The sequence below is a fragment of the Runella sp. CRIBMP genome (genome assembly GCF_009905605.1).
GTDB lineage: Bacteria > Bacteroidota > Bacteroidia > Cytophagales > Spirosomataceae > Runella.
On record NZ_JAAAKZ010000007.1, the window covers coordinates 57,672 to 115,342 of the forward strand.

A 57,671-nucleotide genomic window follows, 5' to 3' on the forward strand; every position below is an offset into this window, starting at 1 on the left:
TGAATCCATTTTTAAATAATTTCCTTTGATAGCCAATTAATAATCCCGTATTTATAAACATTGGAGTAAAGTCGAAATTGTGTTTATATCGGTCGTTTTTTGTAAACCCGTATGACCCCAAAAAAACATTGTTCAAACCCGCATAAACACCTGATAAATTATTGCCTGACTTACCCAAACGAACCAGACGATTCATCAAAAAATACCAGCGTGGCTGAATGTATAACTGTGCCCCAAGGCTTAGGCTTTGGCTGTTACTGGGGAAATAAGTTTCTGTAACTGGGTCATATTGCTGCGTGTTTTTTTGAAGATTGTTCAAGGCGTATAAATTCATATAAGTATTGATTGAAAATGCAGATTTGGCAATTTTTTGTTCGTAACCAATACTGCCATTAAGTGCCTGCATAGAGGTGCTGAGGCTAATCCGAGGCCAACTGATTTTCCATAGGTTGTTCTCGTTTTCAAAGCATTGAAATACATCACAAGCAGGGATTTTAGCCGTTTTTTTGAAGTCGGCCAAAGCTACACCTACTTTGAAATTGGTCGTGATGAGCCAATTGTGTTGAGGAGTTGAAGTAATACTTTCTTGAATATTACTCCAGTCTACTGGTTGCTTGATTGAATTGTCGCCGTCTAAGAAAGTAAGTTTCCGGTGGATTTGCTGATTCGTATTGCGGTTTAATGCGATTGAAAAATCAATGAGACCGTATCTGAAAAAGCGTCGCTGGATTCCATAATTCAAGCTGAGTTGAGAATGGTAATAACTGCCGAAATAGTCGGTATTCCATTTGCCATTTGTACCAGAAAGCCCTGTAGCCACTGAATTTTCATTTTGCCATAATCTTTCATATCTGAGCGATAGATAATTTCCCGAAAAATTGTTACTGCTTTTTCCTTTTCGAATACGCCTTGCCATGTCATAGTACCACCTCAGTTCGGCGGATGTAGCCCAACATCTATTACCACTTGATGTATAGTAATACGAATAATCAATAAGGCCAGCTTCTGTAAGAGGGACCTTAGAAACACGCGCTACGTCTATTTCTATTGAAAATGAAGGGCTTAACTTTCGCTCTACGCCCAATCTAAAATCAACAGTTCTTTTTATATACCCTCTTTGGAAAATATTAGAACCGAGTAAATTATTTATATTCCCATACCCCTTCAGCATCCACTTCGTAGGCTCTTTGGTCATAAAGACATAATCATATTGGTCAATAAAACGCTGTTTTTCAAGCGTTCCCGTTTCCTGCGTATGGGTGATACGGACGGAGTCGGTTTGGGCGAGTGCGGTAGAGATTCCTCCTATTGTCGGAATGATAAAAAATAGAAAAGAATTAACTTTTTCATGGTTGTTAGCTGATAGTGTGTTATTGCTTGGCGGCGGTGGTGCCGTTGCGGAGTTCTGTACTTTTGGTTTCTACATCCAGTTTTACCTGCGATTTATCGGTCTGAATATCAAGACTTCCGTACTGTGCCCGTACGCGGCATTCGCCTTTGATTTGTTGCAGCACCAAATCAGTCCGCTCGGAGAAGATGCTCAATAGGCCGTTAAAATTTTCCGTTCGCAAAGCACCGAACTGTGTTCTGGCCGTTAAGATGCCGCGCAAATCGGTGAGCTCGATGGTGCAAAATTCCGTTTGCAACTGCATGGTTTGGGTTTGCAGTCCTTTGAGGGTTATTTTTCCAAAACTGTTTTGAATTTCTACGGCACAATTTGTCGGGACGAACAGCGTAAAACGGGCTTTGAGGTTGGATTGCGGTTTGGTTCCGTTTTTGGCCAATACCACAAAATTGTGCAGACTTACTGTCTTGCCTTTCCTGTCGGCCGTATAGTGCAGGGCTTCCAAATCCTTTTCGGCTACGCTACGGTCGGGGTGTTTGGCGGTGAGTTCGATGGTTGCTTTTATTTCATTTTTACCCCAAGTCATTATTTCGATGTCGCTGCGCTCTCCCCACACCATAACTTTGGGGTATCGGTCGGCCACAAATGTTTTCTCGACCGTTTTGGTCACTACCTGCAGGGTTTGCGCAGAAGCATCTAAACCGCAAATTGTAAAATGCAAAATGAGTAATGTAAAAATGAACAGTAGCCTTCGGGTGCAATGATAATGGCCCGATGGCTTCCATTCATTTTGAAAGGGTGGGGGGAATCTCCACAGATTGAAAATGATTCGTTTTTTCATGGTTGCTTTTGTTGTGGCTGGCTGTAGTGGTTATATTCTTTCATTAAGTTTTCTAAGAATATTGGCGCGTTCTTGCTCTATTTCAGAGAGTTGTGCCGACAATGCGGCGTCGGTATTGTATGAGCCGAGGGCGTCTTTGAGTTGGTTGCTTGCCGCTGTGAGATTGTCAAGTTCTTGTTTGAGATGTTTAAATTCGGGTTTTTCACAAACCGTTACCCTGTCTTCGCAAAGTGCCTGTAATTGAGCGTATTGTTGGTCAATGGTTTCGTCTGGTGCAACCATTGTTTTGGGATTTATTTTTTCCTGTGAATACGAAATAGCTGCCTTTTCGGCGTTTGGTTGCATGGCCACATACCCACCAATTCCTACCGCCAACACCACGGCGGCGGCGGCCGCATATCGCCACCACGTTCTTGGTGAGTTTGGCAGTTGTGCGGCAATCTCCACCCAAGCCTGAACGGGCGGCTCGTAGGTTGGTAGCTTGCTCAGGGCTTCCTGCAAAGGCGCTTCATTGAGAGCCTGCTCAATATTTTCCCAGACCGATTCAGGCGGGGAATACTGCGGAAGTGTATCTTTCAATGAATTTTCCATCCTGTGTTTTGTCTGTTTATTGGTTCGGATTTGAGAATCCGAAAGCACTCTTCGGGCAGAGACAAGCCCTGCCCCTACGGTGTACTCTTCAACATTTCTTTAAGTCGTTTTTTTGCGTAAAACAATTGTGACTTTGAGGTGCCTTCCGACACGCCCAGCATTTCGGCTACTTCGCGGTGCGTATAGCCTTCGATTTCGGTCAATACAAATACGGTTCGTGTGCCTTCGGGCAGGTTCAAAATGGCTTTTTCCAAATGCGCAGCCTCAATAGAATCGTTTCCCCAGTCGACGGTTGTGGTGTCGGTCGGGATGGCATCCATCAAAATATATTGTCGTTTTATTTGGGCATTGTGATACGCCTTTCGAACCAAAATCGACTTAATCCAAGCGCCTAGCGTAGCCTCGCCGCGATATTGGGCCAAGTTGCGAAACACCGACAAAAACGTATCCTGCAAGGCACTGTTGGCTTCGTCAAAATCGCCCGTGATACGGTAGGCCAACGTGTACATGGCCGATTTATAACGGTCGTACAAAAGACGTTGGGCGGCCCGGTCGTTGGAAAGACAGCGTTGAATCAGTTCTTTTTCGGTCATGAATTTGGCTTTCAATCTCAAAGAGCAGCCAACGGAAGGAAAAGGTTGGAAAGGAGAAATAGAAAATTTGCAATAGGAGGTAAGAGGTAGGAAGTATGAAGCGGGAGGAAAGAAGTCTAAGGGTCTTATTTCTTACCTCTTACTTCTTATTTCTTACCTCGCGCAGCCTATTTAACAAAACCTGCCGTTCCCATCCAATGCAGACAACGGCCAAACCACTCGTCAAAAGCAGGTACTTTCAAATAGCCATGTTCCCCTTTTGAATAAATGTGCAGCTCGCTCGAAACAGCGTTTCGTTGTAGGGCTTCGTAAAATAGCAGACTATTGGAAACGGGCACCACGGTGTCGTCGCTTGCGTGGGTGATGAAAGCAGGTGGTGTCGACGAAGTTACTTGAAGTTCGTTTGAAAAAAGCTTGATTTGCGCGGAAGAAGCATTTTTGCCCAGAAGGTTCACTCCCGAACCTTTGTGGCCGATACCTTCCATGAAACTTATGACGGGGTACACCAAAATCATAAAATCGGGCCGAACGCTGATGCCGTCGGTCATGGGAAGGGCGGGTTTTTCAAAATGCGTGCCTGCCGTAGCCGCCAGATGTCCGCCTGCTGAAAAGCCCATGATGCCGATTTTAGTGGGGGCGACGTTCCATTCAGCGGCGCGTAGACGAATGGTTTTGATGGCCTGCTGGGCATCTTGCAGTGGCCCTATGGAAGGGTCAATCATGGTTTTTTCGCTGGGTAGTCGGTATTTCAAAACAAATGCGGCTATGCCCTGTTTGGTAAAAGCCTCGGCCACATCATAGCCTTCTCTTTTGATGACCAAAACACCATAGCCGCCTCCTGGGCAAATGATTACCGCTGCGCCCGTGGCTTTGTTTTTGGGAGGTAAAAACACCGTGAGGGTAGGTTGAGAAACTTTGGAAACGACGTTTGAAGCCGTTTTTACCTCTTCATTTACAACGTCTTTTGCGTTGGGAACGGTGCTTGGGTAAAGTGCGATTTCTTGCTGTGCAAGGCAGGACAGCGTCGACAAAATACCAAAGACCGTTACGTTTATTTTAGTAATAATGTTCATGTGTGTGAAGCGTTAGCAATTTTTATTGAAAGACAAAAGGCGGCCGTTTCTTTTCATTATTTTTGTTTTCCTACCTTTACGGGATGAATCAGCAATCAGTTTTTTTATTGTTAGGTGCAAATTTGGGCGAACGAGAAGCTACCTTAGCGAAAGCGATGGACTTGATTTCGGAACGAATTGCGCCAGTTACGTTGCAGTCGCATTTGTACGAAACGGCTCCTTGGGGCGTGACCGACCAACCCGCTTTTTTGAATCAGGTGATTAGTATTAAAACGGTTTTGACGCCTGAAGAATTGCTGAGTCAAACGCTTGAGATTGAAAAACAACTGGGGCGTGAACGGCGTTTACGGTGGGGAGCAAGAGTGATAGACATTGATATGCTGTATTATTCTGACCTAATTTTGGATACAGAAAACCTACATTTACCTCATCCCAGATTGCACCAACGTCGTTTTACCTTGGTGCCTTTGGTCGAAATCGCCCCTGATTTTGTGCATCCTGTTTTACATAAGACCAACCAAGAATTGCTTAACGAATGTACGGATGACAGCCAAGTAAGCGTTTTTGAATAAATGTACAATTGAAAAATAGAGAACGGGCGTTTTTACACGTAAGCAAAAGCACCATTGAATCCTCATTAACTCACCACTATGCAACGTCGCGATTTTATCAAAAATACCGTCTTTACCACTGGAGCCATTGCCTTTGGCAGTTGTAAAGAAGAAGACCCCTATGCGGAGCGAGAGTATAAAGGACAGATTGCCATTATCGGAGCGGGGGCGGCGGGGCTGTATGCTGGCTATTTGTTGGCAGAAAAGAAAGCAAATTATACCATTTATGAAGCGGCCGACCAAATTGGCGGACGAATTCGTTCGCTGAAGGGTTTCGCTGATTTCGACCTTGAGCTAGGAGCCGAAAAAATTCAGGGAAACCGCTCGCTATGGTACGATTGGGTGAAAGAATCGGGTGCGTCTTTTGTGCCGAACACCTCGACAGATTTTTATCAAATTGGTAATCAGGTTCTTTCCGAAACCCAATGGGGCAATAACGCTGATTTCAAAGCCGCCGTGTCTTTGGCTCAACAGGCTATGAATTATTCGGGCGCCGACACTACCTTGCTTCAATACATGGAATCGGCCAAATTAGCGTCAGGAGTGCGGCACATCGCCGATGCTTTGGTGGCCAATGCCCACGGTACGTCGGCCAACCGCCTGAGTGTTTTGGGTACAACGGAGGAGCGCCAAGCTTGGTCTGCGGGAGAGGGAGAGTTTTTGCTCGCAAACCGTTCGTTAACTTCGGTTTTAGAAGAAAAATTCAAGAATATACTGCCAAGGGTTGTACTTAATACGCAAATCAAACGCATTGATTATACCAACGAACGCATCATGCTGGAAGATGCCCAAGCCCAGCGACGCTACGTAGACAAGGTGATTATAACGGTACCGCTCGCTGTACTGCAAAGCACTGATTTACAGTTTGTACCAGCACTTCCAGAATCTAAGCTTGCTTCTATTAGGAGTATTGGGATGGGGGCTGGAATTAAAGTAATATTGGAGTTCAATCAACGTTTTTGGGATGCCGCCATGGACTCTGTGTATACTTCGGGCGCAGTGCCCGAATATAGGGCTAGTTCAAACGGGCGCAGCACAAAATCCTTTGTGTTGACAGGCTTGACGATGGGTGAAAAAGCCGAAGCCCTCAGTGCGCAATCAAGCGCGGCGGCTATTCAAAGCATCATCAAAGAGTTAGATGTGATTTATGGAAAAGGTGTTGCTTCTGGTGCCCTTACAAATGCCCGTCTCATGGATTGGGGCAAAGACCCGTTTATTAAGGGCGCCTATTCGTACCCCATCGTGGGGGGCGGCGGACTCCTGACCCGCCAAACGCTGTCGTTGCCCGTGCAGCGCAAAGTTTATTTTGCTGGGGAGGCTACGCACTACGGCGGCCACAGCGGCACCGTTCACGGTGCGATTGAATCGGGCCGCAGGGTCGTGGAGGAGTTGTATAGGGATGTGACGTAAAGAATAAAAAATAATCTGTAAATTAAATAGCTCTATCCCGCCCAACTTTCTCTATCCAAACTTCGGTACTGAATGGCTTCGGCCAAGTGTTCAATTTTGATGTCGGGGCTGGCGGTTAAATCGGCAATGGTGCGTGATACTTTCAGGATACGGTCGTACGCCCGCGCCGAAAGACCGAGGCGTTCCATGGCGGTTTTGAGCAGAATTTTGCCCGCAGGATTAATGTCACAAATTTCTTTCACCATTTGCGATGGCATCATGGCGTTGCAGTAAATACCCGTATTTTCTTTAAAACGCTCGGTTTGGATTTCGCGCGCCTTGATGACGCGCTCGCGGATGGCGGCGCTGTTTTCGGATTTGCGGGTAGAGGCAATTTGGTCAAACGAAACGGGCGTGACTTCTACGTGCAAATCAATGCGGTCGAGGAGCGGACCGCTGATTTTATTCAGATAGCGCTGCACCGCTCCCGGTGGGCATACACATTCTTTTTCGGGATGGTTATAATAGCCGCAAGGGCAAGGATTCATGCTGGCAATGAGCATAAAATTGGCGGGAAATTCAATGGCCCATTTGGTGCGCGAGATGGTTACACGACGTTCTTCGAGCGGTTGTCGCATTACTTCCAAAACTGTACGCTTAAATTCGGGAAGTTCATCCAGAAACAACACCCCGTTATGCGCCAGCGAGATTTCGCCAGGTTGGGGAAACGAACCGCCGCCGACCAAAGCGGCGTCGCTTACGGTATGGTGAGGTGCCCGAAACGGACGCCGTGAAATAAGCGCGGCTTTTGTGCCCAATTTCCCCGCTACCGAATGGATTTTGGTCGTTTCGAGGGCTTCGTGGAGTGTTAGAGGGGGTAAAATGGACGGAATTCGCTTTGCCAACATGGTTTTTCCCGAACCCGGAGGCCCAATCATGATGGCATTGTGTCCGCCCGCCGCCGAAATTTCGAGGGCACGTTTGATGTTTTCCTGTCCCTGTACATGCTCAAAATCAGCGTCGTATTCGTTGTGGGTGCTTAGGAAAATATCCCGGGTATCAATGGTTACTGGCGTGATGTCTTTGGTGCCTTCAAAAAACTCGATGGCATCTTTGAGGTTTTCGACGGGAATCACGTCTAGGTTATTGACAATCGCGGCCTCGTGAGCATTGGCGGCAGGAAGAATGAACCCTTTATACCCTAATTTACGGGCTTCGATGGCAATGGGCAGCACTCCTTTGATGGGACGGAGGTTGCCATCCAGCGAAAGTTCTCCCATGATGATATAGTCTTCCAAATTCTTTTGGGCAACCAGTTGGTCGGATGCTTGAAGTACACACAGGGCGATGGGCAAATCGTACGCCGAGCCTTCTTTTCGGATGTCCGCAGGGGCCAGATTGACGACCACTTTTTGGCGAGGCATACGGTAATTAAAGTATTTCAGCGACGCTTCCACCCGCTGTTCACTTTCTTTTACGGCACTGTCGGGCAATCCCACCATAAAAAAACGCATTCCCTGACCTACTGTTACTTCAATGGTAATAATGGTGGCATTGACGCCATAGACTGCACTGCCGAACGTTTTTGAAAGCATACTCGATTCTTTTAAATTCTGATTTTTTCGTAAAAATAAAGTTTATCTATCAAAATGATGTGCTGCGGTCCAACGTTTGCGTTGGTGAGTATGTATGAAATCTTCCCTCCAGCGGGTATATCAAAATTATAGTCAATTGATTACCTTTGCCATCCTTTATTAGTAAATAAATCATTAAAAACAAATAAGAATAACTACTAACAAGTTATGTTACAGCGTATTCAGTCACTTTTTCTAGCTTTGGTTGCCGTAGGAATGGGCGGTATGATTTCCTTGCCCATTTGGGATAAAACAGCATTAGATACAACTCAATCGGTTCATTTGACGGCCCTGAGGCTTATCCACCAGCAAGGCACTAGCTCGGTTATAACGCCAGTGTGGTACCTTACTTTGCTGGGGGCACTGGTGGCTGCACTGGCTGCTTTTGCGTTGTCTCAGTACAAAAACCGTTTGCTCCAGTCGGGATTATGTGCTGCCAACTCCGTACTTATGACGATTATAATGGGTTTGGTCATGTATTTTGTGTTTGGAAAAGCTAAAAATCTTTTTGATCCCGCCGCTAATGGAGATTTCGGACTTGGTTTTTATTCCCTTATATTAGCCATGTTGGCCAACGTACTTGCCAACCGTTTTATACGTCGCGACGAGAAATTTGTTCGTTCGCAGGAGCGGATGCGATAAATAAACGGACGTATTATGGATATTTTTAAACAAATTTCCTCCCTATTTTACTAAGTAAAATCTCTGCAAGGTTTTGGCTGTCAGTAGGTTGTTAGTCATTTCGGGTGGTTCAGTAAAAAAAAATGTTTTTTTTACGGATAAAAATTTGTTGTGTCAAATTTGATAATTTTTACTAATTTCAAACTTAGATACTGGAGTTCAGGGTCCGATTACAACGGATTGTCATAACTCTGGATAATCATTGTTTTTTTACATTCCAACTCACCACAAAAGCTATACAAATCCCTGTAAATCAGGAGAGTAAAGGCCACTAAAATTTATAAGTCACGAGGATGATTCAGGTAGACACAGGCGTACAGCATACGCTTAAAGAGCGACTCAAAGAAATATTTGGTTACAGTCAGTTTAGAGGAGAGCAGGAGGCTATCATTAATAGCATCATGGGCGGCAATAATACCTTCGTTATTATGCCTACTGGTGCTGGAAAATCCCTGTGCTATCAGCTGCCGGCGATAACAACCGAAGGTATTGCTATCGTTATCTCGCCCCTTATTGCGTTGATGAAAAATCAGGTGGATCAACTCAATGCATTCGGAATCAATGCCCAATTTTTGAATTCAACCCTCAATAAGGCTGAAATTAATAAAGTTAAAAAAGACGCCTTAGACGGAACCCTAAAACTGTTATACATAGCTCCAGAATCGTTGACCAAAGAGGAGAACCTTGATTTTCTACAAAGAGCCAATATTTCTTTTGTAGCGGTAGACGAAGCGCACTGTATTTCTGAGTGGGGCCATGATTTTCGCCCTGAATACCGTCGTATTCGGGGAATTATTGATAACATCAACCCTGAGTTACCGCTTATTGCTTTGACTGCCACCGCTACGCCCAAAGTACAGCAGGATATTGTCAAAAACTTAAGGATGGAAGAAGCGGCGATGTTTAAAACATCGTTTAACCGTAAAAACCTCTACTACGAAGTTCGTCCTAAATTAGGTGATGTTAACAAACAACTCATCAAATACATTAAAAACAACAAAGGTAAATCGGGTATCATCTATTGTCTGAGCCGTAAAACGGTGGAAGAAGTGGCCAATTTGCTGAATGTGAATGATGTAAAAGCACTGCCCTACCACGCAGGATTGGACTCGTCGACCCGGATGCACAATCAGGATGCCTTTCTCAATGAGGAAGCTGATGTGATTGTGGCAACGATTGCTTTTGGAATGGGAATCGACAAGCCCGACGTGCGGTTTGTGATTCACTACGACGCCCCCAAGTCTTTGGAAGGCTATTATCAGGAAACAGGACGTGCCGGACGCGATGGTCTGGAAGGAAATTGCGTCATGTTTTACTGCATCGACGATATTCAAAAACTGGAGAAATTCAACAAAGATAAGTCCGTTACCGAACGTGACAACGCGCGTCATTTGCTCAATGAAATGGTGGCCTACGCCAACCTCGGCGCGTGTCGCCGGCGTCAGTTATTGAGTTATTTTGGGGAGTATATGGAGAAAGACTGCGGGTTTTGCGACAATTGTGTTAAGCCTACCCAGCGGATTAGGATTCAGGAAGAGGCGGTTTTGGTCCTTAAAGCCATCGACCAAACGGATGAGCGATTTGACGGAGACCACATTGCCGACTTGATTACGGCAACCGACAACATCTACGTAACAAGCTACGAGCACAACAAGCTTGAAATGTACGGGGCTGGTAAATTCAAAGATGAAGAAGAAGGAGAAGAATACGGAGTAGAATTCTGGCGCTCCATGATTCGTCAACTGGTGATTTTTGGGTTTCTGTCTAAAGATTCTGAAAATTTCGGGGTCTTAAAAATGACGGAAAAGGGACGTAAGTTTATCAAAGACCCTTATCCGATTACGATTTCCAAAGATCATACGTTTGATGAAAGTGAGATTCAGAAAGCAAACGATGAAGAAGATGTAACGGATCTTGCCCCTGCGGGTGGGGGCAATGCTTACGATGAAGCGCTTTTAGGTTTATTGAAAGCACTACGTAAGAAACTGGCGAAAGAAAAAAACCTTCCTCCGTATGTGATTTTCCAAGATCCGTCGTTGGAAGAAATGGCCACTACTTATCCCACTACGTCTCAGGAAATGGCCCAAATCAACGGGGTTGGAATGGGAAAAGTGTCAAAATTTGGACGACCATTTATTGATTTAATCACCAAATACGTTGAGGAAAATGAGATAGAAACCGCTAAAGACGTAGTTGTAAAATCAGCAGCTAACAAGTCTAAAGTGAAGATTTTTATTATTCAGCAGATAGACCGAAAAGTGGATTTGGATGAGATTGCGGAAGCAAAAGGGCTTGGGATGGACGAGTTGATTGAGGAGATTGAACACATTTGCTACTCCGGTACAAAACTAAACTTGGACTACTACATCAATCAGATTATGGACCGTGACCGCCAACGGGATATTTACGATTACTTCATGGCAACCGAAACCGATAGTATCGCAGTGGCCATGGATGAGTTGGCGGAGGAAGATGTCACCGAAGACGAACTCCGATTGATGCGTATCAAATTCTTGTCAGAAGTAGCAAACTAGGTGGAAAGCTAACCCCATAAAATTAAGAACAAACCCGCGTTTGTTCTTAATTTTATGATTACTCAACATTTTACTCGTAGCGATCCCTTTTATACAAAAAAAATGAACATTCTAATCCTTGGTTCGGGCGGACGTGAACACGCTTTTGCTTGGAAAATTGCGCAAAGCCCACACTGTGATGAGTTGTATGTAGCCCCTGGCAATGCAGGTACCGCTCAAGTAGCGACCAATCTCCCCTTTAGCTATAATGACTTTGAAGCAACTGCGAAAGCAATTGTGGACCTAAAAATTAAATTAGTGATTGTGGGGCCAGAAGAGCCGCTGGTCAATGGAATTGTTGATTTTTTGAAAGCACGTCCTGAGCTTTCAAGAATCAAAATTGTAGGCCCTGACCGACTGGGCGCTCAACTGGAAGGAAGCAAGGATTTTTCCAAAAACTTCATGTTGAAGTACGGGATTCCTACGGCATCTTCTCGCACATTTACCTCCGAAACGCTCGAAGAAGGCCTTACTTTTCTGGAGTCACATGCATTGCCGATTGTTTTGAAAGCCGATGGATTGGCCGCTGGCAAAGGGGTAATTATCGCAGAAAACATCGCCACGGCCAAGGCCACCATGCAAGATATGCTGGTAGATGCTAAGTTTGGCGATGCTGGAAACAAAGTGGTCGTTGAACAGTTTCTAAGAGGAATCGAACTTTCTGTTTTTGTATTAACGGACGGTATCAACTATAAAATTTTGCCTGAGGCAAAAGATTACAAGCGAATCGGAGAAAAAGACACGGGCCCCAATACGGGCGGAATGGGGGCGGTGTCACCAGTTGTGTTTGCCGATGAAAACTTCCTGCGGAAGGTAGAAAATAAAATCGTTAAGCCTACCTTGTCGGGATTGCAGGCCGAAGGAATCCGTTATGTTGGGTTTATTTTTATCGGTTTAATGAACGTAAAAGGCGAACCTTACGTGATTGAGTACAACGCGCGCATGGGCGACCCCGAAACGGAGGTGGTATTGCCGCGTATTCAGTCCGATTTTGTAACGCTTCTGCTCGCCGCAGCCGACCAAAAATTGGCGGAAAGTGATTTGCTGATTTCGCCGCAAACGGCCGTGACCACGGTGCTTGTGTCGGGGGGCTATCCTGAAGCTTACGAAAAAGGCAAGAAAATTGCAGAGTTAGAAAGAATAGAAGACGTGCTCGTCTTCCACGCTGGAACCGCCTCCAATGGAAATGGCGAGGTACTCAGCAACGGAGGCCGTGTGTTGACTTTAACAGCCTTGGCAAACTCGCTCGAAGGAGCCGTCAATAAGTCTCAAAAAGCAGCAGCAACGGTACAATTTGAAGGTAAATATTATCGCAAAGATATTGGATTGGATTTGATCCGTTATAACGACTAGGGGCAGTAAGCAGTGGACAGTAGGCAATGATTCATTGCTTACTGACTGTAAACTGCCAACTGCTAACTGTAAACTATATACAATGAGTTGTAAATCATGTTCAACCGGAGGTTGCGGAACGCGTGGCCTGACTGAAAAAACGTCCGGTTGTCAAAATAATGGCGCTTGTGGAACGGGTGGCTGTAATAAAATGAACGTTTTTGATTGGCTTAGCGACATGGACGTGCCAGTGATGAAACGGTTTGATGTCGTAGAAGTTAAATTTAAGGGCGGACGTAAAGAGTATTTTCGCAACATAAATCAACTCGATTTGCACACCGGCGACTACGTCGTGTGCGAGATGGCCTCTGGTTATCATATTGGCTCAGTATCATTGCAGGGAGATTTGGTTCGCCTGCAAATGGTCAAAAAGAAAGTGGCCAATGACGAAAACCTGAAGAGCATTTATCGTGTAGCCACTCCGCGCGATTTGGAAAAGCACGAGCAAAGCATTGCCCGCGACCTCACCACCATGTACCGCGCCCGGGAGTTGGTCAAAGACATGAAACTTAATATGAAACTCTCAGATGTAGAGTTTCAGTCAGATAATACCAAAGCTACTTTCTATTACTCAGCCGACGAGCGCGTCGATTTTCGTGAATTAATCAAAGTATTGGCGGGAGAATTTAAGGCACGGATTGAGATGCGGCAGATTAGCCTGCGTCAAGAGGCCGGACGTTTGGGTGGTATCGGGGCCTGTGGCCGTGAGTTATGCTGCTCTACGTGGTTGACCGATTTTAAAAACATCACCACTTCAGCGGCACGTTACCAAAATTTGTCGCTAAATCCGACCAAATTATCGGGGCAGTGCGGGCGCTTGAAATGCTGCCTGAATTACGAACTCGAAACCTACATTGATGCCCTCAAGGATATTCCGCACGTAGATGCACCGCTTCAAACCCAAAAGGGAAAAGCGCACCTGCAAAAAACGGATATTTTTAAGAAAATCATGTGGTTTGGTTATGAAAATGACAGCACCACTTGGCACCCTATTTCGCTAGAAAACGTCAACCGGATATTGAGTCTTAATGCTAAAGGACAAAAACCCGTTTCGTTGGAAGTGCTCGAAATCGAAGAGCTTGTGTCGTTGTTGCCGGCTCCTGGCATCAATAGCGATTTGGCGAAGATGGATAAGAAATTCAGCAGCCGCGACCGTGACCAGCAACAAAGCAGCAATCGTAACAGAAATAAAAAGAAAAAAGGCGGAGGAGGGGGAAACCCTTCGGCCAATGCCGCCAACCCCAATAAAACCAATAACCCACCAAAAGGGGGCGGTGAGAAGAAGTAACTCAGTTTGGTCAAAATTCATTAAAAAAGGGATAGCCTCAGTAGGTTGTCCCTTTTTTAATTTGCTGGAAATCAATATATTGCTCCCTCTTATGTTCATTTATTTCCCAATTTGATGAATTGGTTTCAGAAAGCTTCTTTATGGTATTTTACAATACCTGGATGGTTTCTTTCTGTTTGGCGTCGCGTTGGCGTAAATACTCGTTTTCGGTTTTTAGTCGATGTAGCTCTGTTTCGGTGGCTGGATTGCCGCCAAAAGCGTTCAAAGTTATGACTGATTAACGATGCAATACATTCTTTTGACACCACAAAACTATGGTTTATTATTTAGAAGAGTTGGCTCTTTTTTGGATAATCACCTACCCAGCAACTGCTGGATAATTGCACTTCAAATCTACATCTTTAACCTAAAAAAGTTGTTCTACCTTTTTTGTATAAATAGTCCCTATCGATGATTCACAAGGATATTTTTAGTTTGTTTTTAAATATAATATTCTAAATTTGTCTTATAGGTATATTTTTATTTGGTGTATATCCCATTCGTTGTTGTATTGTAATGGAAAAAATGGCGCTTCAATTCTTAATTTTTATTGTATATTAGAATGCGAGTTTATTATTTAACACTGGGTAGTTTGGCAGGAGGGGCTTTGAGTTAAACGTTATGAAACAATTTTGCACAACCATTTTCTATCTTCTTTTATTCGTTCAATCTTATGGACAACAACTGCTCAAGGATGTGTACGGCACAAACGGGAGCACGTTGGACGTAGCCAATGCCGTCAACATTAGTGGGTTAGTTTATTATACGGCTTCGTCAGAAAAAGGGACGTTGCTGTACAAAACTGACGGTACACCCAGCGGGACGGTATTGTTGGATATGACGGCCGTTGGAGATTATATACAATCGCCCAGCAATCTGACGAATTTTAACGGGTCGCTGATTTTTTTGGCGCACAAACGTGGCAGTGGCTACGGCTTGTTTAAAACCAATGGCTCTATCACTGGAACCACCGAATTATTTAATACTGCCTCGGGAAATGCTTACATGAAAGTATTGGGGGTTTTGAGCAATGTGTTGTATTTCAGTTTTTTACAAGATAGTACTGGGGTCGAATTATGGCGTACAAACGGCACGGCCGCTGGTACCTATATGGTTAAAAATATCAATCCTGGTAGTGCAAATGCTAATCCAAAGTCTTTTAAAGTGATTGGAGCGAAGGCGTATTTTCAGGCCAATAACGGGATAAATGGGGCGGAATTGTGGCGTACGGACGGCACGGCAACGGGAACTGTGATGGTGAAAGATATTAACCCAGGGGTTTTGGGTAGTTACCCAACTCATTTTGCGGTTGTAGACACTACCTTGTTTTTTCAGGCAAGCAATGGCGCAAACGGTTGCGAGTTATGGAAATCCAACGGAGCAGGAACGGTTTTGGTGAAAGATATTCATGCCGGAACGATTGGAAGTACGCCGAGTAATTTACAAGTTGTTAATAATCAGTTGTACTTTACGGCTTATGATAGCGTTTCTACTCGATTGTGGAAATCCAATGGTACGGCCTTGGGTACGCAGGTAGTGAAAGACTCTTTGCGACACGTGACAAACCCCGTGGTGTTTAACAATCAACTATTCTTTGTCGCTTCCGAAGGTTTGAAAGGATTTGAGTTGTGGAAATCGGACGGGACCCCCGCTGGAACCACCTTGCTAAAAGACATCAATTTGAGCTCGGCGGCTTACAATGATGGGACTTTTGGTTCAAATCCAGGCTTTACCGTGGCAGGAACCACCCTTTTCTTTTTTGCCAATGATAGTATCAATGGGCGTGAATTATGGAAAACTGATGGCACCACTGGAGGGACTGCCTTGGTAAAAAACATCGCTGATTCTACCTTCAGTTCTTACTTTGAAACCAATACTACGTTTGCCTTTGGCAATAAAATAGCGTTTATGAGAGCGCCTTCTCCCAATGATACCTACGAACTGTGGGTGTCGGATGGCACGAGCGCGGGAACAGTTTTGGTAAAAGGCCTCAATCTAAGTTTAGGTCTTGAGCTGGCCCGTGTGGTGCCGATGGCGTTGGGTACGGGCGTTCTGTTTACAGCTTATAGCCCCGTTTCAGGCTTTGAGCTGTACCGCACCGACGGGACACAGGCCAATACAACCTTGGTCAAGGATATGAATACCGAAACGGCCAATTCCTCCGTGAATCCTTTTGGCCGAGTGGTACATTTTAACAACACAACATTCTTTACCGCCAACGATGGCAAATCGGGCACGGAGCTATGGAGGGCCGATAGCACCGCCGCTAGTGCGTTATTGTACGGTGACTTTACCAAAAATGCCTCACAAAGCCTGGGGCATTCGGTTGGCGCAACGGGTTTTTCTACCTACTTCAATAATTTTACCGTTTTCCAAAATGAACTTTATTGGATGGTCAACGGGCGGTATTTGTGGAAAACCAACGGTGAGACTGCCCCAACGAAGGTTTTTGATACTTTTTCGTCTACATCCCAAAAAGTACTGTTTGCTACTCTTAACAATGAACTTTATTTTCTATCCAACGGACTTTATAAAAGCAGTCAAAGCGGTTTTCAGAAAATAACCGATAAAATAACTGGCGCACCTCCCCGAAGCTATTCGGAGCCAGATTCTTCCGTAAAAATGATTGCTTACAAGGGGTTTTTGTATTTCGCGGCCCAAGGCTCCGACAGCGCGGGTGTGGAATTGTGGCGTACCGATGGTACTGATCTGAGCACTACGTTGGTTAAAGACATCAATGTGGGGATGGCGAGTTCAATGCCTTATGGCTTTGTAGTGTATAAAGATACCCTGTATTTTATTGCTAACACCGACAGTTTAGGTTATGAACTATGGCAATCAGATGGTACGGCCATGGGCACAAAACTTGTCAAAGACATTTATGCTGGGCCCAACAGCGGTTTTGGACGAAACCCCTATTTTGAGGAATCCTACGGGGCGTTGATTATCTATGATGACAAACTCTTTTTTAGGGCTTCTGATGCAACAAACGGCATCGAACTGTGGCGGTCGGATGGTACGGCAGCGGGTACAGTATTGGTCAAAGATATTACTTCAGGTACGGCTAGTTCTACTCCTTTTTCGTTGGTGACTTTTAAAAATGAGCTTTATTTCCTTGCCAACCAGCAACTTTGGAAATCGAATGGTACCGCTCAGGGTACCCAACTGCTGAAAAGTACGTTGCTTTCAGACTATCGAATGACAAAAGGAGACAGTTCTTTGTATTTGAATGCTTATGAATCTTCTCCCGCTTCTGGTCCCCAACATAAAAGTTACGAATTGTACCGTTCGGACGGCACCATCTCAGGTACAGTACGATTGACGGACATCGACGCGGGAATCCGTAGCTCTTCGCCGCAATTGGTTTCGGTTCATAACGGACGGGTTTATTTTTCTGCCTACCGCGCCGATGTTGGACGGGAGTTGTGGAGGATGCGCCCCGAATGTCCGCTAGAATATTTCTTTAGCAATCCTGGTGAAACAACGGCTTCGGGAGCCATCCATCATTTTAAGGTAGAGCATCGAATTGAAGCCGCGAATCTACTAAACACCAACAGCGATGTACTCTATCAGGCGGGCAAGTTCGTAGAATTTAGACCTGGCTTTGAGGTCAAAGCGGGGGCGGTATTCAAGGCGCAGATTGAGGGGTGTGGAACCGATTAAAGGCCTCTTCATTTGTGAATGAAACTACCTAAGAAGCAGATACCCATAAATAATGCATTGCAAATAAATAGATAAAAGCCCCGCCAAAACCAACTTCGGCGGGGTTTTTTGTGGGTGAGGCTCAATCTTTTTAGCACGGAGATTTGACTTATGCCTACCTTTTTTCAACCTTTGACTATCAATAACCATCAACACCGGCATTATCGCTGATTTACATGAAAAAGCCTCTGTTTCTAGTTCTCTTTTCCTTTTTTTGCCTTGCAACTTCCTCTTTTGCTCAAACTACACCACCTTTTTTGCAAAACCCCAATCAGCGCTGGGTAGATTCGGTCTTTAACAGCCTGACGCCCGACGAGCGCATTGCGCAGCTTATTATGGTGGCGGCCCACGGGTATCCGATGAACCCCAAACGAGTCATCATTGACACGACTTTCTCCAACCCGCGCGTGGTGGCGCAGTACATCCGTGACTACAAAGTGGGAGGCGTTATTTTTTTTCAGGGTGGCCCCGTGCAACAGGCGCAACTGACCAATTATTATCAGTCCATTTCCAAAGTACCGCTTTTGGTAGCGATGGACTCTGAATGGGGCTTGGCCATGCGCCTAGACAGTGCGGTGCGCTTCCCGTACCAGATGACGATGGGGGCGATTCAGGGCAATGACGATTTGATTTATAGAATGGGCAAAGCGCTGGCGGCGCAAAAGAAACGTCTGGGTGTCCATATCAATTTTGCCCCTTCAGTCGATGTCAACAACAACGCCAATAACCCTGTCATTAACTTTCGGTCGTTTGGTGAAAATCCCCAAAAAGTATTCGAAAAATCGTACGCGTATATGAAAGGAATGCAGGACGGGGGGATTTTGAGTTCGCTCAAACACTTCCCCGGTCATGGCGATACGGGCGTGGATTCGCATTATGATTTGCCCGTTATTCCGCACAATCGCGCCCGATTAGACTCCGTAGAATTATACCCTTTTCGTAAACTCATCGAGAAAGGTGCCGACGGCATCATGATGGCGCACTTGGCGATACCCGTATTGGATACCGCCAAAAATGTGCCTTCTACGCTCTCAAAACCCATCGTGACGGGCTTGCTGAGAGATCAGCTGCACTTCAACGGCCTCATATATTCGGATGCCATGAACATGAAGGGGCTGACCAAATATTTTCCCAATGGAACCGGCGACGCCAAAGGATTGGAAGCAGGTATGGATGTGCTGGAATTTAGCCCCAATGTACCGGCCGCCATTGCCGAAATCAAAAAATCCATTGCCGAAGGACGCATCAGTCAGGCCGAAATAGACGCGCGGGTCAAGAAAGTTTTGGCCGCCAAAGCCTGGGTTGGATTGGCTCAATTCAAACCCATTGAAACCAAAAATCTGATTGCCGATATTAACGACAAAGAATCAGAATTGCTCAATCGTCTGCTCACCGAAAATGCGCTGACGGTTCTGAAAAATGAGGGTTATGTTTTACCCATCAAGCATTTAGATAAAATAACGATTGCTTCTGTTTCTCTAACGGATGCGCCAGCGGCCGCGGCGGCTACCAAAGATGGAGTCGTAGCCCTCGGCACTCGTAATGAAACTGCCTCAACGGGCGACCTCACTACGTTCCAAAAAACACTTTCTTTATATACCAACATAGACCATTTTATCATTCATCCTCAAACCCCCGACAGCGTGCAATCACGTATTCGATCGGCGCTCAAAAGCTACGATGTGGTGCTGGTAGGGGCGCACCTCAACAACATTCGTCCGGGAACAAATTATGGGATTACGCCCACCACAGCAGCTTGGGTAAAAGATTTGGCCAACAACGGTAATTCAATCATAACGGTTTTTGGAAATGCGTATTCGCTCAATAAATTGGAGGGTATTTCAAATGCCAAAGCCCTAGTGATGGCCTACCAATTGACGCCGTTTACCGAAGAACTGTCGGCGCAGTTGTTGTTTGGAGCCATTCCTGCCAAAGGCAAACTCCCCGTAACGGTCAATGCGCAGTTTGGCTACGGCGCGGGTTTGGATATTCCTGCCATCGGTCGTCTCAAATACACCATTCCCGAAGAAGTGGGATTAAATAGCCAATGGCTTTCATTCAAGATTGACTCATTGGCCAACAACGCCATTGCTCAAAAAGCAACGCCGAGTATCGTGGTTCAGCTCGCCAAAGACGGAAAGGTATTTTATCGCAAAGCCTACGGCACGCATGTGTATCCAACTCCGTTGAAGATGGTAAATGTGCCGCCGCGCCCCGTTCAGTTGACGGATTTGTACGATTTTGCGTCGGTAACCAAGATTGCTGGCTCGACCATGGCCTTGGCACGATTGCACAGCGAAGGCAAATTCAATCTGGACGGAACGATGAAGGATTATTTGCCCAGTTATGACAAATCCAACAAAGCCGATTTGGTCTGGCGGCAAGTGCTGACGCACCAGGCGCGCCTGAAAGCGTGGATTCCATTCTGGCGTGATACCAAAAATGCCGACGGTACTTGGAAGAAAAAGACCTTTAGCTGGGGCAAAACCGCCCACGGGCCGTACACGGTTCAGGTGACGGATAGCTTGTGGTTGCACAAAAAATACCAAAAGAAGATTTTTGATGCCATTCGCGAATCGCCGCTTAACGAGAAGAAGGAATACATTTATTCGGACTTATCTTTCATTCTGTACCCGCAGGTGGTGCAAAACATCACGGGGGTGCCGTTTGAAGATTATTTAAAAACCAACGTTTATCGTAAAATAGGTGCTAATTCGCTGACTTTCAATCCGAGACGCTTTTATGATTTGAGCAAAATTGTGCCAAGTGAGCGGGATACCTTCTACCGCGAAACGCTCATCCACGGGCGCGTACACGACGAAGGTGCCAGCATGTTGGGCGGGCTCAGCGGTCACGCGGGGCTTTTTGGTAACGCCAACGACCTCATGAAAGTAACGCAACTGTACCTCCAAAAAGGCAGCTACGGCGGTGAGTCGTTTATTTCCGAAAACACCATGAACGAGTTTACGAGTTATCAATTCCCTGAGTCGCGTCGTGGCATCGGCTTTGACAAACCCTGCCGGGGGAGAGATTGCGGCAACGCCCCCAAAAGCGCCACGTCGATGAGCTACGGCCATACGGGTTATACGGGTATTATGATTTGGAACGACCCCGCCTATAACCTCAACTACGTCTTTTTGTCTAACCGCGTGTACCCTACGCGCGACAACAACAAAATCTCCACCCTCAACGTCCGCACGGCCATTATGCAGGTGGTGTATGAGGGGTTGGGGCTGAAGTAGGTTTTTTGGGGTATAATTGTAAACAGTAATCCACTACAATTATGAATAAATTATATAATTTTAGTTTGGACACTGAGTCCAGCGATGAACAACTTAACGAACTGATGAAGAATGTTTTAGAAGACGTAAAATAACGGGTAGCAAAAGCTAAGGAGGCATTTAAAAAATTGCAAAAACAAAAAATAAAAGACGCTTTTGGAGTGTACAATAAAAAACACAATGTCGGACAAAAAGCCTAAACTTTTGGTAATTGCAGGCCCAAACGGATCTGGAAAAACTTCCGTAACTACTCAAAAGTCAGTCAACGATGACACCGCCCCAGTCTTTCGTGTATATCAATTGGTTCAATAATATGAACGACATGCAAATAAAGCACGACCTTATTCAGCAAATACACCGCATCATTGCATCGGCACAGGAGCGAGCCATTCGTTCGGTAGATACCGAGCGAGTGCTGATGTATTGGCAAATAGGCAGGGTCATTTTTGAGGAAGAACAGCAAGGGAAAGAGCGTGCAGGGTATGGCGAGTTTCTAATCAAATCGCTGGCTCAAACCCTCGAACCTCAATATGGCAGCGGGTTTTCATACAGGCAGCTAAATCTTTTTCGGCAGTTTTACCGCACCTTCCCAATTGTGAACGCACTGCGTTCACAATTCAGTTGGACGCATTACCGAACCCTCATACGTATTGATAATGAGGACAAAAGAGAGTTTTACATCGCTGAAGCCGAAAAAAACAACTGGACGGCAAGGCAGTTGGAACGCCAAGTAAACAGCCAATTGTTTGAACGCCTTCTACTCAGCAACGATGTACAAGCCGTGTTGGCAGTAGCCCGAGCCGAAAAACTGCCCACCGATGCCAAAGAAATCATCAAAGATCCCATGGTGTTGGAGTTTTTGGGCCTAAAACGAGAGGCTGCCTACTACGAAAAAGATTTAGAAGTCGCCATTATCACGCACCTGCAAGATTTTTTGTTGGAACTGGGCAATGGGTTTTCACGGTTCGGCGTTCCGATTCGTGGCAAGACAAAAACGTATTCATTTGGATGGCGATGAGTTTTTTATTGACCTCGTATTTTACAACCGTTTGCTCCAATGTTTTGTGTTGTTTGAAATAAAAACCACTAAACTCACCCATCAGGACATTGGGCAACTGCAAATGTACGTCAATTACTACGACCGCTACGAAAAGCAAGATTTTGAAAACCCCACTATTGGCGTATTATTGTGTGCCGACAAAAACGACGCAGTCGTAAAAATCACCCTGCCCGAAAACAATAAAACCATCATAGCAAGCAAATACCAGCTATACCTACCCACCGAGCAGCAATTGATTGATGAGGTAAGAAGAGAAATTGAAAAATTAGATAATAGCTGGTAATTCTATCTTTTTGAAACCCACTAAACGCGTGAAAAACCCTTGGATGTATCTATTGTTGTTTTGCTTTTTGCTGGTGAAGGTAAAACTGCACGCCCAAAACATACAGACCATTGCCAATTCCCCAAATCTCCAAACCGCCGATAGCCTTTTCAAACTTGCTGAAAAATATGACAGTGTTGGCGACTCAAAACGAGCCCAGCCATTGTTTGAAAGCAGCCTACCTATTTACCAAAAACTGGGAAAGCAACGGGAAGTTGGGCATTGTTTCAACTACATCGGGGCAAATTATTACCGCCAAGGCAACCTTTCTAAAGCCCTTTCTTTTTTTGAAAAAGGGGTAGCTGCCTATAAAAAGGCGGGATATAAAAAAGGGGTGGCTGCTTTATTAAACAACGTAGGTGTGATTTATTACAGCATGGGCAATTATCCACAGGCGGTAGAGCTGTATAAACAGACCATTTTTATGCAAGAAAAAATTGGGAATAAAAATACGACTGCTACCATTACAGGAAACATTGGAGGTATTTACTCAAAAATAAAAGATTACCCCAACGCCCTGAAATACCTCAACAAAGCAGATGCCCTTTTCAAAGAGTTAAACGACAAACGAGGAGTTGCCAAAATACTGATGGAGGTGGGTTATATCTCTATGGAGCAAGGCAATTTTGACAAAGCCCTGAAAGAGTTTGATGAATCACTGAACATTGCTCAAAAAGCGAAAGAAAAAGAGGTAGAAATAGAAGTGCTGTCAAACTTGGGAGAGTTGTTTTACCGAAAATCAGATTTTCAAAAAGCATTGTTCTATTACAATAGCTGTCTAAAAAAAGCCGAAGAAATTGGCAAATTACAGTATAGAAGTAGCTGTAGCATTGCCATTGGCAATATATTCTATCAACTAAAAAAATACAATGAAGCCGTTGGAAAATGCAGCGCGGGGCTAACAATAGCCGAAAAAATGGGTGCGATTTCTATCAAAAAAGATGCTTGCGAATGTCTTTATCATGCTTATAAATCTTTGAATAACAACTCGTTGGCGTTGCTGTATTATGAAAAAGTAAATGCTTTTGAAGATAGTTTGAACACAAAAGAAGCTTCCAGCCGAATGATGAACATGGAGTTTCAAAAGCAACAGTTGGTGGACAGCATCGCCTTCGTCAAAAAACAAAGTGCCGCCAAACTCAAACACCAAGTCGAAATACAGGCGAAAGAAAAGCAGCGAAATATAATCATCGCCTCGTTGGGAATGGTGCTGCTGATAGCAGGTGGTTTGTGGTATCGACTGAATTTTGTGAGAAAAGCTAAAGAAACCCTCAAAGTCGAAAAAGACCGTTCAGAAGCCTTACTTTTAAATATCCTGCCCCAAGAAATCGCCGAAGAACTCAAACTAACGGGCAGCGTTAAAGCCAAAGATTTTGGAATGGTTTCCATTCTTTTTACCGATTTTCAATCCTTCACCCAAACCGCCCAAACCATGTCACCGCAGCGATTGGTCGAAGAAATCAATGTTTGCTTCGAGGCGTTTGACAGGATTTCAGAAAAATACCAAATCGAAAAAATCAAGACCATCGGCGATGCCTACATGGCCGCAGGAGGCATGGCCAATGCCGACGAAAACTCCCCCCAAAATGTGGTATTGGCAGCGCTGGAAATGCAGGCGTTTATCGCCCAAAGGGCCATCGAAAACCAACTAGCCCCAAAGCCTCACTTTGAAATGCGGCTGGGTATCCACGCTGGCCCCATCGTGGCGGGGGTTGTGGGCGTAAAAAAGTTTCAGTACGACATCTGGGGCGATACCGTCAATACCGCAAGCCGTATGGAAAGCAACGGAAGCGTGGGCAAAGTAAACATCAGCGAGGCATTCTATGAATTGATAAAAGACGACCCACTTTTCTCCTTTGAATACCGAGGAAACATCAGCGCAAAAGGAAAAGGTGAAATCAAGATGTACTTTGTGGAGAAGAACGCTTTAATGCAAATGTAGGAACTATCTAACGTTGCTTTTAGGGCTTAAAATCACTCATTTAAGCCCTGAAAGAGCATTTATAAAACCAAATCTACATTCGGTAAAACTCCGTGCCGCTTGCCTTTTGGTTGTAAAGTGTCATAGCCTTTTTATACGATGAAACCTTACCTTTTATTTATAGGCGCAGCTTTGTGGATGGCCGCTTGCCAACCTGCCAAAGAAGAAACCTCTTCGTTGGTGCCCAAATTCAAACTCGTCGCTGCCGATACAGTGTATTTCAACAACTTTGTGGACTGCAACATGGCCGAGGCGTGGGTGGGAGATACGTTTCGGATTTTTCCTGGTAAATACGGCGAAGACCCCGTTTGGGGAGAGGCCCACGACTTAAAATTTGCGGATGGCCGCCACGCCGAAGAAGCCTTCAGACGTAATGCAGAAGACTTTACCGAACCCAAAATGCCCCCCAATGTGCCCATTGGTCAGAAAGGACTGCATGGAGCGGCATGGTTTGAGACAGTCTATCAAGATCCCAAGGATGCCACGGGAAAAACCCTTTATGCCGTTTATCACAACGAAAACTACCCTGCTACTCTCCCATACGACGCCAAAACGGGTGAAGGCTACATTGACCATAAATGGCCCGAAGGACTCACGGGCCCTCAATCGCCCGCTGCTGTGTGTCGCATCGGCATCATGAAATCAGTGGACGGCGGGCGTAGCTGGGACAACCGAGGGCTATTTATCGAAGACCTCCAGCCCCGTATGATTCTCAAACCACACAACACTTCCAAAACCTTTGCAGGGGGCGTAGGTGACCCTTCGGCGGTAGCCGTAGGCGACTATTTGTACCTGTTTTATGGCGAATACGGCTTCCCGGGCGTGTACGATGAGGCCTCCTACAAGCGTGAAGACGAACACAAAGGCCAGTGTATCAGCGTGGCGCGTATTGCGCTCAAAGATTTAGGCACCCCAGTGGGCAAAGCCCTGCGTTGGAATGGAAAAGAGTTTAGCGCGGCCTATAATGGTTTTGGTGCGCCCATTGCTTCATTACAAATCCCGATGAGCGAAGGTGGCGGACCCGCTTCTTCTCCCACGGGTGGGTTTCATTGGGGGCCGTCGGTGAGTTGGAACACTTACCTCAACTGTTGGGTGATGCTGATGGGCAAAGTAACGGGGAGCTCTTGGAAAGGCAGCAGCGTGTATATTTCGTTCAATAAAAACAAAGACTTGGGTGAGGGCAACAACTCCCAAGCATGGACAAAACCCCAATTGTTGCTCGATAAGCCTGGTTTTATTATGTGGTATCCCTCGCTACAACCCATGAATACCCCTGAAGACATCGCCAACAAACATACTTGTATGCGTTTGGGCAAGAAGGCGCGCCTCTACATCAAGTACATCAAACCCGAAAAAAGCGAATACAAGTCGGAGTATGTGATTGAGTTTGATAAATGAGATGCTGATTTGTTACGCCACCAATAGCATCTTTTGTGCTTAAATCGTGGATTGTTTTCAGAGCGGCTTAAACTTCAGCGTCAGCTTGGTTACCCGTGGTGGGTCATATACGCTGCTGCGGGTTTCCATTTCAAAACCATCTTCATACACGTTGCGCGGATAAATATTCCAGCCGCCCGTTTTGGTGCTCGTATCCCGCAGGGCAATGACATTTTGCTTGGTATAGGCTTCCCACTGAAATTTTTTGGTGTCGGTGGCTCCTTTAAAATGGCCCTCAAAACTGCCGTCGGGCAAAAACCGCACCCAATCCATGTAGGTATCAAATTCTACCCCACTGATGTGGGGTACGCTTTTTCCGTCCTTAAAGATGGGGGCTTCGTCCATCAATATTTCCTGAATTTCCCATTTCGGTACGCTCGTGAGGCGGGTTTGGGCCTCCTGTACGTTGTCGGCAGGGCGATGGCAGGCCATGAATAAAAGCAGAAAAAGGAACGAAAAAAGGCGTGAAGTCATGGTTTTTTATGAATTTTGAAAATCATACTCAATACTATAACGGAATCGGCAGTTTGCAAAATGTTACCGCAAATTCTGCCCGTCATTTCGTCAAACAGCCTTTCCTCTTATGAACCGTATCGACCGACTTACCGCCATTTTAATTCAGTTACAATCCAAACGCGTCGTAAAAGCGCAGGAAATTGCCGACCGTTTCGGAATAAGTTTACGCACCGTCTACCGCGACATCAGGGCCTTGGAAGAAGCCGGTGTACCCATCGGGGCCGAGGCGGGCGTGGGCTATTTTTTGGAAGACTACCATCTGCCGCCCGTTATGTTTACCAACGAAGAAGCCAGTGCGCTGCTGTTTGGGGCCAAATTGATTGGAAAAATGGCTGATGAGTCGTTGCGGCAAGGGTTTGATTCCGCGTTTTACAAAATCAAATCCGTGCTGAAACGAAACGAAAAAGAGCACTTAGAAGACCTAGAATCTCGCGTGGAGGTGCTGGCACGGCAGCGCGCGGAGCCTTTTTCGGTACATCTGCTCAATCAGATTCAACAGGCCATTGTGCGGCAGCAGGTACTGGGGATTGATTACGTTACCAATTTTCATAGCCAGAGTACACAGCGCGAAATTGAACCGATCGGTTTGGTGCATTACGGTTCTCATTGGCATTTGATTGCCTATTGTCGGCTGCGGGGCGATTACCGTGATTTTAGGGTCGACCGGATTCAGAACCTGACCAATACAGAGGTGTTTTTTCCGAAACAAAACTTACTTACCCTACAAGCCTACCTTGACCGCCTGCGCGTAGAGGAGCAGCTCGAAGAAGTGACCATTTGGGTGCACAAAGGAGCGGCGATGTTTATGCAGGAGCAACGCTATACGTGGGGATTCCTCTCGGAAGAAGTACACGACAAATACGTCAAAATGACATTTATGACGCAATTTTTTGAAGGAATGGGCCGTTGGCTGCTGACGTTTGGTAAGCACGTTAGCGTAGAAAGCCCCCTAAAAATGAAAGACATGATGCACACCTTGGCCCTCGAAATTCAGGAGCATTATCTTTCCTAAAACCCTACTGACATACCGTTGTCACTAACGGGTTGTACCTTTGTTGAAGTTAAATAATCAGTCATTTTAAATAACTTTAAACAAAACACAACCATGGCAACAGTCAATCCGTATTTGAACTTTTTAGGAAACACAGAAGAGGCGTTTAACTTTTACAAATCAGTTTTTGGGGGAGAATTTGTCGGACTTCAGCGTTTTAAAGACACCCCAGAGGCGGATAAATTATCAGCCGACGATCAGGACAAAATCATGCATGTGGCTTTGCCGATTGGCAGCAATACGATTCTGATGGGAACCGACGCCCTCGAATCTATGGGCCATACGCTTACGCTGGGAAACAATCTGTCGTTGGCCATCGGGGCTGAAAGCAAAGAAGAAGCCGAAAAAATCTTTCACGGATTGGCCGAAGGGGGAGAAGTTGAAATGCCGCTTCAGGATACCTTCTGGGGGGCTTATTTCGGAATGACGACCGATAAATTTGGCATCAAATGGATGGTGAATTTCGACTATCCTCAAAACTAAACAACCACCCATACAGCCATGAATATCAAAGAATCAAAACCGTACAATGCCCTGGTTTTTCGCGTCGAAACCACCCTGCCAGAATTATCAAACCACGTGGCTCACGTGGCCAAAAGTCTCTACCGCGAAGCGGTGCGCCTTGATTTGATGGTTACGGGGGCCATTCACTGGAATTATTATGGTATCGACGGGCAGCCAGATACAAAATTTCTGTTGGAAATAGCGCTTCCTATTCAAGAAAAAGAAGTGGTTTCGTCGGAGTTTGAGTGGCGGCGAATTGCGGGGTTTAAGTGTGTCTCTGCCGTATTGGAAGGGCCATGGGAGCAACTGCCCAAAATCTACGAAACCCTCATTCGTCAACTCCATGCCCAAGGACTTCACATGACCGATGAGTGCCGGGAAATGTACATCAATATGGATTTTGAAACGCCTGAAAACAACATCACCGAAGTGCAGGTGGGAGTTAGGTAAGGTTGAAAGCGAAGCATTATTTGGTAAGCGTTAAGCGGAGTATCTGCTTAACGCTTACTTTTTTGTAAAATGATACCCCGCGTCCCAACTTTCCGAAAATGCCTTGGGAGGGGCTCATACTACGCCATGGCGCGTTCGGCGGCTTTTTCTTCTTTCCAATGTTTCCACCGGGGGCCAAGCAGCTTGTTCATACCCTTATCGACCACAAAATGCCGGACAATGTTTGACACACCACGTAGCCGGGTAAACACGCTGTCGTTGGCTCGAAGAGCGATGGAAAAACCGCCGTCTACGTACTGGATAAAGTGCCAAAAAGTAGAGGGGATAAAAATGGTCTCGCCGTGTTCGAGCACGGTATCCCAGCCCACCGCTTTTTTGAAGGCGGGGAATTTTTCATAATCAGGATGCAAAACATCTACGTGGCTCTGCACCGTAAAAGGATGTTGATACAAAAAACGGCTTTGGTCGGGAGCAAACAGCGTTACCCGTTTTCGGGTCTGAAACTGGGTCAGAAAAACCGAAGAGCAGTCGATGTCATAGTGCAATTTTACCACTGCGCCCTGTCCTCCAAAAAACATAAAAGGGTATTCTTTGACGAACCCCGGCATGATGGTCGGCATTCTGACATCGTCGACGAGTTCGGGGGCGTGTTGGAAGATGTTATACAAAAACATCCGTAGTTCGGTAGGCCCCGCTTGAATCAAATCGAGGTATTCAGCAAAAGGCATGTGAACTTTGGGGCTCATGTAGCCTTTGCCAGCATCGTGGAAGTCATTGCCGAAAAGTGGGACTTTTAAGTGTCCGTAATTTTGTTTTAAGTACTCAAATGTCCACTTTTGGGTAGCGGGCCAATCGGCCGCAAGGTCACGGAAAACGACGGGACGGGCGGGCAAAAGGTATTGTTCTCTGAACTCCTCGGGCGTAAGTCCCGAGCGTTTGTCAATCGGCTGTAACTGCATTGTTATTGATGGCTATTAAGTAAGTAAAACGATTTTCTAACGTATTGAGTATCCAACAAGTCATACCAACGGTATCACTAAACGTTACTGCTTTTATAGACAGTTTAGGTCGTGTATTCACTTTTTGAAAACGATTTTTTTTTCAAATTTGTGCCGTCAATCGGGATAGAATTGAGAAAAAAATGGGAATAATAGTAGATTTATATCCCAAAAGGAAGAAATAATAATGAGGCCTTTGCAGCAGAAAAGGAGTAAAAAGTCATTCTAACAACATAAAATTGGCGTTAAATAAAACATAAAGTTGCAAGATTCGGATGAGTCGTTAAATTTGGGGACGTTTCTGCTTTTTTATCTAAAACTGTAACTCCAAAACTCAAAACATTATGCTCGAAGCTGCTGTACAAACCAAAGTAGACCTATGGCTTAGCGGTAATTATGATGCCGATACCAAGGCTGATATTCAGCAACTGGTTGATAAACAAAATTTTACTGAACTTACTGACTCATTTTATAAAGACTTGGAGTTTGGCACGGGCGGTCTGCGCGGATTGATTGGCATTGGCTCAAACCGCATGAACCAATACACCGTAGGAGCAGCGACGCAGGGATTGGCCAATTATTTGAATAAAACCTTTGCGGGACAAAAAATCAGCGTAGCCATTGCCCACGATTGCCGCATCAAATCGGATGTTTTTGCGCAGGTAACAGCCAATGTTTTTTCTTCCAACGGCATTGATGTTTATCTTTTTAAAGGACTGCGCCCCACGCCAGAATTAAGTTTTGCGGCACGTCTGCTGGGCTGTAAAAGTGGAGTAGTAATTACGGCTTCTCACAATCCTAAAGAATACAACGGCTACAAAGCTTACTGGGACGATGGCTCTCAGGTGGTGGCACCGCACGATAAAAATATCATTGATGAAGTAAATGCTATTCAGTCCATTGATGATATTAAATTTGGGGGAGATGCTTCTAAGATTCACCTCATTGGCGAAGAAGTGGATGAAAAATACATTTCTCAAATCCTTTCGCTTTCAATTTCAAAAGAAGCCATCAAGCGTCAAAAAGACCTCAAGATTGTCTTTACGCCGATTCATGGAACGGGTGTGACGCTGGTACCGCAGTTGCTCGCCAAAATGGGCTTTGAAAATGTAACGGTGATTGCCGAGCAGGCCGAACCGCAGGGAAATGGATACTTCCCAACGGTGGTGTACCCCAATCCTGAAGAAGCAGAAGCGATGTCGATGGCCGTAAATCGCGCCAAAGAAATTGACGCTGACCTCGTAATGGGCACCGACCCCGATGCCGACCGCGTAGGTATTGCCGTCAAGAACCACCACGGAGAAATCCAATTGTTGAACGGAAACCAAACGGCTACTTTGCTCATCTATTACCTCTTGCAAGCATGGAAAGAAGCGGGTAAGTTGACGGGCAAAGAGTTTGTCTGTAAAACCATCGTTACGACGGACCTCATCGATAAAATGGCGGCAGGATACGATGTCAATTGCTACAATACCCTGACTGGATTTAAGTACATTGCGCAGGTAATCAGAGAGTTGGAGGGAAAACAGCAGTTTATCGGCGGTGGTGAAGAAAGCTACGGGTACCTCATCGGCGATGCCGTTCGCGACAAAGATGCCATTGCAAGTTGTGCCATGATTGCCGAGTTGACGGCCTATGCCAAAGACAAAGGGCTGAGTCTTTTTGATTTGTTGATGGAGGTCTATAAGCAGTTTGGTTTTTATTATGAAGGCCTGATTTCATTGACGAAAAAAGGCAAAACAGGCGCCGAAGAAATCCAGCAAATGATGGCCGATTTTCGGGCTAACCCGCCGCAGTCGATAGCGGGTTCACCCGTTGTTCGGATTGATGATTATAAGTTTTTGAAACGTACCGAAAACGGTACCACGGTCGACATCCCGTCGGGAAGTATGGGGATTGAGTCTTCAAATGTACTACAATTCTTTACGGCTGATGGTACCAAATTTACGTGCCGTCCTTCGGGCACTGAACCCAAAATCAAGTTTTACGTGGGCGTAGTTGCCAAGCTAGAACGCAACGAAGACTTTGATGCAGTGTACGAATCGTTAAAGCAAAAAGTGAAAAATATCGGCGAAGAACTTCACCTAAAATAGGGGAATTTGATATTTTTTTGAAAAAAGTTTGTAGAAATAAAACAAATTAACGTATATTCACGTTACGTTTGAAGTTCCGAAGATACTTCAGAACTTTTCATCATAGGTTAAGTGTGAGAAAAGCCATTCGCATATAGCGTGATGGCTTTTTTGTTTTACATCCTCTTCATTATTTTTACTGCTACTTGCCGTCCCAGCAGTAGACACGTTAAAATTGTTTTTAACTTTGACTTCTGGTTTTACCCCACTAATGTTTTTCTAATGAGAAAATCCTTTTTGCTGATTTACCTCTTTCCTTTTTTTATGTATGCCCAGGGTGCTGATGCCACCTACGAGCGCGAATATAAGCGCGGTGTGGCGTTATACAAATCGGGCGATTTTGCCTCCGCCATGAGCGCACTTACCCCATTGACGGCCCGTAAATATACCCACGGCTTGGCGCCTTTTGCACATTATTATTGGTCGTTGGCGGCCCTCAAAACCAATCGTTTGTCGGAAAGCCGCCAGATGCTGATGCAACTGCGGGAGCGTTTTCCTGATTGGAAAAAAATGGACGATGTACGCTACGTGCTGGCTGATGTGTCTTTTCAGGAAAAACAGTTTGGAGAGGCATTGGACTACGTAGAGGAAATATCAACGCCTTCCATCAAAAAAGAGGCTGAAAATCTAAAGCGTTTTTACATTAATAAATTACAGGACATTGCCTACCTCAAGAGCCTGAACCGCCAACACCCTGCCGATAAGACGGTAGCGTTGGCGCTGATTGATATGATTCAGCGAACGTCCAATGAAAAATCGGATTTAGAGCTGTCGGACCAATTGACCAATCGCTTTGGGGTTGTCTCTTCCAAATCCTCTTCGCCAGTTACTCCCGTACGTCAAAGTAATAACAACCTTCAGAAAGGCTATTATAATGTGGCCGTGGCGCTGCCGTTTCGGCTTAAAGAATTCAGTCCCAACCAGCGGGTACGCACCAATCAATTCGCGTATGATATGTACGAAGGGATGAAGCTGGCTAAGGCCAAATTACAGCAGGAGGGCATTTTGGTCAATCTATTTACGTACGATGTCAGCAATGACCCTGAAGAGATGGTCAATGTGGTCAACAATGCCAATTTTGCGCAAACCGACTTGATGATTGGACCAGTTTACAATGAACCTGCCAAGTTGGCCGCAGACTATGCCGAAAGCAACAACATATTTTATGTGCATCCAACGAGCCTAGCGACTGATATTTTGGTGAATCATGCCAATACGTTATTGTTGCAGCCCTCCTTTGAACGCCAGGCGCAACAAAGTTTTGATTTTATGCGCTCGCAGCCTTCGACCAACCGTAAACTGGCAATTTATTACGGAGCATCCCGGCGCGATTCTACCCTCGCGGCTTCCTATAAGAACAAGGCCATGGAAGCGGGCTACCAAACCATTGATTTTCGCAAAACGCGCGAGAAACTCGACTCAAGTGCTACGATTACGGAAGTAAACAAACCGGGCCACGTGGTGGTTTTTAGTAGTACTGAAACGGATGGAAACAAGGTGCTTAATATGCTGAACAAACGGCGAATTAACGTCCCGGTTTTGGCGAGTTCATTGGCGTTTAACATGCAAAACGTTGTTTCTTCTACCTTAGCAGGGCGAGAAGTTTATATAATTGATACTGAGTTTATTGATACCTCTAAGGCGCAGGTAAGAGATTTTCAGACAAACTATCTGGCCAAGCGAAATACGATTCCGTCGATATATGCCATGCAGGGGTACGATGCCCTTTTGTTTTTTGGCCGTTTGTTGCATAAGTACCGCAATCAACTGCGCAGTGGACTGGATACGCGGGTTTTTGAGGACGATTATCTGCTTTCAGGATTTAATTATAAGAGTTCAAACGACAACCAAGTTGTGCCTATTGTGAAAATGGACGATATGCGGTGGGTGTTGGCCAACGGGCAATAAGAAATTTATATCATCTACATCTAATTAAGTAACAAAAACGAATGCAACGTACACAAAGTCAGGACCTTTTTGAAAAAGCAAGACAATACATTCCGGGAGGTGTAAACTCCCCCGTGAGAGCTTTTAGGGCCGTGGGTGGCTCGCCGGTTTTCATCAAGTCGGCCAAAGGTCCCTACATCTACGACGAAGACGGAAATCAATATTTAGAATTCATCAATTCATGGGGGCCCATGATTTTGGGTCATGCCCACGAACTGATTGAAAAGGCGGTTTCGGACGCCATTCAGAACTCCTTTTCTTTTGGTGCGCCTACGCGCAAAGAAGTTGAAATGGCCGAATTGATTGTAGGGATGGTGCCATCGGTGGAAAAAGTCCGGATGGTCAATTCTGGGACCGAAGCCACCATGTCGGCGATTCGGGTGGCGCGTGGCTATACGGGACGCGACAAAATCATCAAATTTGAAGGGTGTTACCATGGTCATGGAGATAGCTTTTTGATTTCGGCGGGCAGTGGCGCGGTGACGATGGGCGTTCCCGATAGTCCGGGTGTAACCAAAGGCGTAGCCAACGATACATTGACGGCTCCGTTCAATGATTTGCCCGCGTTACAACAACTTATAGATGCCAACAGAGGCCAAATTGCCGCTTTGATTTTGGAGCCGGTTGTCGGAAATATGGGTTGTGTGTTGCCCAATGCAGGCTATTTAGAGGCCATTCGTTCGATGTGTACCAAAGAAGGAATCGTGCTGATTTTTGACGAGGTGATGACGGGTTTTCGGTTGGCCAAAGGAGGCGCTCAGGAGCGCTTCGGCATTGTGCCCGACATGACCACGATGGGTAAAATCATCGGCGGCGGAATGCCCGTTGGTGCTTACGGTGGCAAACGAGAAATTATGGATTGCGTTTCGCCCGCAGGGCCTGTTTATCAGGCGGGTACACTTTCTGGAAACCCGATTGCAATGTCTGCGGGATTGGCGATGCTGCGTTATTTGGAAGCACACTCCGAAGTATATACGCGCCTCGATGAAGTGGGAAACACCATCACCGCTGGGTTTAAAGCATCCCTTCAAAAACTGGGGTTAAACTTCACTATCAATCACATCGGGTCGATGTTTACGCTTTTTATGACCGACCAGCCCGTTACGGATTTTACCTCTGCCAAAGCGTCGGATTTGCCGATGTTCGGTCGCTATTTTCAAGCCATGCTTAAGCGCGGTATTTATTTGGCACCTTCGCAGTTTGAAAGCCTGTTTTTCTCGTATGCCTTGGAAGATGCGCACATTCAGCAGCTGATTGAGGCCAATGAAGAGGCGTTACGGGAGGTGATTTAAGGCGGTTTTACCAGACAACTTCTGTGGCTCTGTTATTGCCCAAATAAGTGTGCGGGTATCAAGCAGGTAACTCATACGTTCAAAAACTCTACTTCGTTCAAATGTAGATTTTTCTTGTCAACTTGTTAAGAAAAATCTACATTTGAACGCCTCGACTAATTTATGCTCTTCCTTTTGAGTCAATGCTGTATGTGTCAATAGAATACGTGTGACGGGGATTGTTTGAAACTGGAACCCAAGTAACATAATTGTAAAAAACAGTCTCTAAAATTTCCTAATCATATACACTCCCGTACACAAAAGCACTACGCCTATCAATCGTTGCCAAGTGATAGGGTGGAGCGGGGCGCCGAGTAGCCCAAATTGGTCAATCACCATGGCGGCGATTACCTGCCCCATCAATACCAGAACGGTTACGTTTCCGATGCCTAGCTTTGGTGCAAGCCAGACAACGAGCAAAACGTAGGTGCCGCCCAAAAGGCCACCGATATAGCTCCACTTGGGAGGGGCGGCAAAATGCGTCATGTTGGGAACGGTTTGACGCGATAACACTATATAGGCAGATAGCCCAATGACGGCTACGATAAAGATGGTAAGCGCTGAAAAATAAGGGTTTTGAAGTCCTTTGCCCAAGGCCGAATTCATGGCACTTTGGAACGGAATCAACACGCCCGCCGTAATGGCAAGCATAATGTACAGAATAGAGTTGTTCATTTTCACTTGTCTGAAAGTAACGTTTTTGCGATGACTTAAATGTAATAATAAATCAAAGGTAAAACTCAATAGCGTCTCTGAAAGATTTGATTAAAAGTAGGCTTTTAGGTTAATAAGCACGATTTAAAAGCCCATTTACGGAAACACCCCTGTTAGTAGTCAACGAACAGGGGTGTTTCCGTAAAATAAGCGTACGTATCGCACTTCAACAATCACTTCTTAATTCATTCCTATCGTAAATCCGTACTTTCCTTTTTGGGCCAATGATTTGTTGGTCAGGATGATACGCTGCACGGGGTGATTGTCCCATTTGGTTTTAAAACTCACGTATTCCATGCCGTCGGTAGAAGGTAAGTCGGTAGAAATGCTCCAAAGTTTGGGGTCATATTGCAGCGTAACGGTTTGGTTTTTCCACGTCTTAAAGACGACTTTTCCAGGCGTGGCGATGTCGATGTCGCAAACGGTCATAAATATCTGCTGCAACGAATTGGGCTTTTGATTTAGCGCGTAATCGTCGTTGATTTCCACCGTGTTTTTGGCGCGGTTCAACTTGACGGTACGGTTCCAAGCCGCAATACCAGCGGCTTTGTCGTAGCTCGGCGCAATGTTCATACTCAACGATGATTCTTTATCGTTGACGGTGCTTTTTACGTTGGTGGCTTCGTAGCTACGGCCCGCGATTTGTCCTAAGCCGTTGATGATTGGCAAGTTATGGTACTGAGATTGCGTAAACCACAGCTCGTAGCGTTTGGACGAAAACGTGCGTGCCGTGTAATTCCCGCGCCCTGCGTCGATGATGACCGGCTCACCGTTGGCATAAAGCAAAAAATCTCCTACGTCGTTGTGGTTGTGACTTTCGGCATTGTGGCCGCCGTGAGTTGCCATATAAAAACCGTTGTCGGCGCGGGTGGTCAGCACTTGAATGTCATTAAACCACGCGTTTCTTACGGGTTCGTAGCTGTTTTTGGCGGGCTCAATGTTCTTGAAAGTCAATAGGTTCTGAATCTTGCGCATCCGGTGAAAGCCGTTGTTGGAAATGGCCGTTGGGTATTTCTCTACGGCCCATTTGCCAAACTGCTTCAATTGCGGGTCGTTGATTTTTTGCCCAAAACGGTACAGCATAACGCCGTCGGGTTTGAGTTTGGGGTCGGCATCGGCGAAGTTGACGAAGTAATCGTTGGAAATATGGGTTTTGTACACATACGACGCCATTTTCTGAATCAACGGTTCATCGTAAATCGCCACTTTGTTTTTTGTGGCTTCGTCGAGCAATTCTAGGCAGTCAAACACGCAGGCCCCCGCCGCAAACCAATAACTCGGTCCTTCGTCGCAGCCGCCGTCTTCGCCCAGTCCGTTTAGGTACAAATCCAATCCCAACATGGCGCTATGCAGCGATTCCGCACGACGGGCTTCGTCTTTTTCGAGCAGCAGCGTGGCCGTCATCCAGTTGGACATAATCCACGGATTCCAGTTGTTGACCGCGTTTTTTTTGCTCATCCAGCCATAGCGGTCGGGGTTTTTGAGCATCGGAATAAAGAGCCGTTGGTTGGTTTCGTGATAAATGCGCTTACGGATGAGCTTATTGATTTTATCCAGTTTGTCACCCACAAAATAGTCGGTCAATGCCAAAACTGACGCGGTTTCGGCTGCAAAAAGATCGACGATGTTATCTTCTACATTGGGTAAACCTGTACCGCTAATGTGAGCGGGAACACCCCAAAAGCTTTCTTCACAGATAGACCAAACACCGTTGAGAATAGCTTCTGTAAAACGACCCTTATCTTCAATGCTTTCGGCCAACACCAAGTCAATCAGAGCGTTACGTTTGCTGAAAGAGATTCTGCTGTGACGCTCGCGGTCGCCGGAGCGCACGAAGTCGAGTGAAAGAGTGGCCGAGATGGGCTCAAATTTATAATCCAACAGCGCTTCTCCTGCCTTGAGGGTGCGCACAATGACGGAGTCGGGGAGGGCGGCTTTCCACTCGCCAACGGTTTTGGGATAAGGCTTGAATTGATTTTGTGGAATTAGGGATTGTTTGACGACTTCCAAGGCGTATTTATTCCCTAAAATGTTGCGTTGGGTGACTTGGGCGTAGCCTTGCATCAGCCCCCATTGGCTAAATAAAACAATCGTGAGGATAACAAGTTTTTTCATGTTGGGATAGAGGTTTATGAATAATCTAATGCATTCATTCAATGTAAAGAAGGCAAAGGTGAGACCCTGATACTTGAATTTGGCGGGAAATAATGAATTGACTATCCCCGACTGGGCGTCCCCGACTAGGCGTCCCCGTTTTCAAAAATTTGAAAAGTCTGCAAAAATACCCTTGTGGTGGGATTCCTCTGGGGGTTAATCTAAAAAAAGAGTCCGCCATAAGTAAAAACCCGTAATTAGCCGTTTTACTTAATCTACAACTGTTTATTTTTGATTCTCTCTAACATATAACGTTCAATAACCCATGCATTTAAATAAACAGGCCAAGATTCAACTCTCGGCATCGCTTGGAGTCGCCTTTCTGGTGGTTTCGTGTATGAAAATGCCGCGCAGTAGCCAACCTGTGATGATCAAGGAAGACCCTGCAAAGGCGTTGGCCAACGCCCGGGAAATTCGCGAGAAAACGGCCATAAAATTGGCCGACGGGCTACAAATGAGCCTTTGGGCGTCTGATTCGCTCGCCCCTGACCCGGTGGCGATGTCTATCGATGATAAAGGGCGAGTGTACCTCAACCGTACCAATCGCCAAAAAAACTCCGAGTTTGATATTCGTGGGCACCGCGACTGGATGACCGAATCCATTGGCCTGCAAACGGTGGAAGACCGTCGCGCGTTTTTGCGGAAAACCTTCGCTCCTGAGCGCTCCGCCGAAAATTCGTGGCTGGCCGACCTCAACGAAGATGGCTCGCACGATTGGCGAGATTTGGCGGTGGAAAAAGACGAGATTTGGCGCTTGGAAGATACCAACAACGACGGAATCGCGGATGTTTCGCTCCGTATTTTGGAGGACTTTTACGAAGAAGTTACCGACGTAGCGGGTGGAATGTTGGTCCGAGCCAAGGATATGTTTGTAGGGATAGCCCCCGATTTGTGGCGACTCGAAGACCGCAACGGTGATGGTATCATTGACAAAAAAACTTCGATTAGCCACGGCTACGGGGTCCACATCGGTTTTGGTGGCCACGGAATGTCGGGGGTTATTGAAGGACCCGACGGCCGTATTTATTGGAACATCGGCGACATTGGTGCCAACATCACCGCTCCCGATGGCAAAAAACATGAGCATCCCAACTCTGGCATTATTGCGCGCTCCAACCCCGATGGTAGTGATTTTGAGATTTTTGCCCATGGCCTGCGCAACACCCACGAGTTTGTGTTTGACGAATACGGAAACCTGATTTCTTCCGACAACGACGGCGACCACCCTGGCGAAAGTGAGCGGTTGGTTCACATCGTGGAAGGTTCCGATGCGGGCTGGCGTTCCAACTGGCAGTATGGTAAATACACCGATCCCAAAAACAATAAATACAAGGTGTGGATGGACGAAAAGCTGTTTAAGCCCCGCTGGGACGGACAGGCAGCCTACATCATTCCGCCCATCATGAACTACCACAACGGCCCCACGGGCATGGTTTACAATCCAGGTACGGCTTTGGGCTCAGATTGGAAAAAGAAGTTTTTCTTGGTGGAGTTTGTGGGTACACCTACGCGCTCGCACATTTGGTCGTTTGGCCTCAAACCCAAAGGCGCGTCGTTTGAATTGGATGGTGAAAAAGACATTGTCAGCGGTATTCTGCCCACAGGTATTAAATTTGGTCCCGACGGAGCCTTGTACGTAGCCGACTGGATTAACGGCTGGGATACCAAAAATTACGGTCGCGTGTGGAAACTCGACGTAACCAAAGAAAAGAACGATTTGGCGGCGGTGCGTCAGGAAACCAAACGCCTAATTCAGTTGGATTATGCTTCGCAAAGTGAGGATATGCTTTATTCGTTATTGTCGAATGTAGACATGCGGATTCGTCAAAAAGCGCAGTTTGAATTGGTGAGCCGGGGCACAAAAGGTGTACCGATGTTGACCAAAGCCATTGATCAAACCCAAAGTCAGTTGGCACGGATTCACGGCATTTGGGGCGTAGGACAATTGGCCCGCGTCAATAAAGCCAATGCGTCGATATTGTTGCCTTTGTTGAAAGACAAAGACCCCGAAATCATTACTCAGGCGGCCAAAATGCTCGGCGATGCCCGCATCGCTACGGCAGGCAGTGAGCTGATTCCATTGCTCAAAAACACCAGCCCACGCGTTCGTTTTTATGCTGCTGAGGCCTTGGGACGCATTGCCTACGCTGATGCCGTAACGCCCCTGATTGAGATGATTGCGGCCAACAACGACGAAGACGTATACATCCGTCACGCTGGGGTATTAGCGTTGTCGAGAATCGGGAAAGCAGAACCAATGGTCGCCTTGGCCAACAACCCAAGCAAAGCCCTGCGTACGGCGGCGGTATTGGTGCTTCGACGGATGAAAAATGATAACATCGCGTTGTTTCTCAACGACAAAGACGAATACATCGTGGCCGAAGCCGCGCGCGGTATCAACGACGACCTCTCGATTCCGGGGGCGCTGCCCGCGTTGGCCGCGAAATTGCAGGACAAAAGCATTACGTCGGACGTGATCCTGCGTCGCGCCATCAATGCCGCGTTGCGCGTGGGTACCGACAAAGAATTGGATATGTTAGTGGCTTTTGCTACCCGCACCGACATCAAAGATGATGTAAAAGCGGAAGCCCTAGCCACTTTGGGTACGTGGGCGAATCCGTCGGTACTCGACCGTGTGGATGGTCGCTACCGGGGCAAAATCGAACGCGATCCCGCTGGCGTACGGACCAAAGTTACACCGCATATCGCTAATTTTTTGAAAGAGAAAAACGCCGAATCGCTGATTGCGGTGGCAGGTTTGCTGGCCGATTTGAAGATTACGAGCGCCAACGCGCAACTGGCCGAACTTTATGACGCCACAACTGACCCCAAAGTGAAAGCCGCAATTTTGCCCGCGCTGAATCAGCTAAGCTACGCCCAAATGGACGCCCTCATCAAGAAAGGCATGGACGACAAAGACGAAAGCGTGCGTACTGTGGCGTTGGGATTGTTGGACAATAAAAACGTAACCAAAGAAAGCTTACCCGCTATCGTGAGTTCTATTTTTACCAAAGGGACGGTGCGTGAGCAGCAAAAAATGCTGGAAGTGTTGGGCAAAATGGAAGCCGACAAAACGCAGGTGATTTTGGGAGATTTGATTGACCAATTGGCCGCTAAAAAACTCTCACCGAACCTATCTTTGGAATTGAAAGAAGCCGTAGACGCCTCGGGTGTGGCGACTTTAAAAACCAAAATGGCATCGCTTAAACCCAATGCTTCGGCCTTGGATGAATACGCCGAAACGATGTACGGTGGCAACCGTTTTCAGGGCCGTAACATCTTCAACACCAACTCCACCGCTCAATGCGTGCGTTGCCATGCGGTGGGTGGTACGGGTGGTGCAGTAGGCCCCGCGCTGACCCACATTGGTGATGTGCTTACCCGTGAGCAGCTGTTGCAGGCGCTAGTGGAACCAAGTGCGCGCATCGCGCCGGGCTTCGGTTCGGTCTCGCTTACGCTCAAAGACGGGCAGGTGGTCAATGGTACCTTGGCGAAAGAAACCGCCGAAGAACTGACCATCAACACCTCCGACGCCGAGCCGTTGGTGATTCCCGTAGCCCGCATCACCAAACGCGAAAACATGCCGTCAGGGATGCCGCCGATGGGCTCGCTGCTCTCCAAAAGAGAGATTCGGGATGTAATCGAGTACTTGGCGAATCTGAAGAAGTAAGAGGGAGCCGTTATCCGTTCAAAATAGCAACCGCCGCCGAGCTTGGGCTTTGCGGCGGTTTTTGTTTGGCATTGGGGTAAATTTAGATTGCGACTATTTTATGGTATCTCCTTCTTCTTCTTTTAGAAAAAAGCCTGTCTGAGGAATGTCCTTGCGCAAATAGTAGGTTTGGTTAGTAAGAAGTACTTTATCTAAGGTTTTTAAACCGTCTAGTTTTCCACCTCTCTCGCCAAGTCTCATTACCTGAACTCCTATACTGCTTCGTGAACTAACAGGATTGATATTTTCTGTATTAAAAATAAAAGCCTTGATTCGATTATCTGCTACTTTACTGTGTGCCAATAGTTCTATGTCATTCTCTATGTATGAAATAAAGCAAAGGGATGAGTGTGAGCTAAAAGCGGCTTCCAATTGTTGGTAGCGAGTTTTATAAGCGCTCATATGAATTTTTGCCACTTTACCATTTTCAAATCCAAAAAGCATAAATCCATTAAATTGGGTTGTCCCACAGAAGTAAATAGGATTTTCATTTAATTCTAATTCAAGGGTTACTAAGAAACTTTCTATGTTATTAAACTCTTGATTTTTAATAGAATAAACGCGGTGCTGGTCTGTGAATGCCAAAATAGTATTATACTTTAGTGCATCTGGATGCGACTTGAATTTGTTAGAAAATTTTGGGAGTATTGGTGACTTTATTATTTCTGATACCTCAAGTTGTTCGTTTGATTTTGGCTTAATTACTTCTGATTCAACAAAAACAGTACCTTCCTGAGATCTAGCCTGTGTAAATCCTATGGATGGCTCAGGTGGTGAAAAAAGGTTAATCAGCTCAGTGGGTATTGTAGATTTTGTTGTAAAGGCAGAATCTTGAATGATTTCATTCTCATTAACTTTCAAGGGAACGTTTGGGGGACAATTACGCTCTAAAAGTGCCCATAGTCCCTCTAAAGCTTTTGACTTATAGTAGTAATAGTCCCCACCTCTAATTCTAAAAAATTGCCATCCAGCTCGTTCCAAGACTTTTTGGCGGCCAATATCATTTGCTATTTGATCTGGAGTACTGTGGTATTTATCTCCATCACATTCAACGGCTATTTTAACCCCATTGGGTAATAAAACCACTAAATCAATCTTATAGTGGCCTACACTATATTGTGGCGTAACAGTATATCCGCGTTTTACAATTTCGTTATATACTTCTACTTCAAATTGGCTGTCAAAAGGTTTTGGAACCCCTTCTATTTCTTTGTTACTTATAATAGGAGGTTCTAAAGGGTTCTGAAAATAACTCAATAGCTTATAACGTAAATCATCTTTATTGGTCAAATCTTCGAGTTGCACCGAATGAAAAAGCCATACCTGTTCAATAGCGCGACTAACCGCTACATTAAACATTCTTTCAAATTCTGAGGTAGTCAAAGCTCGACGTTTGTGGTTTGGAGCCGTTACTAAACTCAAAAACATAACATCCCGCTCGTCACCTTGGAAACTTTTGGCGTCGCCGCAAATGATTTTACGGTGCTCAAATTCTTGAGCATCTATCAGGGTCAATAATTTCTGGTTAACCATCTGTGCCTGCAACTGACCTTGCAAAGCGATGATACCAAACGTTTTATCTTTGTATCGTTTGTCCATTAAACATGCTTGTATAGTCTTTATCAGCTCGTCGACTTCAGGACTGTTTCTAATGGTAGTGCTTTCTCCTTCGGTGTATCCCCCTTTAACGAAAACGGTTTTAAGGGGTTCGAGCCGATTATCATTGTATTGTTTCAGAGGATGAAGCCCAATTCCAGCTGATTGATAGAAATGTTTGTTACAAAATTCAATAATTTCAGGCATGCACCTAAAATGCTCACGTAACACAACCTTTTGCCCTGAACAGAAAGCATTTGCGTGGTCAAAAAAACTGTAATCTATATTAAAGAAACTATTGTAAGGTATGTTTTTTAAATGTTGATTTATTAAGTCCTGTACTTTGTCATTTTCAACACCCACATATTGTGGTGCCGTTTGTTTATCATCTCCGACAATGATAATATTTTTAGCTAAGTACATCAGAAACATAGCATCTGGTCCTAATTGACTGGCCTCGTCCACAATTACATAATCATAAATAGCCGGCTCAGGTTGTAGTGTCTCGACCAGTTTAGGCAATGGCATAATCCAACACGGGACGCTTTGTTGACAATCAGCCATTAGCTCTTGAGCTGCTTTACGGTTTTGGAGCGCTTTTTTTCCCTTACCGTGGGCTCTTTTCATAGCCATTGCCCAGCGCGTAAGCTTAGAGGATAAGCTATTGTCTATTCGGCTCAATACCTCAACCCAAGCTTTTTCAGCCGCAAGTTGCGCAGTTATATCACGAATGTTGGTTTCCTCTTTTTTTAGTTTTTCGTATAATTCAGTTTCTGATTGGTTTAGTTGTTTTCTGATTTCAGTGTTTGCATTGTGCCAATAAATAGCCTGAGAAAGTGATTTTATTTGCTCCGCGTTACTACGATCTTCCACAATATTGGCGGTAAATTTTGGAAGAATTTTTGCACATTTTATTGTTAAGTTTCTAAACTCCTCGTAGTGAATTCTTATTCTGATAAGCTCAGTAAGTTGGTCTTTTAGGGCTTGATACTCAAGCCAATTTTGGTTTTTTACCGCTTCATGTAAAGACTGTGAAATAGGATGGGAATACGGTTGTTGGAGAGAATCTAAAAGCCTCTGAATTTGATTTTTAGCCGTTTCGTTGATCTGAATGTCTTTTGTGTAGTCAATATTCTGTACTATTAATTTGATTTGATTTTCGTTTATGTTTCTGATTTTTATTAATTCAAATAATATATTTTCTGCATTTTTTAGCGTTGTTTCTTCAATTAGGTAATCTTCTGATTTTTGTATAACGTCTTTTAAAGTAGATAAGCGTTGTTTAAGATTTATGTGAAGATTTTCATCGTACTTTAAAGATTTATCATCTTTCCAAGTATTTAAAATATTTTCGCAATCTATTCTGAAATCAAAATAAGAAATTGCTAGTTTTAACTCACTTGTTTCGTCACAAAGGCTCCCATTGATTTTAACTTCATTCACGAATCGTTCTCGCTCCTTGATGTCCGAAGGTAGTGTCAACTTATCAATAAACCCAAACGAAATCTTGGTCTTATTTTTGCTCTCTAAGTAGTTCAGCAAGACTTTTGCGTCGTTTCTGAGGGTTTGAAAATCGGTAAAATTGTGTATTTGGATTTTATTCTCTGTTGTAAAGCGGTCATATAATTTGGCGAAATCTTTTTCTAAAAAGGATTGGGTTTTACTGACGCGACTCTGCCAGCCTAGGGCATTTACTTTTCCAGAACAGTCATTCCAGACATTATCATTCCAACTATATTTGGGAAGGGCAATAAGGTCTTGAATAATTTTGTCAATATTTCTGATAGCTGATTCGCGCTTTTGTATTTGCTCGGATAGTAAATCTAAATTGACACCAGAGATCACTTCGGGATTCTTATTGTTGTATTTTTCTTCGAAGTTGCTGATTAATAAAAATTTATCTTTTAGTACTTGCGCTGATAATAGGCTGCCTAAATCAGGTAAATTTCCTTGTAAATCTTCTGGGTTGTATGCGTTACAAAGAGTGGTTAATTCAAAAAGTTTTTCAAAATCACTTTGGACATTTGCCAGTTCATACCATAGATGTGGATGGTCAGGAAGACAAAACTCGGTGGAGATTCTTTCCCTGAGGCAACCGAGAGCGTCAGTAAACCACTCAAAATAGGGTTGCTCTTTGATAATTCGTTCGGCTAAACGATCAAGTGTATCTTTATACAGGCTGTTTAACGTTTGTTTGCGGCAGTCTTTTTCTTTCAACAGTCGCAATTCATATTCGTGTTCGGCTTTGGATTTATAGAGGATGTTGAGTTGTTCTTCCAGAAGTTTTATTTTTCTTCCCAAACTGTCGATATCCGAATCATTCAACTTTGTTGTAATTGTATTGACAGATTGCTCCAAGTCATTGGCAGATTTGATATCATCACCTAACATGCTCACCGCCAAAGCTTTGATTTCTTCGGGGATTTTGTCTTTTAAGCTTTCGAGTGCGCGTTTGGTTTGGGCTGTTACTAATACGCGGTTTCCATGTGCCAGCAAATGACATAGCAGGTTGGCGATTGTATGGGATTTGCCGGTACCCGGCGGACCTTGTACAAGAACTTTGTTGTTGATTCGCAGTCGATTAACAATGCTTATTTGCTCGTCATTGTAAGGTTTTGGGAAATAAACTGAATCGTTTTTGAAAGTAAGACTACGTTGAATGTCGGCATGAATGGGGGCATCTGCTTCTAGAATAGCACGCACACAGGATGCGTCAATGCTTTCGCCCTCCTCCAATTGTTCAATGATTTTTTTATAAACTGCCGTTAAACTACGCGTAGTTCGTCTTCTTAAAATTAATGCCGGAGCAAAGTAAACAGTCGGTTTCGGATGATTTTTATTGATGGGTTGCACATTGTCATAGTACTGAGCCTGTGTGTGAAGAACGTTAGTGTACTGATTTAGAAACCCCTCTTTTCCAAAAAACTGTTTTGAAAAATAATCATCCATTTCAGCATTTTCCAAGGCATTTGCTAACACACGTTGCGCATCGTCTACGTTAAAACCTTCTAAGTCTTGGCACATATCCGACTCTATGAAGTAGCGGCTGTTACTTAAGTCAGGTTTAACTTCGATGTAAGCGGTTCGTGTATTGCTCACAAACTCAATAGCAGCTCGAACTGTAAAAACGTGCCTTTTGATGAAAGTATTTTCCGATTGGCATAGTAATCCGAAACCCATTAGCAGTTCATACTCATCGCCGAAATTTTGGATTTTCTTAAAAGTATCAAATAGTTCACGGTATACTTTAGAAGTACGTTGGTATTCGATTTCTTGTTGTTTAAAAAGCTCTAATGCTTGTTGGTACTCTTGTTTATGTCGTGGCCAGAGTTCTATGCAATAGGTTAAAAATACATCTTCTATTTGGCTGGAAACAGGGGAGATGTGTCCATTCGTATCCGTAAAAGAAGGTCTTAAGTCGGGCTCTCCTTGGGTACGGGTTAATGTCTCCTCGACCACCCAGCCTCGTAAAATAGCTGGTAATGCTGGAAAAGTTGGTTTAGAAGGTGGTATGGGTTTTACAACTTTTAACCAAAAATCTGCTTCCTTACCATTGTCTTGAACAATTGTTTGAATTGGGTCTTCTAAGTCACCTAGCCAAAAAACTGATTCAAACTTGTTAAGATCACGGATTACGCTGTCACGTAGTTGAGAAAAATTTAACAAAAAACGGAAGATTTGTAGATATTGGTTCACGATAAAAAGGTCTGTGGATTCGTATATTTACAAATCTATTGAAATGCTAGATAGAGCGCAAGGGATTTGGAAGAGAATTTATAGCTTTTAACCTCTGTTCGTCCTGAATTCCCATACAAACAGCAAAAAGGAGTTACTCCTCGGACTCAGAAGTTTAGTAAATAAGAAGAAACGAAACCTCGCAGATATACGATTCAAAGCCACTTATCGCTTTCCCTTAAGGATTCTCCGCACCGTAGCGCATCGTCGGGTGGGTAGGGGCAGAAACAAAAACCATTCAAGGGTGCATTGATGCAGATAGTGTAGATTTATCGGGGTTAGCTCGGTGGCCGCCTGACCGTAAGCTACGAAGAGGGTTTTAGAGTGGGATATAATTGGGATAAGGCTTGTATGAAGTTGACTGGATAAATTTGCTTTTGTGCTTCTACTTTAAAACCTCTGTTCTTCAATTCTATGTACATCGCATTTTGATATACTTTTTCTAAAAATACAAAGCCCAATTCGTTATAAACCTCAAAGAAAACCTTGATTATCTGCTCAGTTAGCTCATTATATTTCGTTTCCTTCAGCATAATTTTTATCCGTGTAACATCCGTGCGGTGCGCCGCAGCGGTCATCCGTATGCTAATAAGCGGTGTTAATTAGCACACGGATCGCACGGACGGTTGGCCGCTGCCAGGTTCCAGCACGGATTTTTACGGATTCACACACGCCACATTCGCCCCAATCTCCGCCTTAAAATATTTCCCCATGCCCCTCGCCTCAAAACCTGGATTAAGTGTAATTGAATTGGGTGCTTTGAAATCTATGGCACCGGCAGGAGCTAAGATTTTGGCATTTGAAGTTATGGTCTGAATGGCACCGCCTGCGTAGGTGGGTGAGTCTATGGTACCCGTGATGCTGCTATTATTGACCTGTGAGGGCGTATTGCCCAAAAACTCATAAGCCCCCATATCTGCTGTGCCGTTGAAATTTCTTGGGTTGCGGTCTAAATCTAAGGGATTGATGCCTGCATTATCTCCTGCACCGATGGCTTTGCTACACCATTTCAGGCGATAATTTCCTGCATCACTCCGCACCGTATTTGCTACCGGACTTACAAACTGTGGATTGGTAGTACCCACCAAATTGCCATTGGCAGTGCTGGTTTCGCCTTGTATTAAGCTGTTGGTGAAAGTATTAGTTGTAGCCGCTTGCATGGTATTTGAAATTCCACCATTAGTATTGTCTTTTATAATAGTGTTCTTTATTTTATTAACAAAAGGGGTAGGACTAAAATCGGCAGTAATGGATATTCCATTACTACCATTTGAAGCGATAGTGCAATTGATAATATTTAAATCCGAATAGTAATTTATAAAAGAAATTCCGTGATGCCCATTATTAGCAATCAAGCAATTTTGATAATTTGAAGTCTCACCTATATCGTCATATATTCCATGGCCATTGTTTCCTGTTATTATGCAATTTGCGACTATTTTTCTTGAATCTCTAAAATTTAAGCCCACTTCATTATCTGCTATTCTGCAATTATTTATTTTGCAGGTTACGGAGTTGCTATATATACCAGCATTACGCCCCCCAATGACTTTAAATCCATCAAAAACAACGTCATTGCCAATATTTACAACGAAAAAAGAATTATCATTTCGATTTGAGGTAAAAACAAAAGGGGTGTCATTGCTTCCTAAATCGCCTGAAAGGGTAGTTTCATTAGTGCTATTTATCAATGCCAAATTGCGTTCGTTGATGCTTTTTTCAGTTCCCGCAAAACCACCGTAAATTCTCATCCCCGATAGGATATTGAAATTATCATTGATATTGTTTGTGGTAGAAGATTTGTAAGCTGAGGTACCTTTGGCTACATAAATTTCAAAAAGATCGTTGCAGGTATTAGCTGTTAGAGCAGATCGTAAGTTATCATAGGCATTTGCCCAAGAGCTACCATTTTTGTTGCCAATATTAGGTGTATTATTCACATATTTCACCTGCCCCGTTACAAAATTGGAAGCATCACCTGTTTTGGCAAAGTTGTTTAATGTACCGTTATTGGCACTATTTGAGGCTTCGTTTATTTGGCTAATGAGGGTATTTGGGCCATGCGGTACGCCATTGTTAAAATTGTAAAAGGCTTGCAGATTCGTTGGGTTTGGGGTTTTGCAAAAGCGTTCATCGGCTAATTGTGTGGCGGTTTTGGCAACATTCCAAATGCGTATTTCGTCTATTTCACCTTTGAAGTACCTCCCCTGAATACCCCTCACACCAATGTATAAGGGTGAATTGTTAGTGGTAGTTCCATTCGTGTTATCAGTTACACTACCTTGCAAAATGCCATCTATATACAAACTCATGGTTTTAGGACTACCAGAGGCTACTGTCATGGCTACATGATGCCATTGGCCATCATTTATTTTGGCAGTTGACATAATATTAGGGCCATTTGTGCCATCGTATCTGGCAATTTGTACTTTCCCGTTGTTAGCTCCTGCGGTTTGATTCAAATAACGCATAACAAACGGATAGCCACTGGTTCCATCCCATTTTTCAAGAAAGTCATTGTCTTGCTGCCCAAGATCTGTTTGCGTAGCGTCAGGCTTTACCCAACAAGTTACCGTAAACTCTTGATTAGCGGCAAAGTTGCCAACATTATTTGGTATCGAAACATAATCATTAACGCCATCCAAATGGAGGGCTACATTTTGGGGAGTATTGTCGCCTACCATAATTCCCGCAAGTGTTAGAAAGGCGGCGGGGCTTGGGGTAGATGTAAAAGCAGCGGTTATCGAAACAATGTATTCGTTTTCGTTGCCAGTAACATTAAACCCTACAAAAGCACCACTATTAAAGCCCCCCGTTTGTGTAGCAGAGTTTCCCAAATTTGTGGTGGCTGTTAGTTGTATGTCATCAAGCGTAACATTGATACCACCTGCATTAAGTGCGACGGGTTGGCAGGAAAATTTCCTTACATTATTTCCATTAAACTTTATAGAAATAGAGGTATTGGTGGTATTGGTAGAAATAGCGTTTAAGATATTTTTTATTCCACCCGTGGCAGATACCACGTAGGTGAAATCATTCTGAGGCGAAGGTCCCGAAACTACGTAAGGGTTTGCCTGTACGCCATTAAGAAAGGTTTGTTGCGTAAATGAATAGCCCCCAATGCCATAGAAAGTGTTTCTCTGAGCAAAGTTGAAGGCCACAACTTGTGCCTGTGCTGCCATAGAGTAAAGGGAGAAAAGCAGGAAAAGGAATGGTTTTTTCATTTGGGTAAAGCCCCCTAACCCTCAAAGGGGGAATTAAGGAATTTATTGGTTTATTTATGCAGTTTAGCGAATTGAAGCTTAAAATGTACCCTTGAGATTTGGAATGAGTCGTTTCATTGCTTAACAACCAACACATTAATATTCGTCCCACCCGTTATTGTACCATTGTCTTCCCGACGGATTTCCCAATCAGAGCCAGTCCATTTGGCATAATAACTAGTACTTGTACCTCCAGCAATACCTGTGGCACGGGTAACAAATATCAAATCAGTTTGGGCATTTGCCGAGGTGGTAGGTATAGGCATAGAAAACACATTGGTATTTGCCTCTAACCGAAGTGCCGCAGGGCTGCTGCCCGATACTTTTATACCACCTTCTACGTGCAGGGCATTGCCACCCGATGCAATATGCAATTTTGCATCAGTCGGACTCATCGTTCCGATGCCTACGTTGCCATTGCCTTGTATCCGCATGAGTTCGTTGGAGTTACTGGCACTTGCCCCTGCATAAAATACATGGGCCTCTGCCGTGTTGGGTACTTGGTAACGAATGCCTCCACCCACGCCAAACCCCGTAAACTCATGGTCGTTGTCGGCTTGTTCGACCATCACAATTTTACGGTTCGAAATGGTATTTTCAAATTGCAAAGGAGCGTTGGGCCTAAGATTACCAATGGCAAGAAAGCCTTTGGAGGATAATCTCATGGCCCGTTGAAATATGTTTGTATTAGGTTTTGTGATATCGAAAGATATGCCAGTAGCTCTTGATGTTGCGGTAAAGTTTTCTTCTGCAGCAATAATAATCCTTGCGTTGGGTATATTTGGCGTAGCTCCTGCTTCTCCTCTTGCGTGAATAAAGAACAAAACTCTTCCGCTCGTGACGGGTACTCCTCCATTGTTTGCACGGTAGGCACTGATACCAACATCGCCCACTGCTGTACTTTGAAGACTCAAAATACTTGGAGATACCGTCATACTCTGCCCAAAAGCAGACAAAGCTACTAAAAATGTAATGCTGAGGGCGATAAGTGTTTTTTTCATGGGGGTATGGGGTATTTTGATTTGTTTTTTAATTTTTTGTGCAGCCAAAAGCATTTGTTGGAGTGAATTTTTAATTGCCAACGGATGCTTTTAAAAGAAATCAAAAGTTGAAATACGAGTTTTTATTCCTTATAAGTAATAATTACTTTAATTGGTTTATTAAGAATATTAGCCCCATCATTCAAGTAAACTTCAATAAAAAACGGTTTAATTATAAAAGAATAACTAAAACCCTCTCCCCTTGGAAAACGTGGAGGAATTTGTGAAACATCTCCAGACTCCAGTGCTTCAACAAAAATAGCTACATCAAGTATTTTGCTTGGAGGTAAGCCATGAGGCACAAATGAAGAAGTACCATCAAGAGCAGCTGTATTATAACCGGTAATTTCCTTTTGTTTAATGGCAGGGGCATCAGAACCTAATTTGGTAAAATCAGAAACGGTTACATTGCCAGTGTTTGCAATGCTCAATTTTGAACCACCACTGTTTACATAAAAAGAAAGTGGATGATTTGTTCTGGTCCCAAGCCAACCACCCGTTTGCGAACTTACATAAGTTGCGAGATTTACAGTACCATCACCATGTTGAAAGCCGTAACTTGCAGTGGGAGTTCTGACTTCCAAAATTGTTTGTGGTAAGAGCGTACCGATACCTACTCTTCCAATATCTGTAATGAGCATTCTGTCAAATGCTGTGGTAGAACCATCAGAGGTTGTACGAAAAAAAATCTGTGAGCCAGTCGATGAAGTAGTATAATTATTTGATGCTCTTAGCTCAATAGCTGCATTTGGTTCTGATGTAAAAGAACTGCCTGTATAACCATAACCATACACGCCAACCAACATACGACCAGTTCCAGTAGCAATTGGAGCTTCTGAACTTCCTGAACTATTAAAACCCGAAAATGTGGGTCTTTGTACTCCATACCCACGAATTGTTACTTGATTTGGGTTGGTTGGCGTAAGTGTAATGCTTTGCCCTAAAGCCGTAAAAACAGCAAAAAATGTAATACTGAGGGTGATAAATGTTTTTTTCATGTGGGTATTTTGGTTTGTTTTTTAATTTTTTATACAGCCAAAAACATCTGTTAGAGCAAAATTTAAATCGCCAACATATGCTTTAGGATAATAAATAATTTCTGTGTTTTTATTCCATGTAAGTAATGAATACTCTTATGGGTTTCGATAAAATATTTCCAGAGGTTGTATTAGTAAGAGTTAATTCAATATTAGTCGGTGTAACAGCATAGGTATACAGCATTTCGGCAGAACCTACATAATTCGGCGGAGTTTGATAGAGCAAACCTGAAAAACTTTCAACCGCCTCTACAAAAATATCTACAGAAAGTATTTTTGAAGGGGTAAGACCATGAGGCATCAATCTACTAGCGCCCTCAGAAGATGGTGTATTGAATCCAGTAATTATCTTTTGTTTAATGGCAGGAGCATCAGAACCTAATTTAGTAAAATCAGAAACCGTTACATTACCAGTGTTTGCTATGCTCAATTTTGAACCGCCACTGTTTACATAAAAAGAAAGTGGATGATTTGTTCTTGTGCCAAGCCAGCCACCCGTTTGATTACTTACATAAGTTGCAAGGTTTACAGTACCATCACCATGTTGAATCCCATAGCTGGCTGTGGCAGTTCTGACTTCTAATCTAGTCGTTGTTGGAAAAGTACCGATACCAACATTGCCATCATTTCCAATTCTCATTCGCTCAAATGAAGCATTAGTGCCATTGGCAGTTGTATAAAAAGAAATGTCTGCCCCTTGTGCTGAGGCTCCAAAATTCTCAGTAGCTCTTAACTCAATTGAAGCATTTGGGTTGGAATTAAACGCAGTTCCAGTATAGCCATAACCCTGCAAGCCAACAAGCATTCTGCCACTTAAAGTAGCTGACCGAGGTGGAGTGACTCCCGTACTATGAAAACCCGAAAAAGTAGGTCTTTGTGCTGAATAAGCATGAACCGATAATTGGTTTGTTTGGGTAGGTTCAAGTGTAACACTCTGCCCGAGTGCTGTAAAAACAGCAAAAAATAAGATGCAAACGGTGATAATTGATTTTTTCATGAGTATTTGATTGTTAAATATTGATATTTTGTGGTGAAAAGGAAGTTTAAGACAACACAGCTACTTTTACCATTGTGCGCTTTCGACGAGATACTTGTGCCAAGAAGCCATCGGTCATTTCTACGTAATATCTGTCAAAAGCTCTGATGTAGTGGTGGTTGAGTAGGTGTTGTTTGTTTACGCGCACAAACGTGTCGGGCAGCAGCGGCTCATAAAACCCAATGGCCTTAGAGGTCAAGATTTTGCGGCCATCGGCCAGTACAAAATGCGTGTAGTTGCCGCTGCCTTCGAGCCGCACGATGTCGGTAATGGGCAGGTGTACCGCCCCACGCAAGACCGTGAGGGTGTGGGAAGTTGGAGGCATGCTGAGGGTGTTCATGGTTTTTTGAGTAGATTTAACATTACAAAATTGAGCAGTAAATCAAGGGCAATCAATCACCCGACAGGGTGAAATATCGTGAGTTTTCATGGACAATATCACCCCAACGGGTGATTGGCGATGTGGCTGAAAATCAATAGTTTTGTTCCCTAATTTAATGCTATGAAGAAATCAACAATTGGGATGATAGAAGACAATAAAATCATCCGCGACAACATCACCAAGTTCATTGCTTTCCACGAGGAGTTTGAGGTTGTGCTGAGTGTGGGCAGTGTCGAGTCGTTTTTGTACGAAATCAATATCAATCCCAATGTTGAGATTGATATTTTACTGTTAGACATCGGTTTGCCTGGCATTTCGGGCTTGGATGCCCTGCCCCAATTGCTGGGTTGGAAGCCCGACCTGAACGTCATTATCTTGTCAACTTACGAAGAAGAAGACATGATTTTGCGGGCTTTGTGTTCGGGGGCTTGTTCGTACATTTCCAAAAAAGCCAGTCTGTCAGAAATCGTAGAGGCCATCAGGATTGTGGTAGGCGGTGGGTCGTACATGTCGCCGAGCATTGCCCGCGAAATCATCAATCACCTCATGGGCGGGCGCGTGAGCAAAGCCACGATACTGTCGGAGCGTCAAAAAGAGATTTTGGAGAAATTGGTAGATGGTCGAAGCTACCAAGCCATTTCGGAAGAGTTGTTTATTTCGGTCGAAACCGTGCGGACGCACATCAAAAAAATGTACAAAGTATTGCACGTAAACAACAAAACCGAAGCTATTAACCTGTATTTAAAAGGCCATATTGGCTAATATTCCCGACTTAAAATTATTCCCGTTGAGATTATTACTAACTCACTCCTTTTCTGGCTATAATTGGCTGATTTTTGGCTTGTTGTGTGCTTTTTCGGCCTGCCAACAAAGAGGCAACTCGGAGAGGGAGCAGCCTGCCCCAAAAGTACAGCCTGTCAACGTACGTCAGATTGCGCTTGACACCATGCCGCCATCAGAAACGCTCCCCATTGGTAAAATAGAAACCCTTCCGCTCGGCAAACCCACCGAAATTTCCCTCCCCAATTATACAAAGCCTATTAAATGGAAAGTTACCAAAACTGGCAACCCTAATGTATATATGTTAGGTCTTGACTCGGTGCCTTTCCCCAAAAAAGTACCTGCCCTCCATCTCCCCAAGCGTGCTGGGTTTCCTCAGGTCAACGTAGCCAAAGCTCCTTTGAGTAAAGACTATAATCCCTTCAACTTTACGATTTTTGGCCTCAAAGAAGGGCTTGTCGAAAGCCAGATTCACAATATATTTCAAGACCGAAAAGGAAACCTTTGGATGGGGTCGTTCAATGGGATCTCCAAATACAACGGGCAGACCTTTGAGAATTACAGCCAGAAAGAAGGTTTGGTGGACAATTTTTTTCAATGTGGCCTCGAAGACCGGGAAGGCAACATCTGGTTGGGTTTTAGGGGAGGAGTTACCAAGTTTGACGGCGAACATTTTACCAATTATACCACCAAAGAAGGCCTAAGCAACAACAACATTGAGGCCATGGTAGAAGACCGAAGAGGCAATATTTGGTTTGGCACCACGGGCGGTGGGGCAACACTCTTTGAACCAAAACGCGATACGTTCACCCATTTTGGCCCAAAGCAAGGAATGGCTGCCAACATCCTTGATATCATAGAAGATAAAAAAGGCAATATGTGGTTTGCTACCCAAGATGCAGGTCTGATAAAATACGACTCCAAAAGTTTCTCAAAGTTTGGCTACTATCAGGGGCTTGCATACAATACCATCAAGGATTTAGATGAAGACGGAGCGGGCAATATCTGGCTCGCTATGTGGAAAGGCATCATTAGGTTTGACGGCACTCATTTTTATCATTTAGTAGAAAATCATGAAAATTATGCCAGTAAAATCTCAATAGACCGCGATAATAACGTGTGGTTTGGGGCGATGTCAGATGGTGTTTTCAAAATTGACAAATCCTTTGCAACCATTACGAAGATTACTGAAAAAGAAGGATTGCCCAACAACTACGTGATGTGCTCGATGACTGACAAAGACAATAATCTTTGGTTTGGAACCAATGAGGGGGTTGTAAAACACAGCAAATTGGTGAGCAATCTCACCCCAAAAGACGGATTGATTGCACCCGAAATCTCCTGTGTAATGCAAGACAAGGCACACGATATTTGGGTAGGAACATACAGTGGAGGTATTTCAAAACTTGAATTAAAGGCTAAGAAAATCAAAAACTACACCCCCAAAGAAGGTTTGAGCGATACTGACATAGTGAGCATGATGCAAGACAGAGCGGGCAATATTTGGTGTGGTACCAACTATTCGACGATGTTTCGATTCGATACCGATGGCAAAACAATCACTCATTTTAGGGACAGTGGCAGTTATATTGTTTGCATTTTTGAAGACAAAGCTGGCAATATTTGGTATAGTTCGAGAGATAAAAATGGGGTTTTTAGAATCAATGGCAACACCAATACCGTTACGCGGTTTGATATGAAACAGGGCCTCCCGCAACATCAAGTAGTGCGGATTTGGCAAGATAGTGGCGGCAATATGTGGTTTTGTACGTTCAATGGCGCATCAAGACTCGACAAAAATGGCAGGCTCTTGAGCAATTTTACCGAAAAAGAAGGTTTTAAGTTGAGTGTGGTCGAAAGTATAGTAGAAGATAAATACGGCAATTTTTGGTTCAGTGACTTGGTCAATGGCATCATGCACCTCAACCTCAAAAACAAAACTTTTATTCATTTTACCGAAAAAGAAGGATTGAGCCATAATACCGTTTTTGGTATTTTGAAAGACTCATCGGGTAATTTATGGTTTAATACACGCAATGGCCTCAGTAAATTGTCGAGCGAAGCGGTGCGGCAATTGGCTTCCAATCAGCCACTTTCAAAGCCCATCTATTTCAAAAACTACGACTCCGAACAAGGTTATTTGGGTTTTGGTGCGGGTAGGTTTGATATAGTACAAGACTCAACGGGCAAAATCTGGCTCCCGATGGTGGACAGGCTGACCCTCTTTGACCCCAAAGAAGAAGTCCTCAAAAACGATAAACCCACCGTAGAACTCACAAAAATAAAGCTGTTCAATGAGTCTATTACTTGGGCAAAAGACACCGCCTATGTCTTAAAAAATGGTTTAATTGTGGATGATTTCCACTTTGAAAGTCTGTCTAAATGGAATAATATCCCCGAAAAATTGCAATTGGCCTACAATAACAATTACCTTAATTTTGAGTTTGTGGGCATCAATACCAACACCCCCAAAAAACTCATTTACCAATACACTTTGGAGGGCCTCGAAAAAACGTGGAGTGTTCCATCGGCGCGTTCGGAAGCTGTGTACGGAAATCTTCCCCCTGGCAATTACACTTTCAAAGTTAAAGGCATGAAAAGTGATGGCAATTGGAGCGCAGAATCAGCGTACGCGTTTTCGATTAGTCCCCCGTTCTGGAAAACATGGTGGGCCTATTTGCTGTATGTGATGGCCACTGTTGCTGTTGTGTATTATATCGTTCAGATTAGAGTACGGCAGCGGTTACAAAAAATCAAAGAATTGGAGGCAATCCGTTTACGTATTTCGAGCAATTTGCACGACGACGTTGGTACAATCCTGTCAGGTCTTGCCATGCAGTCGCAAATGATGGCACTCACTGCCCTGCCCCAACAAAAAGCCTCTTTGCTCGAACTCAGCGATATGAGCCACGATGCCATGGAACGAATGCGCGACACCGTTTGGGCCATAGATTCAAGAAAAGATAAATACGAAAACCTGATAGACCGGATGCGGGCATTTACCGAAAAAAACCTCCATTTGAAGAATATCGACCACACTTTTACGCTCGAAGTAGAGGATGCCACGAAGTTTATCAACCCCGAAAAGCGTCAGAATATTTACTTGATATTCAAAGAAGCCATCACCAATATCTGTAAACACGCCGACGCCAAGCATGTCAGCATCTTATTCAAGCAAGAAAACAACGGTTTGTACCTTCTCATTCACGATAACGGTAGTCAAAAACCCGTCACCAACACCGATGGTTTGGGACTAAACAATATGAAAATGCGCGCCAAAAACATAGGTGCTACCTTGAATGTTTCATACGACAAAGGCTTCAAGGTCGAGTTGATAATGGGTTAGGAGGGAGGATAACACAAACTTTTCTCCATCTAAACAAGTGAATTTTTTCGGAAAAAATCATTGCCACGTATAAAAAAAGCTACTCATAATGTAATAGGAGTTGGTCGTAATACCATT

The 57,671-nt window shown here is 44.5% G+C and carries 38 protein-coding genes (1 of these 38 only partly in view); 21 read left to right on the top strand and 17 right to left on the bottom strand.

Annotated elements, in window-relative coordinates; all coding sequences use genetic code 11:
• From GVN20_RS17850 to GVN20_RS17870, 5 genes are all read right to left on the bottom strand, one after another.
• Positions 1 to 916, bottom strand: the 5' portion of a protein-coding gene (locus tag GVN20_RS17850; RefSeq protein ID WP_166559647.1) for a hypothetical protein. Its footprint begins 98 nt before the window's first position; 916 of the gene's 1,014 nt are visible here — the first part of the coding sequence; the start codon lies at positions 914 to 916; its stop codon lies off the left edge, out of view.
• A 454-nt stretch (positions 917 to 1,370) separates the two neighbouring features.
• Positions 1,371 to 2,186, bottom strand: coding sequence for a DUF4097 family beta strand repeat-containing protein (locus tag GVN20_RS17855; protein WP_166559648.1), 816 nt, complete (start codon positions 2,184 to 2,186; stop codon positions 1,371 to 1,373).
• A 30-nt stretch (positions 2,187 to 2,216) separates the two neighbouring features.
• Entirely contained in the window at positions 2,217 to 2,777 is a 561-nt protein-coding gene (locus tag GVN20_RS17860; RefSeq protein WP_166559649.1) for a hypothetical protein, read from the bottom strand.
• Positions 2,778 to 2,851: 74 nt separating this feature from the next.
• On the bottom strand, positions 2,852 to 3,370 hold the full coding sequence (locus GVN20_RS17865) for an RNA polymerase sigma factor (RefSeq protein WP_166559650.1): 519 nt from the start codon (positions 3,368 to 3,370) through the stop codon (positions 2,852 to 2,854).
• 167 nt (positions 3,371 to 3,537) lie between these two features.
• A complete protein-coding gene (locus GVN20_RS17870; RefSeq protein WP_166559651.1) occupies positions 3,538 to 4,443 on the bottom strand; it encodes an alpha/beta hydrolase in 906 nt (301 codons plus the stop codon).
• Between the two features lie 83 nt (positions 4,444 to 4,526).
• On the opposite strand from GVN20_RS17870, the gene folK reads away from it, so the two are divergent.
• Together folK and GVN20_RS17880 are read left to right on the top strand one after the other, a co-directional pair.
• Complete coding sequence (gene folK, locus GVN20_RS17875; RefSeq protein ID WP_166559652.1) at positions 4,527 to 5,015, top strand: 2-amino-4-hydroxy-6-hydroxymethyldihydropteridine diphosphokinase; 489 nt, start codon at positions 4,527 to 4,529, stop codon at positions 5,013 to 5,015.
• Positions 5,016 to 5,093: 78 nt separating this feature from the next.
• Positions 5,094 to 6,464 (top strand): NAD(P)/FAD-dependent oxidoreductase, encoded by a 1,371-nt coding sequence (locus GVN20_RS17880; protein ID WP_166559653.1) that lies wholly within the window; start codon positions 5,094 to 5,096, stop codon positions 6,462 to 6,464.
• Positions 6,465 to 6,496: 32 nt separating this feature from the next.
• Here GVN20_RS17880 and GVN20_RS17885 read toward each other — a convergent pair whose 3' ends face one another.
• The gene (locus tag GVN20_RS17885; RefSeq protein ID WP_166559654.1) at positions 6,497 to 8,038 is read right to left on the bottom strand and encodes a YifB family Mg chelatase-like AAA ATPase; all 1,542 of its coding nucleotides are present in this window, start codon (positions 8,036 to 8,038) and stop codon (positions 6,497 to 6,499) included.
• A 207-nt stretch (positions 8,039 to 8,245) separates the two neighbouring features.
• Between GVN20_RS17885 and GVN20_RS17890 the strand changes: the two genes are divergently transcribed.
• The 10 genes from GVN20_RS17890 (at position 8,246) to GVN20_RS17930 (ending at position 25,794) form a co-directional block, all read left to right on the top strand.
• Positions 8,246 to 8,719, top strand: a complete 474-nt coding sequence (locus GVN20_RS17890) for a DUF4293 domain-containing protein (protein ID WP_114066898.1) — start codon at positions 8,246 to 8,248, stop codon at positions 8,717 to 8,719.
• 332 nt (positions 8,720 to 9,051) lie between these two features.
• On the top strand, positions 9,052 to 11,292 hold the full coding sequence (recQ, locus tag GVN20_RS17895; RefSeq protein ID WP_114066897.1) for a DNA helicase RecQ: 2,241 nt from the start codon (positions 9,052 to 9,054) through the stop codon (positions 11,290 to 11,292).
• 102 nt (positions 11,293 to 11,394) lie between these two features.
• Positions 11,395 to 12,684: a phosphoribosylamine--glycine ligase gene (gene purD / locus GVN20_RS17900; protein ID WP_166559655.1), complete on the top strand. Its 1,290-nt coding sequence runs from the start codon at positions 11,395 to 11,397 to the stop codon at positions 12,682 to 12,684.
• Between the two features lie 82 nt (positions 12,685 to 12,766).
• Positions 12,767 to 14,011 (top strand): regulatory iron-sulfur-containing complex subunit RicT, encoded by a 1,245-nt coding sequence (locus GVN20_RS17905; protein ID WP_166559656.1) that lies wholly within the window; start codon positions 12,767 to 12,769, stop codon positions 14,009 to 14,011.
• 660 nt (positions 14,012 to 14,671) lie between these two features.
• Entirely contained in the window at positions 14,672 to 17,713 is a 3,042-nt protein-coding gene (locus tag GVN20_RS17910; protein WP_166559657.1) for an ELWxxDGT repeat protein, read from the top strand.
• 215 nt (positions 17,714 to 17,928) lie between these two features.
• Positions 17,929 to 20,994, top strand: a complete 3,066-nt coding sequence (locus GVN20_RS17915; RefSeq protein ID WP_166559658.1) for a glycoside hydrolase family 3 N-terminal domain-containing protein — start codon at positions 17,929 to 17,931, stop codon at positions 20,992 to 20,994.
• Positions 20,995 to 21,301: 307 nt separating this feature from the next.
• A complete protein-coding gene (locus tag GVN20_RS29935) occupies positions 21,302 to 22,051 on the top strand; it encodes a PDDEXK nuclease domain-containing protein (protein WP_255455449.1) in 750 nt (249 codons plus the stop codon).
• A complete protein-coding gene (locus tag GVN20_RS29940; protein WP_310586829.1) occupies positions 22,014 to 22,376 on the top strand; it encodes a PDDEXK nuclease domain-containing protein in 363 nt (120 codons plus the stop codon). Before GVN20_RS29935 ends, GVN20_RS29940 begins: the two co-directional genes overlap by 38 nt.
• A gap of 28 nt (positions 22,377 to 22,404) precedes the next feature.
• On the top strand, positions 22,405 to 24,357 hold the full coding sequence (locus GVN20_RS17925; protein ID WP_166559659.1) for an adenylate/guanylate cyclase domain-containing protein: 1,953 nt from the start codon (positions 22,405 to 22,407) through the stop codon (positions 24,355 to 24,357).
• Positions 24,358 to 24,495: 138 nt separating this feature from the next.
• Positions 24,496 to 25,794, top strand: a complete 1,299-nt coding sequence (locus GVN20_RS17930; RefSeq protein ID WP_229599107.1) for a hypothetical protein — start codon at positions 24,496 to 24,498, stop codon at positions 25,792 to 25,794.
• A 57-nt stretch (positions 25,795 to 25,851) separates the two neighbouring features.
• On the opposite strand, the gene GVN20_RS17935 is transcribed toward GVN20_RS17930, so the two are convergent.
• A complete protein-coding gene (locus GVN20_RS17935) occupies positions 25,852 to 26,307 on the bottom strand; it encodes a hypothetical protein (protein WP_166559660.1) in 456 nt (151 codons plus the stop codon).
• Between the two features lie 109 nt (positions 26,308 to 26,416).
• On the opposite strand from GVN20_RS17935, the gene GVN20_RS17940 reads away from it, so the two are divergent.
• The 3 genes from GVN20_RS17940 (at position 26,417) to GVN20_RS17950 (ending at position 28,354) form a co-directional block, all read left to right on the top strand.
• Positions 26,417 to 27,361 (top strand): YafY family protein, encoded by a 945-nt coding sequence (locus GVN20_RS17940; RefSeq protein ID WP_166559661.1) that lies wholly within the window; start codon positions 26,417 to 26,419, stop codon positions 27,359 to 27,361.
• A 93-nt stretch (positions 27,362 to 27,454) separates the two neighbouring features.
• Positions 27,455 to 27,883: a VOC family protein gene (locus GVN20_RS17945; RefSeq protein ID WP_166559662.1), complete on the top strand. Its 429-nt coding sequence runs from the start codon at positions 27,455 to 27,457 to the stop codon at positions 27,881 to 27,883.
• 18 nt (positions 27,884 to 27,901) lie between these two features.
• On the top strand, positions 27,902 to 28,354 hold the full coding sequence (locus GVN20_RS17950; protein WP_166559663.1) for a GyrI-like domain-containing protein: 453 nt from the start codon (positions 27,902 to 27,904) through the stop codon (positions 28,352 to 28,354).
• 119 nt (positions 28,355 to 28,473) lie between these two features.
• Here GVN20_RS17950 and GVN20_RS17955 read toward each other — a convergent pair whose 3' ends face one another.
• Entirely contained in the window at positions 28,474 to 29,313 is an 840-nt protein-coding gene (locus GVN20_RS17955; protein WP_166559664.1) for a cupin-like domain-containing protein, read from the bottom strand.
• 383 nt (positions 29,314 to 29,696) lie between these two features.
• On the opposite strand from GVN20_RS17955, the gene GVN20_RS17960 reads away from it, so the two are divergent.
• From GVN20_RS17960 to hemL, 3 genes are all read left to right on the top strand, one after another.
• Positions 29,697 to 31,445: a phospho-sugar mutase gene (locus GVN20_RS17960; protein WP_166559665.1), complete on the top strand. Its 1,749-nt coding sequence runs from the start codon at positions 29,697 to 29,699 to the stop codon at positions 31,443 to 31,445.
• A 261-nt stretch (positions 31,446 to 31,706) separates the two neighbouring features.
• Positions 31,707 to 33,392 carry an ABC transporter substrate-binding protein gene (locus tag GVN20_RS17965; RefSeq protein WP_166559666.1) on the top strand — a complete coding sequence of 562 codons (1,686 nt, stop codon included), beginning with the start codon at positions 31,707 to 31,709 and terminating at the stop codon, positions 33,390 to 33,392.
• Between the two features lie 41 nt (positions 33,393 to 33,433).
• Positions 33,434 to 34,723 (top strand): glutamate-1-semialdehyde 2,1-aminomutase, encoded by a 1,290-nt coding sequence (gene hemL, locus GVN20_RS17970; RefSeq protein ID WP_166559667.1) that lies wholly within the window; start codon positions 33,434 to 33,436, stop codon positions 34,721 to 34,723.
• A gap of 264 nt (positions 34,724 to 34,987) precedes the next feature.
• On the opposite strand, the gene GVN20_RS17975 is transcribed toward hemL, so the two are convergent.
• Together GVN20_RS17975 and GVN20_RS17980 are read right to left on the bottom strand one after the other, a co-directional pair.
• Positions 34,988 to 35,437 carry a DMT family transporter gene (locus GVN20_RS17975; RefSeq protein WP_166559668.1) on the bottom strand — a complete coding sequence of 150 codons (450 nt, stop codon included), beginning with the start codon at positions 35,435 to 35,437 and terminating at the stop codon, positions 34,988 to 34,990.
• A gap of 219 nt (positions 35,438 to 35,656) precedes the next feature.
• Positions 35,657 to 37,591, bottom strand: a complete 1,935-nt coding sequence (locus GVN20_RS17980; protein ID WP_166559669.1) for a heparinase II/III family protein — start codon at positions 37,589 to 37,591, stop codon at positions 35,657 to 35,659.
• A 304-nt stretch (positions 37,592 to 37,895) separates the two neighbouring features.
• On the opposite strand from GVN20_RS17980, the gene GVN20_RS17985 reads away from it, so the two are divergent.
• Positions 37,896 to 41,300, top strand: a complete 3,405-nt coding sequence (locus GVN20_RS17985; protein ID WP_166559670.1) for a HEAT repeat domain-containing protein — start codon at positions 37,896 to 37,898, stop codon at positions 41,298 to 41,300.
• Positions 41,301 to 41,393: 93 nt separating this feature from the next.
• Here GVN20_RS17985 and GVN20_RS17990 read toward each other — a convergent pair whose 3' ends face one another.
• The 7 genes from GVN20_RS17990 to GVN20_RS18020 all read right to left on the bottom strand — a co-directional run bounded on the left by GVN20_RS17990 (position 41,394) and on the right by GVN20_RS18020 (position 53,386).
• Positions 41,394 to 46,631, bottom strand: coding sequence for an AAA domain-containing protein (locus tag GVN20_RS17990; protein ID WP_166559671.1), 5,238 nt, complete (start codon positions 46,629 to 46,631; stop codon positions 41,394 to 41,396).
• A gap of 344 nt (positions 46,632 to 46,975) precedes the next feature.
• Entirely contained in the window at positions 46,976 to 47,248 is a 273-nt protein-coding gene (locus GVN20_RS17995; protein ID WP_229599108.1) for a GxxExxY protein, read from the bottom strand.
• A gap of 78 nt (positions 47,249 to 47,326) precedes the next feature.
• Entirely contained in the window at positions 47,327 to 49,693 is a 2,367-nt protein-coding gene (locus GVN20_RS18000) for a LamG-like jellyroll fold domain-containing protein (protein WP_166559672.1), read from the bottom strand.
• 314 nt (positions 49,694 to 50,007) lie between these two features.
• Positions 50,008 to 50,934, bottom strand: coding sequence for a hypothetical protein (locus GVN20_RS18005; RefSeq protein ID WP_166559673.1), 927 nt, complete (start codon positions 50,932 to 50,934; stop codon positions 50,008 to 50,010).
• A gap of 122 nt (positions 50,935 to 51,056) precedes the next feature.
• A complete protein-coding gene (locus GVN20_RS18010; protein WP_166559674.1) occupies positions 51,057 to 51,971 on the bottom strand; it encodes a hypothetical protein in 915 nt (304 codons plus the stop codon).
• A gap of 109 nt (positions 51,972 to 52,080) precedes the next feature.
• The gene (locus GVN20_RS18015) at positions 52,081 to 53,007 is read right to left on the bottom strand and encodes a hypothetical protein (protein WP_166559675.1); all 927 of its coding nucleotides are present in this window, start codon (positions 53,005 to 53,007) and stop codon (positions 52,081 to 52,083) included.
• A gap of 46 nt (positions 53,008 to 53,053) precedes the next feature.
• Positions 53,054 to 53,386, bottom strand: a complete 333-nt coding sequence (locus tag GVN20_RS18020) for a LytTR family DNA-binding domain-containing protein (RefSeq protein WP_166559676.1) — start codon at positions 53,384 to 53,386, stop codon at positions 53,054 to 53,056.
• Positions 53,387 to 53,548: 162 nt separating this feature from the next.
• Here GVN20_RS18020 and GVN20_RS18025 point away from each other — a divergent pair, with 162 nt between their 5' ends.
• The gene (locus tag GVN20_RS18025; protein WP_166559677.1) at positions 53,549 to 54,190 is read left to right on the top strand and encodes a response regulator transcription factor; all 642 of its coding nucleotides are present in this window, start codon (positions 53,549 to 53,551) and stop codon (positions 54,188 to 54,190) included.
• Positions 54,191 to 54,215: 25 nt separating this feature from the next.
• On the top strand, positions 54,216 to 57,554 hold the full coding sequence (locus GVN20_RS18030) for a sensor histidine kinase (RefSeq protein ID WP_166559678.1): 3,339 nt from the start codon (positions 54,216 to 54,218) through the stop codon (positions 57,552 to 57,554).
• Positions 57,555 to 57,671 lie beyond the last annotated feature (117 nt).

What these genes read in the sequence shown, in the direction of transcription:
- GVN20_RS17930 (WP_229599107.1), top strand. Translation starts at nt 24,496, where the DNA reads ATGAAACCTTACCTTTTATTTATAGGCGCAGCTTTGTGGATGGCCGCT.
- GVN20_RS17880 (WP_166559653.1), top strand. Translation starts at nt 5,094, where the DNA reads ATGCAACGTCGCGATTTTATCAAAAATACCGTCTTTACCACTGGAGCC.
- folK (WP_166559652.1), top strand. Translation starts at nt 4,527, where the DNA reads ATGAATCAGCAATCAGTTTTTTTATTGTTAGGTGCAAATTTGGGCGAA.
- GVN20_RS18020 (WP_166559676.1), bottom strand. Translation starts at nt 53,386, where the DNA reads ATGAACACCCTCAGCATGCCTCCAACTTCCCACACCCTCACGGTCTTG.
- GVN20_RS18025 (WP_166559677.1), top strand. Translation starts at nt 53,549, where the DNA reads ATGAAGAAATCAACAATTGGGATGATAGAAGACAATAAAATCATCCGC.
- GVN20_RS17885 (WP_166559654.1), bottom strand. Translation starts at nt 8,038, where the DNA reads ATGCTTTCAAAAACGTTCGGCAGTGCAGTCTATGGCGTCAATGCCACC.
- purD (WP_166559655.1), top strand. Translation starts at nt 11,395, where the DNA reads ATGAACATTCTAATCCTTGGTTCGGGCGGACGTGAACACGCTTTTGCT.
- GVN20_RS17860 (WP_166559649.1), bottom strand. Translation starts at nt 2,777, where the DNA reads ATGGAAAATTCATTGAAAGATACACTTCCGCAGTATTCCCCGCCTGAA.
- GVN20_RS17910 (WP_166559657.1), top strand. Translation starts at nt 14,672, where the DNA reads ATGAAACAATTTTGCACAACCATTTTCTATCTTCTTTTATTCGTTCAA.
- GVN20_RS17985 (WP_166559670.1), top strand. Translation starts at nt 37,896, where the DNA reads ATGCATTTAAATAAACAGGCCAAGATTCAACTCTCGGCATCGCTTGGA.
- GVN20_RS17890 (WP_114066898.1), top strand. Translation starts at nt 8,246, where the DNA reads ATGTTACAGCGTATTCAGTCACTTTTTCTAGCTTTGGTTGCCGTAGGA.
- GVN20_RS17940 (WP_166559661.1), top strand. Translation starts at nt 26,417, where the DNA reads ATGAACCGTATCGACCGACTTACCGCCATTTTAATTCAGTTACAATCC.
- GVN20_RS17980 (WP_166559669.1), bottom strand. Translation starts at nt 37,591, where the DNA reads ATGAAAAAACTTGTTATCCTCACGATTGTTTTATTTAGCCAATGGGGG.
- GVN20_RS17855 (WP_166559648.1), bottom strand. Translation starts at nt 2,186, where the DNA reads ATGAAAAAACGAATCATTTTCAATCTGTGGAGATTCCCCCCACCCTTT.
- GVN20_RS17950 (WP_166559663.1), top strand. Translation starts at nt 27,902, where the DNA reads ATGAATATCAAAGAATCAAAACCGTACAATGCCCTGGTTTTTCGCGTC.
- GVN20_RS18005 (WP_166559673.1), bottom strand. Translation starts at nt 50,934, where the DNA reads ATGAAAAAAACACTTATCGCCCTCAGCATTACATTTTTAGTAGCTTTG.
- GVN20_RS17935 (WP_166559660.1), bottom strand. Translation starts at nt 26,307, where the DNA reads ATGACTTCACGCCTTTTTTCGTTCCTTTTTCTGCTTTTATTCATGGCC.
- GVN20_RS18015 (WP_166559675.1), bottom strand. Translation starts at nt 53,007, where the DNA reads ATGAAAAAATCAATTATCACCGTTTGCATCTTATTTTTTGCTGTTTTT.
- GVN20_RS17915 (WP_166559658.1), top strand. Translation starts at nt 17,929, where the DNA reads ATGAAAAAGCCTCTGTTTCTAGTTCTCTTTTCCTTTTTTTGCCTTGCA.
- GVN20_RS17945 (WP_166559662.1), top strand. Translation starts at nt 27,455, where the DNA reads ATGGCAACAGTCAATCCGTATTTGAACTTTTTAGGAAACACAGAAGAG.
- GVN20_RS17865 (WP_166559650.1), bottom strand. Translation starts at nt 3,370, where the DNA reads ATGACCGAAAAAGAACTGATTCAACGCTGTCTTTCCAACGACCGGGCC.
- hemL (WP_166559667.1), top strand. Translation starts at nt 33,434, where the DNA reads ATGCAACGTACACAAAGTCAGGACCTTTTTGAAAAAGCAAGACAATAC.
- GVN20_RS17960 (WP_166559665.1), top strand. Translation starts at nt 29,697, where the DNA reads ATGCTCGAAGCTGCTGTACAAACCAAAGTAGACCTATGGCTTAGCGGT.
- GVN20_RS17905 (WP_166559656.1), top strand. Translation starts at nt 12,767, where the DNA reads ATGAGTTGTAAATCATGTTCAACCGGAGGTTGCGGAACGCGTGGCCTG.
- GVN20_RS17975 (WP_166559668.1), bottom strand. Translation starts at nt 35,437, where the DNA reads ATGAACAACTCTATTCTGTACATTATGCTTGCCATTACGGCGGGCGTG.
- GVN20_RS17965 (WP_166559666.1), top strand. Translation starts at nt 31,707, where the DNA reads ATGAGAAAATCCTTTTTGCTGATTTACCTCTTTCCTTTTTTTATGTAT.
- GVN20_RS18010 (WP_166559674.1), bottom strand. Translation starts at nt 51,971, where the DNA reads ATGAAAAAAACATTTATCACCCTCAGTATTACATTTTTTGCTGTTTTT.
- GVN20_RS17995 (WP_229599108.1), bottom strand. Translation starts at nt 47,248, where the DNA reads ATGACCGCTGCGGCGCACCGCACGGATGTTACACGGATAAAAATTATG.
- GVN20_RS29935 (WP_255455449.1), top strand. Translation starts at nt 21,302, where the DNA reads ATGACACCGCCCCAGTCTTTCGTGTATATCAATTGGTTCAATAATATG.
- GVN20_RS17870 (WP_166559651.1), bottom strand. Translation starts at nt 4,443, where the DNA reads ATGAACATTATTACTAAAATAAACGTAACGGTCTTTGGTATTTTGTCG.
- recQ (WP_114066897.1), top strand. Translation starts at nt 9,052, where the DNA reads ATGATTCAGGTAGACACAGGCGTACAGCATACGCTTAAAGAGCGACTC.
- GVN20_RS17955 (WP_166559664.1), bottom strand. Translation starts at nt 29,313, where the DNA reads ATGCAGTTACAGCCGATTGACAAACGCTCGGGACTTACGCCCGAGGAG.